The organism is Streptomyces sp. NPDC023541 (genome assembly GCF_055559995.1).
Genome location: NZ_JBVHJO010000022.1, coordinates 56461 through 103355, shown reverse-complemented (window position 1 = coordinate 103355; position 46895 = coordinate 56461). Strand labels below are relative to the sequence as shown.

The 46895-nt window shown below is 70.1% G+C and carries 45 protein-coding genes, 1 tRNA gene and 4 pseudogenes (1 of these 50 running past the window's edge); 22 read left to right on the top strand and 28 right to left on the bottom strand.

From position 1 onward, the window contains the following. Nucleotides 1-712: 712 nt before the first annotated feature. Nucleotides 713-1828: a hypothetical protein gene (locus ACZ3X1_RS33845; RefSeq protein ID WP_467282886.1), complete on the bottom strand. Its 1116-nt coding sequence runs from the start codon at nt 1826-1828 to the stop codon at nt 713-715. Nucleotides 1829-2030: 202 nt separating this feature from the next. Between ACZ3X1_RS33845 and ACZ3X1_RS33840 the strand changes: the two genes are divergently transcribed. Then, complete coding sequence (locus ACZ3X1_RS33840; RefSeq protein ID WP_467282884.1) at nt 2031-2264, top strand: hypothetical protein; 234 nt, start codon at nt 2031-2033, stop codon at nt 2262-2264. A 180-nt stretch (nt 2265-2444) separates the two neighbouring features. Here the strand turns inward: ACZ3X1_RS33840 and ACZ3X1_RS33835 are convergent, their stop codons facing one another. Next, on the bottom strand, nt 2445-3041 hold the full coding sequence (locus ACZ3X1_RS33835; RefSeq protein WP_467282882.1) for a hypothetical protein: 597 nt from the start codon (nt 3039-3041) through the stop codon (nt 2445-2447). Continuing rightward, nucleotides 3041-4582 carry a helix-turn-helix domain-containing protein gene (locus ACZ3X1_RS33830; protein ID WP_467282879.1) on the bottom strand — a complete coding sequence of 514 codons (1542 nt, stop codon included), beginning with the start codon at nt 4580-4582 and terminating at the stop codon, nt 3041-3043. The genes ACZ3X1_RS33835 and ACZ3X1_RS33830 overlap by 1 nt, the downstream gene beginning before the upstream one ends. Before the next feature lie 325 nt (nt 4583-4907). Between ACZ3X1_RS33830 and ACZ3X1_RS33825 the strand changes: the two genes are divergently transcribed. Then, nucleotides 4908-6287, top strand: coding sequence for a GIY-YIG nuclease family protein (locus tag ACZ3X1_RS33825; RefSeq protein ID WP_467282876.1), 1380 nt, complete (start codon nt 4908-4910; stop codon nt 6285-6287). A 51-nt stretch (nt 6288-6338) separates the two neighbouring features. On the opposite strand, the gene ACZ3X1_RS33820 is transcribed toward ACZ3X1_RS33825, so the two are convergent. The 6 genes from ACZ3X1_RS33820 to ACZ3X1_RS33795 form a co-directional block, all read right to left on the bottom strand. Further along, the gene (locus ACZ3X1_RS33820) at nt 6339-6599 is read right to left on the bottom strand and encodes a hypothetical protein (RefSeq protein WP_467282874.1); all 261 of its coding nucleotides are present in this window, start codon (nt 6597-6599) and stop codon (nt 6339-6341) included. After that, the gene (locus ACZ3X1_RS33815; RefSeq protein WP_467282872.1) at nt 6596-6910 is read right to left on the bottom strand and encodes a DUF6247 family protein; all 315 of its coding nucleotides are present in this window, start codon (nt 6908-6910) and stop codon (nt 6596-6598) included. The genes ACZ3X1_RS33820 and ACZ3X1_RS33815 overlap by 4 nt, the downstream gene beginning before the upstream one ends. Nucleotides 6911-7281: 371 nt before the next feature. Then, nucleotides 7282-7485 carry a hypothetical protein gene (locus ACZ3X1_RS33810; protein ID WP_467282870.1) on the bottom strand — a complete coding sequence of 68 codons (204 nt, stop codon included), beginning with the start codon at nt 7483-7485 and terminating at the stop codon, nt 7282-7284. Nucleotides 7486-7616: 131 nt separating this feature from the next. Further along, complete coding sequence (locus ACZ3X1_RS33805) at nt 7617-7874, bottom strand: hypothetical protein (RefSeq protein ID WP_467282868.1); 258 nt, start codon at nt 7872-7874, stop codon at nt 7617-7619. Between the two features lie 400 nt (nt 7875-8274). Next, complete coding sequence (locus tag ACZ3X1_RS33800; protein ID WP_467282866.1) at nt 8275-9705, bottom strand: hypothetical protein; 1431 nt, start codon at nt 9703-9705, stop codon at nt 8275-8277. A 319-nt stretch (nt 9706-10024) separates the two neighbouring features. Next, complete coding sequence (locus tag ACZ3X1_RS33795; RefSeq protein ID WP_467282865.1) at nt 10025-10282, bottom strand: hypothetical protein; 258 nt, start codon at nt 10280-10282, stop codon at nt 10025-10027. Between the two features lie 237 nt (nt 10283-10519). On the opposite strand from ACZ3X1_RS33795, the gene ACZ3X1_RS33790 reads away from it, so the two are divergent. Continuing rightward, nucleotides 10520-11788: a hypothetical protein gene (locus tag ACZ3X1_RS33790; RefSeq protein ID WP_467282863.1), complete on the top strand. Its 1269-nt coding sequence runs from the start codon at nt 10520-10522 to the stop codon at nt 11786-11788. 278 nt (nt 11789-12066) lie between these two features. Here ACZ3X1_RS33790 and ACZ3X1_RS33785 read toward each other — a convergent pair whose 3' ends face one another. Next, complete coding sequence (locus tag ACZ3X1_RS33785) at nt 12067-13680, bottom strand: hypothetical protein (protein WP_467282860.1); 1614 nt, start codon at nt 13678-13680, stop codon at nt 12067-12069. A gap of 159 nt (nt 13681-13839) precedes the next feature. On the opposite strand from ACZ3X1_RS33785, the gene ACZ3X1_RS33780 reads away from it, so the two are divergent. Further along, complete coding sequence (locus ACZ3X1_RS33780; RefSeq protein WP_467282858.1) at nt 13840-13992, top strand: hypothetical protein; 153 nt, start codon at nt 13840-13842, stop codon at nt 13990-13992. Nucleotides 13993-14182: 190 nt separating this feature from the next. Here ACZ3X1_RS33780 and ACZ3X1_RS33775 read toward each other — a convergent pair whose 3' ends face one another. Continuing rightward, a complete protein-coding gene (locus ACZ3X1_RS33775) occupies nt 14183-15535 on the bottom strand; it encodes a hypothetical protein (protein WP_467282856.1) in 1353 nt (450 codons plus the stop codon). Between the two features lie 164 nt (nt 15536-15699). On the opposite strand from ACZ3X1_RS33775, the gene ACZ3X1_RS33770 reads away from it, so the two are divergent. Continuing rightward, nucleotides 15700-15927, top strand: coding sequence for a hypothetical protein (locus ACZ3X1_RS33770; RefSeq protein ID WP_467282854.1), 228 nt, complete (start codon nt 15700-15702; stop codon nt 15925-15927). A gap of 213 nt (nt 15928-16140) precedes the next feature. Beyond that, complete coding sequence (locus ACZ3X1_RS33765) at nt 16141-16728, top strand: hypothetical protein (RefSeq protein WP_467282852.1); 588 nt, start codon at nt 16141-16143, stop codon at nt 16726-16728. A gap of 66 nt (nt 16729-16794) precedes the next feature. Here the strand turns inward: ACZ3X1_RS33765 and ACZ3X1_RS33760 are convergent, their stop codons facing one another. Both ACZ3X1_RS33760 and ACZ3X1_RS33755 read right to left on the bottom strand, forming a co-directional pair. Further along, nucleotides 16795-16986: a hypothetical protein gene (locus ACZ3X1_RS33760; protein WP_467282849.1), complete on the bottom strand. Its 192-nt coding sequence runs from the start codon at nt 16984-16986 to the stop codon at nt 16795-16797. 142 nt (nt 16987-17128) lie between these two features. Next, nucleotides 17129-18166: an ATP synthase F0 subunit B gene (locus ACZ3X1_RS33755; protein WP_467282846.1), complete on the bottom strand. Its 1038-nt coding sequence runs from the start codon at nt 18164-18166 to the stop codon at nt 17129-17131. A 201-nt stretch (nt 18167-18367) separates the two neighbouring features. On the opposite strand from ACZ3X1_RS33755, the gene ACZ3X1_RS33750 reads away from it, so the two are divergent. Further along, a complete protein-coding gene (locus tag ACZ3X1_RS33750; RefSeq protein WP_467282843.1) occupies nt 18368-18598 on the top strand; it encodes a hypothetical protein in 231 nt (76 codons plus the stop codon). Between the two features lie 32 nt (nt 18599-18630). Here the strand turns inward: ACZ3X1_RS33750 and ACZ3X1_RS33745 are convergent, their stop codons facing one another. Together ACZ3X1_RS33745 and ACZ3X1_RS33740 are read right to left on the bottom strand one after the other, a co-directional pair. Beyond that, nucleotides 18631-18990, bottom strand: coding sequence for a hypothetical protein (locus ACZ3X1_RS33745; RefSeq protein WP_467282841.1), 360 nt, complete (start codon nt 18988-18990; stop codon nt 18631-18633). A 58-nt stretch (nt 18991-19048) separates the two neighbouring features. Further along, a pseudogene (locus ACZ3X1_RS33740) lies at nt 19049-19336 on the bottom strand (HNH endonuclease); the annotation flags it as partial. A 451-nt stretch (nt 19337-19787) separates the two neighbouring features. On the opposite strand from ACZ3X1_RS33740, the pseudogene ACZ3X1_RS33735 reads away from it, so the two are divergent. Further along, nucleotides 19788-20030, top strand: a pseudogene (locus ACZ3X1_RS33735) (XRE family transcriptional regulator); the annotation flags it as partial. Nucleotides 20031-20214: 184 nt separating this feature from the next. After that, nucleotides 20215-22332, top strand: coding sequence for a tetratricopeptide repeat protein (locus ACZ3X1_RS33730; RefSeq protein ID WP_467282839.1), 2118 nt, complete (start codon nt 20215-20217; stop codon nt 22330-22332). A 668-nt stretch (nt 22333-23000) separates the two neighbouring features. On the opposite strand, the gene ACZ3X1_RS33725 is transcribed toward ACZ3X1_RS33730, so the two are convergent. The 3 genes from ACZ3X1_RS33725 to ACZ3X1_RS33715 all read right to left on the bottom strand — a co-directional run bounded on the left by ACZ3X1_RS33725 (nt 23001) and on the right by ACZ3X1_RS33715 (nt 25149). Beyond that, complete coding sequence (locus tag ACZ3X1_RS33725) at nt 23001-23591, bottom strand: hypothetical protein (RefSeq protein ID WP_467282837.1); 591 nt, start codon at nt 23589-23591, stop codon at nt 23001-23003. Between the two features lie 147 nt (nt 23592-23738). After that, entirely contained in the window at nt 23739-24422 is a 684-nt protein-coding gene (locus ACZ3X1_RS33720; protein ID WP_467282892.1) for an HNH endonuclease family protein, read from the bottom strand. Between the two features lie 256 nt (nt 24423-24678). Next, complete coding sequence (locus tag ACZ3X1_RS33715) at nt 24679-25149, bottom strand: lamin tail domain-containing protein (RefSeq protein ID WP_467282834.1); 471 nt, start codon at nt 25147-25149, stop codon at nt 24679-24681. A gap of 533 nt (nt 25150-25682) precedes the next feature. Here ACZ3X1_RS33715 and ACZ3X1_RS33710 point away from each other — a divergent pair. After that, complete coding sequence (locus tag ACZ3X1_RS33710) at nt 25683-26267, top strand: hypothetical protein (protein WP_467282832.1); 585 nt, start codon at nt 25683-25685, stop codon at nt 26265-26267. 459 nt (nt 26268-26726) lie between these two features. Here ACZ3X1_RS33710 and ACZ3X1_RS33705 read toward each other — a convergent pair whose 3' ends face one another. From ACZ3X1_RS33705 to ACZ3X1_RS33695, 3 genes and pseudogenes are all read right to left on the bottom strand, one after another. Next, nucleotides 26727-27002 carry a hypothetical protein gene (locus tag ACZ3X1_RS33705; protein WP_467282830.1) on the bottom strand — a complete coding sequence of 92 codons (276 nt, stop codon included), beginning with the start codon at nt 27000-27002 and terminating at the stop codon, nt 26727-26729. Between the two features lie 522 nt (nt 27003-27524). Continuing rightward, a pseudogene (locus tag ACZ3X1_RS33700) lies at nt 27525-28227 on the bottom strand (HNH endonuclease family protein). Between the two features lie 120 nt (nt 28228-28347). Beyond that, a complete protein-coding gene (locus ACZ3X1_RS33695) occupies nt 28348-29076 on the bottom strand; it encodes an ATP-dependent DNA ligase (protein WP_467282828.1) in 729 nt (242 codons plus the stop codon). Between the two features lie 938 nt (nt 29077-30014). On the opposite strand from ACZ3X1_RS33695, the gene ACZ3X1_RS33690 reads away from it, so the two are divergent. Both ACZ3X1_RS33690 and ACZ3X1_RS33685 read left to right on the top strand, forming a co-directional pair. Further along, complete coding sequence (locus tag ACZ3X1_RS33690; RefSeq protein WP_467282826.1) at nt 30015-30326, top strand: hypothetical protein; 312 nt, start codon at nt 30015-30017, stop codon at nt 30324-30326. Continuing rightward, nucleotides 30323-30493 (top strand): hypothetical protein, encoded by a 171-nt coding sequence (locus ACZ3X1_RS33685; RefSeq protein WP_467282824.1) that lies wholly within the window; start codon nt 30323-30325, stop codon nt 30491-30493. Before ACZ3X1_RS33690 ends, ACZ3X1_RS33685 begins: the two co-directional genes overlap by 4 nt. A gap of 324 nt (nt 30494-30817) precedes the next feature. Here the strand turns inward: ACZ3X1_RS33685 and ACZ3X1_RS33680 are convergent, their stop codons facing one another. From ACZ3X1_RS33680 to ACZ3X1_RS33670, 3 genes are all read right to left on the bottom strand, one after another. Beyond that, on the bottom strand, nt 30818-31027 hold the full coding sequence (locus ACZ3X1_RS33680) for a hypothetical protein (protein ID WP_467282821.1): 210 nt from the start codon (nt 31025-31027) through the stop codon (nt 30818-30820). A 104-nt stretch (nt 31028-31131) separates the two neighbouring features. Beyond that, nucleotides 31132-32631, bottom strand: coding sequence for a hypothetical protein (locus ACZ3X1_RS33675; RefSeq protein ID WP_467282819.1), 1500 nt, complete (start codon nt 32629-32631; stop codon nt 31132-31134). A 68-nt stretch (nt 32632-32699) separates the two neighbouring features. Then, a tRNA-Arg gene (locus ACZ3X1_RS33670) sits at nt 32700-32794 on the bottom strand. Between the two features lie 167 nt (nt 32795-32961). Between ACZ3X1_RS33670 and ACZ3X1_RS33665 the strand changes: the two are divergent. Then, nucleotides 32962-33296: pseudogene (locus ACZ3X1_RS33665) on the top strand (helix-turn-helix domain-containing protein); the annotation flags it as partial. Nucleotides 33297-33948: 652 nt separating this feature from the next. Here the strand turns inward: ACZ3X1_RS33665 and ACZ3X1_RS33660 are convergent. After that, nucleotides 33949-34389, bottom strand: a complete 441-nt coding sequence (locus ACZ3X1_RS33660) for a hypothetical protein (RefSeq protein ID WP_467282817.1) — start codon at nt 34387-34389, stop codon at nt 33949-33951. A 191-nt stretch (nt 34390-34580) separates the two neighbouring features. Between ACZ3X1_RS33660 and ACZ3X1_RS33655 the strand changes: the two genes are divergently transcribed. Beyond that, entirely contained in the window at nt 34581-35390 is an 810-nt protein-coding gene (locus tag ACZ3X1_RS33655) for a hypothetical protein (RefSeq protein ID WP_467282816.1), read from the top strand. Nucleotides 35391-35651: 261 nt separating this feature from the next. Here ACZ3X1_RS33655 and ACZ3X1_RS33650 read toward each other — a convergent pair whose 3' ends face one another. Further along, nucleotides 35652-36965: an XRE family transcriptional regulator gene (locus ACZ3X1_RS33650; RefSeq protein WP_467282814.1), complete on the bottom strand. Its 1314-nt coding sequence runs from the start codon at nt 36963-36965 to the stop codon at nt 35652-35654. Nucleotides 36966-37363: 398 nt separating this feature from the next. Here ACZ3X1_RS33650 and ACZ3X1_RS33645 point away from each other — a divergent pair, with 398 nt between their 5' ends. The 8 genes from ACZ3X1_RS33645 to ACZ3X1_RS33610 all read left to right on the top strand — a co-directional run bounded on the left by ACZ3X1_RS33645 (nt 37364) and on the right by ACZ3X1_RS33610 (nt 45392). Then, on the top strand, nt 37364-38422 hold the full coding sequence (locus ACZ3X1_RS33645; protein ID WP_467282812.1) for a radical SAM/SPASM domain-containing protein: 1059 nt from the start codon (nt 37364-37366) through the stop codon (nt 38420-38422). A gap of 13 nt (nt 38423-38435) precedes the next feature. After that, the gene (locus ACZ3X1_RS33640) at nt 38436-39389 is read left to right on the top strand and encodes a radical SAM family protein (RefSeq protein WP_467282810.1); all 954 of its coding nucleotides are present in this window, start codon (nt 38436-38438) and stop codon (nt 39387-39389) included. Between the two features lie 34 nt (nt 39390-39423). Continuing rightward, on the top strand, nt 39424-40185 hold the full coding sequence (locus ACZ3X1_RS33635; protein ID WP_467282808.1) for a creatininase family protein: 762 nt from the start codon (nt 39424-39426) through the stop codon (nt 40183-40185). A gap of 56 nt (nt 40186-40241) precedes the next feature. Then, on the top strand, nt 40242-41444 hold the full coding sequence (locus ACZ3X1_RS33630; RefSeq protein ID WP_467282805.1) for an arylsulfotransferase family protein: 1203 nt from the start codon (nt 40242-40244) through the stop codon (nt 41442-41444). After that, the gene (locus tag ACZ3X1_RS33625) at nt 41441-42400 is read left to right on the top strand and encodes a glycosyltransferase family 2 protein (protein ID WP_467282803.1); all 960 of its coding nucleotides are present in this window, start codon (nt 41441-41443) and stop codon (nt 42398-42400) included. The genes ACZ3X1_RS33630 and ACZ3X1_RS33625 overlap by 4 nt, the downstream gene beginning before the upstream one ends. Then, nucleotides 42387-43112 (top strand): class I SAM-dependent methyltransferase, encoded by a 726-nt coding sequence (locus ACZ3X1_RS33620; RefSeq protein WP_467282801.1) that lies wholly within the window; start codon nt 42387-42389, stop codon nt 43110-43112. The genes ACZ3X1_RS33625 and ACZ3X1_RS33620 overlap by 14 nt, the downstream gene beginning before the upstream one ends. Before the next feature lie 23 nt (nt 43113-43135). Continuing rightward, a complete protein-coding gene (locus ACZ3X1_RS33615; protein ID WP_467282799.1) occupies nt 43136-43714 on the top strand; it encodes a P-loop nucleotide/nucleoside kinase family protein in 579 nt (192 codons plus the stop codon). 286 nt (nt 43715-44000) lie between these two features. After that, nucleotides 44001-45392 carry a pentapeptide repeat-containing protein gene (locus ACZ3X1_RS33610; RefSeq protein ID WP_467282797.1) on the top strand — a complete coding sequence of 464 codons (1392 nt, stop codon included), beginning with the start codon at nt 44001-44003 and terminating at the stop codon, nt 45390-45392. A 520-nt stretch (nt 45393-45912) separates the two neighbouring features. Here ACZ3X1_RS33610 and ACZ3X1_RS33605 read toward each other — a convergent pair. Both ACZ3X1_RS33605 and ACZ3X1_RS33600 read right to left on the bottom strand, forming a co-directional pair. Then, nucleotides 45913-46515, bottom strand: a complete 603-nt coding sequence (locus ACZ3X1_RS33605; RefSeq protein WP_467282794.1) for a hypothetical protein — start codon at nt 46513-46515, stop codon at nt 45913-45915. 89 nt (nt 46516-46604) lie between these two features. Then, nucleotides 46605-46895: the 3' portion of a hypothetical protein gene (locus ACZ3X1_RS33600; protein WP_467282792.1), read on the bottom strand. It continues 1707 nt past the right edge of the window; only the last 291 of its 1998 coding nucleotides appear in the window; its start codon lies beyond the right edge, outside the window — the gene reads right to left on this strand; it ends in the stop codon at nt 46605-46607.

The window sequence follows — 46895 nt, the reverse complement described above, 5'->3', positions numbered from 1 at the left end:
GCGCGCGGTCTCCTGCGGAGACACGACGCGGAGTGACTGCGTCACTCCCAAGGGGGCTGCGTCGCTGCGCGACGCCGGGCGGAGTGTGGCCCGAGGGGCCATCACCTGCGGTGATGGCGGGGTGGTCCCGGTTGTTCGGGGACCGCGGGTCCGCGGTGGCCGGCTGGCAACGGAGGGAGGGCCTGCCGCGGGGTTCTTCGGCTTAATTGAAGCAGGTCAAAGGGATTTTGATGGGATCTCAGGTTGTCTGTAACGGTGTCTCAGGACCGAATATCGGGGTGTGGCCCCTGCGGGGCCGAGGGCTTACCGCTCGCGCTGCGCGCTCCCTCTCAGTAGCAGTATGCACACGGTCCCGCGGAGTGTCCACCCCGCCGGCCCCTCCCCCGACACACTACAGAACGTAACAACAACCCCGAACAAGCACCAGCGAGTGGTCTACACCAAAAAGATCGCCAACAAAAGGGAAACCACCAATTCCCGACCCACACAAACCGACCCAACGTCAAATAGCAAAACCGAAACACCCCCTGACCAAATACCAAAAATACAACCCCCCTCAACGCCCCGCCAAAACCGCCCATCTTGCAACCCCACATACCAAAGTCGCAAGCCATCATAGAAAGTGCCTACACGCGACGGTGCGCCCCGGCCTGTGCGGCCGGGGCGCACCACGTTATGCATCACCGTGTAGGAATCCTAGAAAGCAGGCAAGTTATAACGGGCCTGGTTCCGACGGCTGATCCAGAGGCTCGCCCTGCATCTCGTAGTAGCGGCGCCAGCTGCGGGCACGCTGAATCGCCTTCTGTTTGTCCTGATTGAGTTGCTGAAATCTCGCTCGGTCCGCCCTTACGAGGTCCTTCACTTCATCCTCCAGCTGCGGGACGATCCCGTCGACGGCAGCGCTCAGCAGTCCCAGCGGCGTGACGATGAGGAACAGCATCACCGCGTAGACAGCGATTCGAGCCGTTAGCTGTTCGTCTTGGGCTGGAAGGTTCCCCAGATAGGACATCACGGGTGCACCCATCGTGAAGGCAGCCATGAGGTACATCAGAACGACCAACCGCCCCCTGTCCAGCACGCGCCTCCGGTTGGTGATGTCCGCCAGCACGGCTGACCAGAGCATGAGCGGAATCATCACGGAGTAAGTGATCTTCACTATCAGCTCGGTCTTGTCCGCCCAGGACAAAACGACGGCGCCGACCGCTACAAGGGCTGTAAGGCTTCCCGCTAACCATCCCGTCTGGCGCGCCTCCTTCGGAATGGTGGTATCGAACGTGGCTTCGACGATCCGGACGTATTCCTTGGCCGATACTTCGTCTGCGTCTTCCTGCTGGGCCTGTGTGCGGATGCGTTCGCTGCTAGCGGCTGCGCTCGCCATGCGGTCGGCTTTCGCATGCAGGGCTTCAGGTTCGCGGACGACATCGTCGTGGATCGGCTCGACCGTCGTAGGCGGCCGCTTGTTCGCGCGATGGAACCGGCGTTGCAGCACCTTGACGTGCTGCCATCGGCCGCGCCACTCCTCGAGCGTCTCGGGGTTCGGCCGGAAGTTCCCCGCAGCCGCCTTATCCAGCCCGCTCGGTGTGGTGACGACTCGGACGAACTCCAGGAGCGTCTCCAGGGAGGGCAACCGTTTCCCGGTGAGCATCTCAGTGAGACCGGACTTCGTCAGCCGCGGTCGTACCGACGCGGAGGCGATGGTCGCGTATGAGGGGGAACCGCAGGCAATGTGGAACAGGCTGAGCTCCTCGGCGAAGGCAGCCAGTGCGGCCTCAAACGTCTCAGCCGTGTCGTTGTCCTGCTGATCCACCGCAGGTTCTTCGCCCGTCATCAGATCCCCCTGTCTGTCAAGGAAAAGCCACGGTAGAGGCCGGTGACGGCGTGCGTATGCAGATTGCCTCGAACAGATCCGGACGCCTCGTCCCATCCGGGGTCGGGCCAATCTTCGCCGGGTGCTGTGGGGAGTTGTCCGGGTCCGTTCGGACCCGGACAGATCACTGGGAAGACGGCTTTGAAGGCGGTCTGCTGGAGCCATGACGAACACGGACAGCACCGCCCAGCAGGCCCCCGACCCTGCCCAGTCCCTCTCCCGCCAGGACCCGGACATGATGCCAAGGACACGCAAGGGGCCAGCCCCCGACGCAGTGGTGCTGGTAGTCCTCCTCGCCGCCTGCGCCGGCATCTACCTCACCGTCGGCGAAGCTGGGTTCGCCGGCGTCATCAGCGCCGTCGCCGCCCTCTACGGCACCTGGCGCACGCGCCGCTGATCCCGGCTCCTACACGGCCGACCGGACCCACTTCACCTCCGGTCGGCTGCACGAGGCAGCCCAGCGCCAACAGGCAAGCCAGTCACCATACGAATCCGAGAACACAACTCTCGCGACGCCTGCGCACAGCTGTGCCCCTGGCCTGTTCGGGTCAGGGGCACAGAGAGGCAGTGGGGTGGGTCAGGCTCCGATACCGACAGAAGAGACGTATGCATAGGCGGCATATTCGGAATCAAGGTCGGAAATGACGTCGTCCCAGATTTCATCCACCAGCGCCTCATCCCGAGCGCCCCACGCAGTTACCAGATCGGTCCAGATGTACCGGACGGTGATAGACCGGTCACTCAGGGGCCGGCTGTACTTGGAATCGACCTGGCTTTGGTCGACGGGGTAGATCTCCATGCGGCGGCCGCGGCCGTTGTTGTCGAGGTGGCGGGCCAGCCAGCCGGAGCGGATCAGGTTCTCGCGCCGGCGCTCCCAGTACGCGGCGTCGATCCGTTCCCGGCTCGCCGGGGAGGGGGTGGCCCTGCCGCGCGCCCAGGAGCGCAGGGAGCGGGCTGTGACGCCCTGTTCGGCCAGTGCCTCGCGGCCCGCCGGGCTGTCGAGGTAGCGCAGGCGGGCGGCCAGGCCACGGTGGGACGTGACGGGCGAGGCGATGCCAGAGGAATGGACGATCCGGTTGAGCTCCAGGATGAGGGCCTCGCCTCCCTTCATGCCGCGGGCGTCGTGCTTGCGCCAGTCGCCCCAGCGGGCCCACAGGTCCTCGGATCCGGCCATCAGCGCTTACCCCCGAGCATGTAGGTGTTCTTTTCCTTCACCTGGTTCAGGTCCCGGCCCTCGGAGAACACCGAACGCCAGTCACCGACGACGTGCAGTTCATCCGTGCCGGAGATTTCCACGACCTGAAGTCCTGCCTTGTGCGCCTTGTTGGCCTTCATCCAGAGATTCGCGAACGCTTTTGCACGGATGATGTGCATCCAGTCCGGGCGGCGGAGTTCACGGTTCGCGGTGGATTCACCGACCGTCGATACCAATTTAGAATACATGGATTTGACGTAGGCGACGGTCAGTTCGTCACCTTCTGCCAATGCGGTTTTCCGGGTTTCGGCCAGAGCGCGGCGGAGTTTTTCCAGCAGTCCCTCGGTCGCTCCGGAGACGAGGGAGCGGTGAATTGTGGGGGCGTCGGCGAGGCCTTGGCGGGCGCAGTCGAGGAGGAGGCGGAGGGTGGATTCGCTCACCCACAACTCGCCCGGCTCCATTCGGTTGCCCAACGGGTTGGGCAGATCAAGGTGTTCCCACTCGGCCGGGGTGATGAGGTGGACGCCGGCCTTCTTCGGATCGTGCACACCGGTGGTGGACTCGCGGAGCTGACCGATCGGGAGCCAGCACTTGAGGGCGGACAGGTAGGCGGCGTTCATGTCCAGGGCCGTCACCTCCAGCTGCGCGCCGGCCTTCGCCGCCGCCACCGCTTCGGCGTTGCGCCACTTCGGGCGGCCCTCCCAGATCTCGTCCGCGCCCTTCTGGGAGCGCTTGCGCAGGATCTCCGCAGTGGGCGGGAACTCGGAGTGCTCGTACCGGCCCCCGACCCGGGAGGACTTCAGCAGGGCCATCACGTCCGGGATCGCGCCCTTGATGAGTTCGGCCTGCGCGGCGTCGACGTCGCCGGCGTGCTCGGCGAGGACCTCCTGGACCCGGCCGGTGATCTGGCCGATCAGGTCGTCCGAGGCGTACGCACGCGGGCTCTGCGGCCTCTCAGGGGCCAGGGACTCTGGCGCCGGCTCCCGAGGCGCAGCAGGCGGCTGCTCGGGCTGGGGCGGCAACACGATCGGCGCTTCCGCCGGGGTCGCCGAGGCCGCAACCGGGGCGGGGGCGGGGTTCGCGGCGGCTACGGCGGCCGCGCACTCCTCGGCGCTGAAGTGCTGCGGGAACCCGTCGATCTCGCCGCTGCACGGCTGCCCGCACAGCACACACAACCCCACCGGCGCAGCCACGGCGGGCTCCACGGGGAACAGGGCAGCGGGAACTGGCTGTACGGCGGCCGCGGGTGCGACGGCGTCGGAGGGGCGCAGGCCCGGGATCGAGCCGTGGAGCACGCCGACCGCGTGCGTGGGCCCGGCCAGCAGGTCGAGAACGTGCAGACCGAAGTGTTTGGCGAGCAAGTCGACGTCCTCCAGCGACCAGTGCTGACGCCCCGACTGTTTGCGTGAAACCTGCGCCTGCGACAGGCCGAGCCCGTCGGCGAGATCGTTCTGGCGCTCACCGGTGCGCGTCATCAGTGCTGCAACCGTGAGCCTGAGGAGATCCTCAACACCCATCATGATGCAAGTCTAGCTCATTCAATACCAATCCCGCATATGACATGCTCAAATCGACAACCATTTTGGGTGGAGGAGAGGGGTACCGGCTCGCTGCGAGCGTCCGAAATGTCAGTGGCGCCCCCTACGCTGCGCCGCAGCGCGGGGGTAGCTCCCCTGCACCGTCGGGTGGGAGATGACGATGACACGCGGCCGTCCACGCAAGGACCCACGGGAGCCAGCGGAAATCATGCGCGCGGCGGGCCTGGAGCCCCTGGTGCCCTACCCGGGCACCGGCGTGCCGTGGCGTTGTCGGCATCTGGCGTGCGGGCGCGAGGTCACCCCCCGCATGAGTAACGTCGCGAAGGGGCAGGGGGGTTGCGTGTACTGCGCGGGACTGGCTCGGATCGAGCCGGAGGCGGCGGCCGCGGTGATGCGGGCGGCCGGCCTGGAACCGCTGGAACCGTACCCGGGCAGCTCCCGGCACTGGCGCTGCCGGCATCTGGCCTGCGGGCGCGAGGTCACCCCCACCTACGTCCGGATCAACTCCGGGGCCGGCCCCTGCCGGTGGTGCGCGCCGAACGCTCCTGTCGACCTGGAGGTCGCGGCGGCCGACATGCGCGCGGCAGGTCTTGAGCCCCTCGTGCCCTACCCGGGCGTGGATACCCCGTGGCCGGTGCGCTGCACGGACTGCGGGACGCACGGCACGCCCACGTTGGGCTCCATCCGGCGGGGGCAGGGAGGTTGTCGGCCGTGCGGGCGGCGCAAGGCCAACGCGGCGATGCGCAACGATGCCGACGAGGCGGTCGCGGCGATGCGCGCGGCGGGCCTGGAGCCGCTGGAGCCGTACCCGGGCAGCGCGTTCCCGTGGAAGAGCCGCTGCACCCGGTGCGATGCCGTGGTCTCCCCACGTCTGGGTTCCATGGCGGCCGGGAGCCGCCGCCCCGGGTGCAAGCCGTGCGCCGACAAGGCGCACGGCATCGCTCAGCGACACGACGAGAGCCTGGCGGTCGAGGAGATGCGCGAGCACGGGTTCGAACCCCAAGAGCCCTACCGCGGCGTGAAGTCCCCGTGGCGCTGCCTGTGCCACGGATGCGGGACGATCACCTCGCCCACCTTCGGATCGATCCTGGCTGGGCAAAGCGGGTGCCGCCGCTGCGCCGACCTACGCGCCGCCGCCGCGCGCCGGGAGGACCCGGAGCGGGCAGCCGCCTCGATGCGCGAGGCCGGCCTCGAACCCCTCGAGCCGTACACGGGGGCCATGAGGCCCTGGCGGTGCCGCTGCACCACCTGCGGCCGAACCTCCACACCCACCCTGGCCAAGATCCGCTCCGGCCGCAGATGCAAGTACTGTGCCCGCCACGGCTTCGACCGCGCCGCACCGGCGCGCGTCTACGTCCTCACCCACGCCGGACACCTGGCCGTCAAGATCGGTGTCGCCGGCGCCAGCCAGCGAAACGACCGCATCGCCCAGCACGGCCGCTTCGGATGGACACTGTTCTACGAGCACTACCTCTCCACCGGAGACGATGCCCTCGCTGTCGAACAGGCGATCCTGCGTCGCCTACGCACCGCCGGCCACAAGCCCTTCCTGACCGCCGCCGAGCTGCCCAACGGATGGACCGAAACCTTCAATGCCCGGCACGTCAGCGCGACCGATTTGCGCGACAGGATCCGCACCGAGACCCGCGTACTCCCCCGCGACCCCGAACCGCTGATCCTGTTCTGAAAGCCAGCCCGAGACCTGCGGCATACCAGAAGCGGCGCGTTAATCGGGCGGCTAGCCGAGCCAGACAATGTCCAGTACGGACAGGTGCCGTAGCGGACGGTTGGCGAAGTAGATGACGGACAGGCGGCCGGCGGACGCGATCCGGACGTCTTCGCCTTCCGGGTCGGCGGGGTCCCACTGGCGGAAGCCCCACGGGTCGGCCGCGGCGGCGTCGAGCAGGTCCCAGACCGTCTCTTCGGCATGCTCGGGGAGTTCGGCGAGGACCTTCGCGGCCGGGGTCGAGAGGCGGACCGCGTACGGCTGCAGGCTCACCGGCGCCGCCGGCCGCGGAGCTCAGCCATGTCCACGAACCCGGCCTCGTCGCGGCCGGAAGCGGTGAACGCGTCGACCGCGGGGGCGGAGGCCAGACGGGCCTGCCAGACGTGGACGACCTCGTACAGGGTGTCCAAAGAGAACGTCCGCCGCGACTCCTCCAGCGCCTGCGCCCACTCCTCCTCGAACGCCGGCACCCACCGCTCCGCCCGCCGATCGGCGCGCAGCATGGCCAGGAGTTCGGCCGGCGCGCCCGGTGCGGGCGCGTACGCCGCGGCGGGTACGGGGGTGTGATCGGGCTGGGCGCTCATCGGCTCCTCCTCGCGGCGGGTGCTACCGGCCACCGTAGAACTAGGTGTCCTCGGATAGCACGCTCTTCCACCAGGAGGTGAGACTGGAGAACGCCTCCGGCCTTCGGCCCCCGTAGCAAACTGGTCGAGTGGCGCAGGGTGGACGGGATGTCCACCCTCGTGGGCAACTCGCTACAGTGGAGCCTGCGGGACTTGCGCGCACGCAAGTAAGTTGATCATGCTTCTCGGCATTGTCAGTGGCGCGCGGCAGACTGAGGTCACGCAGTACGGCGGCCTCTGCCCGGCCTGCGAAGCAGGGACAGAGACCGCCGCGGGTGTAAATCCGCACCTCGCGCCTCTTGGTGGTAGGACACCAGGGGGCGCGTCGCGTTTTACAGGCGGCTGACCAGCATCTCGTACAGCCACACCAGGCACCGATGGAACCAGTGCGCAGTCTCGTCGGCAACGCCAGCCATCAAGGCCTGGACGACGCCGACAAGCAGCACCTCGCGAGCAGTGGTGCGACTCTCACCCCGGACAGGCGGTCGGCCTTCGTCCTCGAAATCGTCGGACGTCGGCTTGTCGCTCTCCGGCATGGGAGCCCCCCAATCAGGACCGCCGCGCATCAACCGGAAGGCCGGGGCGACGGTCCGTCAAAACCCGGCCCCCCAGAAGCTGCACAGCACCCGGATGGGTTGCGATTAGAGTACCGACCCCTGCTGACACATCAGGGGCACCGACAGGTACGGTCGCCCCTCGAAAGCCGACGACACGACGGCCCGGCGCGTGCCAGCACCACGCCCACGGCGTTGACCAGGCACTCCGTCATACCGAAGGCGGGCTCGACTTTCTTGAGGTTCTTGTCGGTGTCGTAGATGAGCAAGACGCCGAACACGATGAAACGCACCTTCAAGTGCGCGAACGGCGTCCTGGTCACGTTGCGGCGGTCCCGATTGTCGACCTGTTCGCAGGTCGGGGCGGCCATGCACCTAATCGGTGATGCTGGTGTCTTCCAGCCCCTCACGCGGACGTGGTCCCGTTCGACAGCGACCGTTCCCAAAGGCGCGCCTGTCTGCCCCTTCTTGCACTTCCGGGTGCAGCCCGGCATCACCCCAAGCATGTGGCGAGGTACTCGCGAACGTTGTTGATCTTGCTCTCGGTGTCGACGATGTTGGAGACGTACGGCATGACGCCGAACTTCCTGCCGGGCTACCTATGCCCGTGTAGTCCTCGAACTCCGGCAACAGGTTCAGGAACTAGAACTTGCCGCCGTCGTGCGCGTCCGCGAGAGATGTGATGCGGGCGTGCTGCGCATCGTCCGCAGCTTCGGCGCGGTAGCCAGGATTTAGCCGAGCCAGACCAGGACGTCCGCCTTTCGTCGTCCTTCATGCCGGCAGGCTGCCCGACTCGACGTGGACGTGCGGCCGCCGGCCCCCGCGAGACAGGTCGGTGCAGCGGACCCCGCCGCCGGGGTGCCATTCCAACACCGGCCCCACAGCGTCGCCGTGCTCGGGGCACCAGGAGACGGGGACCACGCCGCCGCAGTCGTACCGCCTGCACACGCACCCCTCGCCCGGACCCGCGTACGCGATCCCGTGGCGGACCACCCCGCCCGCCGGCCCTGACGCGGCGGTGCCGCGCAGGCCGGCTGGCCATGCCAGCGTCAGGCGCAGGCCCCCCGATCCCGACCGGAACCGTTCGATCACCCGCACCTCTCCCGGCACCGCCAACGGGCCGGTACCGGGCGCGGTCAGCCGGCGCAGCGACGCCCCGAACTCCCCCCCCCCCCCGGCCAGGGCGGCCAGCGCGTCGGCGTCCTCGTCGGTGGACCAGCCGGACAACGTGTCTTCGCCGGCCGCGTCGTCGGCCAGGGACAGCCACGGGTCATCGAGGCGGAACCGGTGCGTGGCGCCTTTGGCCCCGGCCAGCACCAGGGCGGCGATCGTCGGCCCCACAGGTACTTCGATCTTGTCGTGGGCGAGGAGCCAGGCCACGACCGCGCGGCGGTCGAACTGCGGGTGCACGTCCGTACCGGCCACCGGGTCGGGGAAGTCTGGGTGCCGGCGGCGCCAGTGCACCACCGAGGCCCGGCCCACCCTGGCGATCCGCGCCACCGCCGCCAACAACACCCGGTCACCACCCGGGTCGGCCGGGTCGAGAGCGGCGAGCGGGGAGCGGCGGCCGGCGCGGATGGTGCGCACGGCCCGCCAGTCCACGGACGGGCGGACCACCTCCAGGAGCGCGACGTCCCGGGCGTCGTACAGGGGGACCGTGGTCACCCCGCCGTGGTGCTTGTAGTCGATGTCCACGGAGCCGATCGGGGCCAGCCACCCGAGCCGCACCACCTGGTCGAAGTCGGTACGGCGCACGCCGAGGCGCACCGCGGCCTGGTCCGGGCCGAGGGGGACGTGCTTGTCGAGGAGGGCGGGCAGGTCCCGGCGGCGGCAGAGCGCGGCCACCTGGTCCGGGTGGACGACAGGGAACCGGGGCTCCCCGCCGAGGTAGACCAGGAGGCCGGCCTTGACGAGGTGGCCGACAGCCGAGGCAGTCACCCGCGGCCGAAGGACCGGGAGCGGCACCCCGAGGGCCTCCGTCAACCGGTCCGCCGCCCACCCCGCCCCCACCGGGCCCCGCAGCGCGGCGCGGACCGCTTCCGGGTCGGCGGCCTCCACCACCGCACGCGACCAACGGCCCGGCCCGACGTCCGCCGCCGGGACCAGACCCGAACCCGTCGCCCACCGCCACGCCGCCAGCGGCACCCGCAGCCAGCCCGCCGCCTCGGACTCGCCGAACACCTCACGCATCACACGCCCCACGGAACACACCCCGATCCACACCACAGCGACCCGACCACCGGACCGCGCCCGAAACATGCCGAAAGATCCCGATTGGTGTCAATAGTCGTAATTCCGGGGCGAGTTGGAGACGCACTGCACAAGCCGCCTACGCGTACGCGAGGACGATGTTCACTCGTTCGGCTGATTTGAATGGGCAGGCCAAGACGTGCGTCGGCGCGGGCCGCCAGCGGTAGCGATCCGCGCCGTTTCTGCTGGTGAGCTGTGGACTCCGTGACGAGCGCGCAGGGGCGGGGGCACCGCGTGCGGCGCGCCCCCTCGGCTCTTGTGCCGGGCGTCGTCAACGGCGGCGCAGGAGTACCGCGATCAGAACAGCCGCGAGCGGGCCGGCGACTGCCGCGACGGCCATGACGGGCTTGGCCAGATTCGGGTGCGCAGCAACTGCGTATCCGACGACGCCCAGGAGCACGACGACGACGAGGGCCAGGAGCAGCAGGACAAGCGGGTCTGCGCCCGGGTTTCCCGCGGGCGGCTGCTGCGCTGGAGTCTGGGGCTCGGGCTGCGGCTGGGGCTGGTGCTGTGGGGTGTTGGCGGGCATAGGGGTTCCCTCCCGTGAGGGCCCGCGGGCGGTCCGCGGGCGGCAGCTCACGGTCGGATCCGCGAGCCGGTTTCAGCCTCGTGGAGCTGGTGATCTTGCGGGAGAGGGCACGGATGTTACATCTCAGCCGGCGTGGATCCGACCGCCGCGGCAAGGCGTTCCAGAGGGGGGTATCGCCTGCGTGACAATCGGGCAATCGCGCTGGTGGATGGCGCATTTCCGGATGAGGGGCAGGCGATGGGAGCACGCGAGGGGAAGGCCGTGTCCGCGTACGCGGCTGCACTGCGAAAGGCCTTGGACGGCTACCTCGCCGACGGCGGCACCCAGAAGGATCTCGCCAAAGCCATCGGCACATCCCCGACCAGCGTCACGCGGCACCTGCAGGGGAAGCGGATCACCCCGCGGAAGCAGCTGCGTGCCATCAAGGCCTACCTCGAAGCGCAGGGCTTCCCCTGCCCCGACGAGGTCTGGGCCGAGCTAGAGGATCTGTGCGGCCAGGCACACCTCGCCAGCGATTGCCCCATCGTCCAGCGTGACCATCTCGAGGAAGAGCTGGCTCGCGCGTGCGCCGAGCACCAGCAGGCCCGGTGGATCGCCGAAAAGCAGCTGCACGGGCTGGAACAGCGGGCGGACCGCCTCGCCGAAGACCTCCGGCAGGTCCTGGCCCGCGCGCAGCGCGCGGAGCGTACACGCCGGATCCTCCAGGCGCGTGTGAGCGTGCAGGACCAGAAGCTCCTTAAAGCCACGTGCTACATCCACAACGTCGAAGCCGAGCTCGCACACCACAAGGAGCAGGCCAGCCTCCTCGGTACGGAGAACGCCGTCCTGGGCGAGCAGAACCGGCGGCTCGTCGAGGAGCAGGCCGCCGTTCCCGCCCCGGCAACGCAGGACAGCCATGCGGACGCGCCGCAGTACGTCTACATCCCGGTTCCTGGGCTCGCCGTTGAGACAGCGACGGCGGCCGCGGAAAGTACCAGGGCGGCAAGCTCTCCCCAGTGGCCCGGTCCTCCGCAGGAACTGCCGAGCGTCAGGCCGACCGAGGTGTACGGGACGACGGCTCCCTGTCCCGAGCAAGATCAGTACGGGTACGAGTCGTACGGCTCTGTGTACTCGCACCCCGAGCAGCTCTCCTACGACGCACTGTTTGCGTACAACACCACGAGCACCCAGCCCGCCCCGCAGGGCTACCACGACGACGCGGCCACGCACCCCTACCGGCAATCCGACCCATACGGCTACGAAGCCTGGGCGGCTGCCTTCTACGCCACGAGCTCCTATGACGTCCGGGGTTACGAAGGGCAGGCCGCTGCCCTTGCCCCGGTGGACGCCGAACCGCCCTTGGACACCTCGACCACCTCGCCCGAGCGGCTCCCTCACCGGGTGGACGGAGGGGAGCGGCCGACCCAGGCCCGGGCGAACAACAACGCTGCTCCCCTGCGGTCCAGGGCGGGAGCAGTACCGACTCTTGCACTCCTCGCCGTCCTCGTCGGCACCCGCCTGCTGTGAGCTGCGGCGCCCCCGCGGGGGGGCCTGGCTCGTCAGCGCGGCCGCCCGCCGTACAGCCGGGGCGGCGCGGTGTCGGGCCGGTCAGAGCCGGGGTGGTGGCGGAGACGTCGGCTGCGGGTGATGAGGGAGCAGCCCCGGCCGGCCGGGGGGCCGGTCGAGGCGCGCCGCGGCCGGCGGGGGGACTGCCACCAGCCGCGCCTTTTCCGCCAGCGCACGTTGAGAACGGTTCCTCTGGCTGCTGCTCGCAGCTGCTGGAGCGGCGGCCAGAAGAGCAGCCGTTACTTGGTTCCGATGCCGATTGCGGGCCACGGAAACAGGTCGAAGACCAGCAGAACCGACCAGACCAGGTGGACGGCGCCGGCCAGGACCCATGCGGGCGTATTCGCCATCGTCACCAGCCGCAAGCCCCCGTACAGCGGCGCGAGGCAGAACGGAAGCCCGACAGCCACGTCGGCAAGCCGCGCGGTGCCCGCCTCATGTGAGGCGGCTGCGCGCTGTCCGATCAAGTACATGAGGACGCTCATCCCCAGCAAGATCATCCCCACCGTGAACTTGAACTCCGGGTACGTCCTGCGCATTGCGCGGGTGAACCGGCGCCAGGCTCTGGCGTATGCGGAAAGGGTCTCCGCTAATGGCGTCTTGAAGTAATGCCTGAACCAGAGGTCCGCCGGTGCCGGAGCGCGCACCATGGATGCGCCGACGGCCGTGGTGGGTGTCGCCGTTTTGAACTCCACCAGCCCGAGCCAGAGGGCCGCCCGGGTGCCCCACCAGAGGTCCCGGGTGGCCGGAGCTGCGCGTGTTGCGTCAGCTGCTTCGCTCCGGGGTCCCGATCGCGGGGCCCGGGATTGCGGTGATCGCGTTGGAGTGTCCGGGGCGGTCTGCTCTGCGTCACTGCTGGTGAGAGGCTTGTCCAACACCAATTTGGACACGAGTTGGACGCTGTCCGGGGAGTCGGGGACACCGAAGGCGGCCTCGTCGTGGCCGGTGGGGTGCTCCGCGGTCTGCGAGACGGCCTGCTCGGTGTTGGACAGCGGTTGGACAGGGTTCTCGGCGACGAGGAGTTCCTGTGGTGCGGCGTCGTCGGGGCTCGTGGGGGTGGGTTGGAGGTCTTCCTCGATGAGCGCCTCGTCGTGCAGGCCTTCGGCGGTGATGTGCTCCAGGCGCGCTTCGAAGTCGGAGTCGTCCACCGCCTCGGCGGTTCCGGTGCGGACCGGTTCGAGGGAGCCGGGGGCGACGACCACGAAATCCTGTGCCTCGCGTTCCAGCCGGCTGATCTCCTCCTGCGCGACAAGGGCTTCGGCCATCCAGAACTCCTGCTGCTCCTCCGCCGTCATCCGGCGGGTGCGGGCCCGCTCCTGCTGCACGTGGACCCGGCTGAGGCGCTCCTTGGCCTGCCCGAGCTGTCGCTCCACCCGGGCCCGCTCGCGATCTCCGCCGAGCTTCAGCTGAAGCTCGGCGTTCTCCAGCCGGCTCTGGGTGTAGGCGAGCATGGGCCGCAGCTCGGCGAGGTGCTTCTCCGCGTTCGCGGCGAGCGCCTGGTACTTGATGACCTGCTGGAGTGCGTCGTCGCGCCGCTGGTGCTGGCGCACCAGCTCACCGCCACCCGGTGACCGGCCGGTGTGACGTTCGGCGGCGGCCGCGTTCCACAACTCGAGCGCCTGGACCGAAGCGGTGCTCCGGCTGATGCCGGGCGAGGTGAAGGCCTCCACCAGCTTCCCGAGCAGGGGCTTGGGGATGAGCTGCGCGCCGTTGAGATAGTTGCCCCAACTGGAGCTGCTCCTGCCGAACCGGTCGGCCAGGTCCCGCACCGTTGTACCCCGGGTCAACGCCACCACATACAGGGCGAGCCGGCCGGCCGCCGTCTCCTCGTCGATCTCACGTTGCGGGGACACCGCGCCCCTCTCCCACCCTGCCGTCCAACCCTGACCATCCGTTGACCACGCCCGAACCCCCTCCCACCAGGCACAACGCCTTCTCCTCACCCCATGGACAGTCCCGGTGCGGTGAATCTCTCCCCACCGCAACCGGCTCTGCCACCAGGGGAGAACGCCATGAGCCTGTCCACGCTGTACGCATTCCTGGGCCACGACCTCCTCGGCGACGTCCTCGCCGCCGGCCTCGTCGCCGGAATCGGATACCTAGCCAAGAAGATCCGGAGCAGGGCCCGCAACCGGAACAGCGGAACTCACCAACCCCGTTCGTAGCTGGAAAACAGCACCTGCTGCGTCCACGACGCCACGCTGCCCGGTGACGCCTTCGAGCGTGCCGGGCGGCGGTGTTCGAGCACCACCTCGTCGAGAAGTCCCTCAGAATCGGCCAATCCCCGACAAGGACCGGCCCCAGACCAGCGACAACGCGGGAGCCGGTGGACCGAACCGCTGCCCTCGGAGGCGCTCACATCAGGGGAGGGAAGCCGCACGTGTAGTGGAACGTGTCGTCGTCGTCCGGATCGACGGTGGGGGCGCTCTGCACGCCGCGCGCTGCCAGGAGGATGAGCCCGGTCACGAACAGAAAGACTCCGACGCCGAGGCACCACCCCACCCCGGTTGTCGGGCGGGCTCGCGACACCGGGCCACCGGTGTGCATGAACAGCCCGGTCAGCAGGAGCAGCATGCCGAGTGCGGCGGTGGCCGCGAATGCCCGCTTCAGCCCGTCGGGGCTGTCCGTCGGATCCGGCTCCGGCTGGGCCGCGGCCGACGGCGAAACCGGGTCGATGATGCCGCCGTCGAGCGGGGTTGCGCCCAGGGCAACTTGAGGCCTGCCGGCGTTTTCGCTGTTCTCCTGTGGGGAGGGGTGGCGGTCGAGGACCTGGCCGACGGCATGCAGCGCCGGGGCGAGCATCACGTCCTCGCGATGGGTGTCCTGGCCGGCTTCTGCTGCCGCGAGTTCCACCTGGAGGCCCACCAGGTCCTCGCGCAGCCGGGCGGCTTCCACGCGGATCCGGTCGCGTTCCTGCCGCAGGGAGGTCGCCTCGGTGGCCGAGTCCTCCAGCAGACCGCGGAGGGACTGGATCCTGTTCTCCTGCGTGCGCAGCTCCTGGCGGAGGCGCGCTTCCTCCTCCTTCCGGGCCCGCACCTGCCTCTCGTGTTCGGCTCGCGCCCGGTCGAGCTGGGCGTCGAAGGCGGTTCGGTCGCGTCGGCGGGCGTCCTGTTCCTCTTCGATCAGGGTGTTCAGGCGGGCGGTCTCGCGTTGGTGGTCCTGTCGTTGTGTGCGGAGTGCGTCCTCGGCGGCGGCGAGGGCCAGTCTCGTGGTCTCGTGCCGGGCCAGGAGGTCGTCGTAGTCGGTCTGCTGACGGCGGTGCTCGCCGAGGGCTTCCTCCAGCCGGGCCTGGACGCGGTCGTGGAGGAGGACGGTCTCCTCGTAGGCGTCGGCCATCACCAGGCGTTCGGCGAACGGCGGGTGCGCCTCCCCCAGGGCCGCGGTGTGCAGGCGCAGCGACAGGGCCCTGACCTCCTCGCTCGCTCCGCAGAGCTGGATGATCGCCTCGACCGTGGAACGGTGGGGCAGCCGGTCTCCCGAAAGGTTCTTCGACAGGGCCGAGGCACTCAGGGCCACGCCCGGTGCGACGTGCTTGCTGGCCAGGTCCGCGGCCTCGATCAGGGACCGGAGGTGCGCGACGAGCGCCAGCTTGTGCGGTCGGTTCTTGAAGACCTCGGGCTTCAAGGGGTTGAGCGGTCGGCGGGCCGGCCGGGTCTCTGCGCCGTCGGCTGCCTTGCCGCCGGTTCCCTCCTCGGCAACACCCGTCATGGCCGTTCCCCCCAATTGACAGTTGCGGAAAGAAGATCGTTGCCCTTGGCGCACCGGCTGCCACGACATGACTCTCGGACCACACCCCGCCGCGCTGCCGCTCCAGCGGCGCGCACCGGGGGGGGTGACGTCCTATGACCTTCCATGTCCTGAGGAGAACCATCGTGCCGAGCAGTCGTGCCCCGCGTGGCCGCTTTCCCGTAGATCTCGCCGTATTCCTGGCGATCCTGACCACCGGCGTCGTCCTCATCCTCGTCGGCCGTGTCTCCCCCGAAGCCCTCGCCGGCTACGCCTCCGCCCTCGCAGGCCTCTACGCGGCCTGGCACCACCGTCCGAGCGGCGGAGAGTCCCGGCGGACCCCACCCGAGAGGCCGCCCGCATCCGAGCGGTAGACACCGCCGCCCCGCCCCCGGACGGGTCCTTGGTGCGGGAGGGTCCGCACCGGCCCGATCGGGCAGACCTGCGGCGGCCCGAGGAGCGGCTGGACCCGAGCGCGGCGGTCATCCCTTCAGTGGATTCCCATACGCGGCCGGGCCGAGCTGGGCAGCCTGGACGTCGCGGTTCGGCCGATGGGCGGCCGACCGGACTGCCGGAAGCAGGTGATCGTGGTGGACAGGGTCCTCAACACGCTGAAGGCCGCGCACGAAGGGTCGGTGGGGGTGCTGCTTGATGACGGCACCGAGCCCGGCCCCGTCTACTACGACGTGGGCAGCGGCGCGCACGTGCCGTCAACGACGGAGTGGCACGCCTATGACGGCCGGTTCAACCGGCCCCGTGCCGCCGCCTTGCGGGGCAGCTGCACGTGCGGGTGGCGGGGGATGGCCGAGTACCCGCTCGACTGGACCGTCCTGCCTCCGGACCGGCCGTTGTATGAGGCGAATGTCGACCTCTCCGGGCCGATCGCGGACTACGGCGCCCACCTGTCTGTGATCCGGGACGCCGCCGTGCAGCTGCCCGCGGAACTGACCGGGATCCTCACCGAGCTGGTCCGCCAGCTCGGCGTCCTCGCCGGCGAGGAGCCGCTGGTGGCGTTGAAGGCGCTCGCGGACCTGCGGCACGTCATCGCCGAATTGGGCCAGGACGCGGCCTACGAACTCACCGCCCAGCAGGTGCCGATCGAGAAGATCGCGACCGGGCTCGGCACCAGCGAGACCGCGGCCCGCACCTACCTCAACAGCTACCTCCACCACTGATCCCGCCCCGGCCGGCCCGGTCCATCACCAGCGGCAACGTCCCGGCCGCGCCGTGGAAGCGCTGGTCTATACGGGCAGGGCCAGTCGGGGACCGAGGCGGAAACGCATCTCGCTGGCCGCGTAGCGGATCTCCTCGGAGTACGTGTCGTCCTCCAGCACCCCGAGAAGCACCATCAGGGCCCGGGCCTCGTCCCCGCTGATCAGCTTCAGGCGGGGCTCGGTCGCCCCGTCGAGGAGCACGTCCAACATTTCGTCCATGCAGACACCAACGCCCGGCTGCACGCCGGAGTCACTTGGTCGGCAGCCGGGCCTTGGTGCCTCACAGGATGTCGCCCCGTGCGATGGGGGCTGGCGGGGAGGCTGGCCCGGTGCCCGTCTGGCGGTTGGGTGGTGAGGTGCGTCAGCCGCTGCGGTTCTTGCAGCGCGCCGACTGGCTCGGCGCGGGGGTCGGTGTCGGGGTGGCGGACGGGCTCGGCGTCGGCGACACCTCCGGTGTCGGGGAGGCATCCGGCCTCGGCGACTCCCCCGTCGTGGAGGTGGTGGACGGCGTCGGGAAGCCGCGGAGCAGCGGATGCCCGGCGGGAACAGTGATCCAGGCGGCCGGCTCGGCAGCGAACGCCACCGGCCGGACGCTCCCGAGGTCGTGGAACGAGACAGCGTCGGCGTTCAGCCCGGCGGCCTGGGTACGGCCGTCCCTGCAGCCGCTGGGTGTCCCGGTGAAGGAGTCGCCCACCAGAATCGTGGCCACCGCCACGACGACAACCCCCAGCCCCACGGCCGCGGGGCGTAACCCGGGCACCCTGCCCAGGCCCGCCAGCAACCCGACGCGTACAACTCTGCTGCCGGAAAGTCGGGCTTCGGACCTGTCCAGCGTGGTGGCGGCCGTCGTCTCGCGTGCCCGGTCGAGGAGCTCGTCGGCGTCGCGGCGGGCCCGCGCGCGGATGTCCTCGGCATCGGCGTGCGCGCTCGTACGGATCCGTTCGGCTTCCGCGTGCGCTTCCGTGCGCAGGGCCTCGGCGTCACGGCCGGCGTCGTCGTGGACCTGGCGGGCCGCGGCCCGCACCCTTCTGTTCGCGGCCTGGGCCCGGCGCTGGAGCAGCTTGGCGTCCTGCCAGTGCCCGCGCCACTGCTGAACGAGGGCGGCGTCGGCGCGGAACCTCGCGGCGGCCGGCTTGTCCAGGCCGCTGGGGGTGGTGACGACCCGGAGGTATTCCAGGAGCGCCTCAAGGGTTGGCAGTCGCTTGCCGGTAAGCATTTCGTTCAGGCCGGTCGTGGTCAGGCGCGGCCGCACCGACGCGGCGGCGACCGTGGCGTAGGAGGGGGTCCCGCCGGATATGTGGACCAGGTTCAGCTTCTCGGCGAAAGCGTGCAGCGCGGCCTCGTAGGCGTCGATCGCCTCACGGTCCTGCTGCTCGACCCCGGGTGCTTCGGTTGCCATCAAACCCCCCTGCCTGTGCGGAAAAGCCACGCTAGAGGGCGGTGAAGCCGTACGTATGCGGATTGCGCCGAACACTCCCGGCCGCGTCCCCGCGTCCGAAACCGCTCCGGTCCCCGACGGCAGAAACACAAGATCATCCGGGTCCGGGCGGGCCCGTACGGATCACTGGGAACCAGGGCCGCGGGGCGCTCTGCTGGAGTCATGACCAGCACCGGCAGCACCCCGCAGACGCCCAACACCAATCCCGATCCCGCCCAGCTCCCGGCCAACCGCGACCCGGCAGCCGGGGAGCGGCGCGTCCCCGACGCCGTGGTCCTGCTCGCGCTCCTCGCCACCTGCGCCGGCATCTACCTCACCGTCGGCGAAGCCGGCTTCGCCGGCGTCATCAGCGCCGTCGCCGCCCTCTACGGCACCTGGCGCGCACGCCGATGAACCCGACCGACAGCCTCGACACAGGCCCTGGTTCAGAAGACGACGGCCACGCGCTCGCCGACCGCGACAGCCGCACGCCGACAACCCGCCCGCACGGCGGCCAAGTCCGCCCGTACGTCCGACCCCCGCCGCTCGCCGGCGGCCACAGCCGCCCGATCGGCTGCCGCGTGCAGTTCGGCCCGCGCGGCCGCACCATCACCGGGGAGCACCGTGACCTCGGCCGCGTCCGCGACCGTCGCCACCAGCCGCGCCAGCTCCGCCGGACCGGACAACGTCCCGTGGACGTGAACGCCGAGCACCCTGGGCGCCCACCCTGCCAGGGCGCCCCGGATCTGCTCACACAGCCCGGCGATCCCCGCGTGCGGGCCGTCGGGCGCTATACCGGCGCTCATCTCCCCATGGTCACCGCCACCACCGACAACACGCCTCGGCCCGGCCTCGACCGCCCCGCTACGGGGCGGGGGTGAATTCCACGTCGGTGCCGCCGCAGCCGGCTGCGATGTCCAGCAGCCGGTCCCGCTCCATCTCGTCGACCGCGAGGCCCCAGCGGAGTTTCGTCGCGGTCCACTCGGCGCCGTACCGGCACAACGCGTCCGGCGCCGGCGGCAGCCACTCCGCCGGGTCCTGGTCCGCCTTGCTTCGGTTCGAGCGTGCCGTCACCGCGACCAGGGAGGCGGGCTGGCCCTGGTCGTTGGCGTACGCCTCACGCCGCGCGGGCGTCCATTCCGCCGCCCCGGCCGGCGGGGAGCGTCATTCGAACCGAGCGGTATTCCTGGCGGGCCTCCGTACCTGTGCGCCCGCGAGCATACTTCTCGATCGGTGGGGCAGCAGGGCCAGCCGCTAGCGACCTGGTCGACGCCGACGGCCGGCTGCACGGCATCGCCCCCGGCGTGCTCGTGGACGGCGACGACATCGGCAAGTGTGGCTCCAGCAGTAGAAGCAGCCGGCCACCTGGGCACGGCTCCTGCCTGAGCAGCAGACACGGCTGACCGCACTGGGCGTGGAGCCCGCCCAGGCACCGCCACCGGCCCCGGGGGGCCGGGCGTACTGACGAAGGGGAGGCCGAGCAAGACGCAGCAGGCATTCCACCGGAGCCTGACGGCCCTTGCGCAGTGGGTGGGGTGGGAAGGCGCCGACCGGCCGTACCCCGACCCCCATGCCGCGGAGATCACGGTCGAGGCCGAGGCCCCTGCTCCTCGCCCGTCTCGGCGACGAGAAGGCCGCCACCGAGGCGCAGGACCAGGCCCTCACGGAACTCCCCACGAGCCTGCCGCGCTTCGCCACCCACTTGGAGCTCCACCGCGGCCTGATGCTCGCCCGGTCCGGCGACCGGGTCGGCGGTGTCGCGCACGCCACCGCAGCGATGGATGCCCTGCCGCCGGAGGAGCACAGCCTGACCCTGCGGATGCTGGTCAACGAGATCCGGGCCTGACCGGCCCCCGGCGCATCCGAGGGTGCGTCGGGACCGCCCGCGGCCGACCCGCGCAGCGGACCGGTCACGGTGTCGCGGCGGTGCTCGTACTCCTGGCAGCGGGCCGGCGGATGCGGCCGGAAGACCCCGCCCAGGTTCGGAGGATTCTTGTCGCATCGCGGGTGAGTCGCATACGTTGACCTGCATGTACAGGGGGATGGAGCTAGCGGGCCGCTACCGGCTCGAGAGCCGGTTGGGGCGCGGCGGCATGGGCGAGGTGTGGGCGGCGTCCGATCTGAGGCTGCGCCGTACCGTCGCGATCAAGATGGTGCTCACCTCCCATCTGCGTGACGACCGGCTCGCTGCCCAGGTCCTGGCCCGTTTCCGCCGTGAGGGCGAAGCAGCCGCCCGGCTGAACCACCGCAACATCGCCGTCGTCCACGACCTGGGCGAGCACCAGGAGACGAGCGCCGACGGGTGCGTGGAAGTCGCTCCGTTCCTCGTCATGGAGTTCCTGGAAGGGCGTGATCTCGCGACGGTCCTGCGCGAGGACCACCCCGGCGGGCTCCCCCTGGAGCAGGTAGTGGAGTACGGCGCCCAGGTGTGCGACGGGCTGGCCGCCGCCCACACGCGGAACATCGTCCACCGCGACATCAAGCCGGCCAACCTCATGCTGCTCGACGACGGCACCGTCAAGATCTGCGACTTCGGGATCGCCCAGGTCCAGGACGGCACGATCGGCCTGACCATGACCGGAGCGCTGCTCGGCAGCCCTCAGTACATGGCTCCCGAGCAGCTCAGCGGACAGACACCGACGCACTCGTCCGACCTGTACGCCCTGGGCGTCAGCCTCTACGAGCTCCTCACCGGGCGCCCCCTGTTCACCGCGGACTCCGCGTACGCCGTCATCGCCATGCATCTGTCCACCATTCCCGAACCGCCCAGCACCCACCAGCCGGCAATCCCGCCCGACATCGACAACCTCATCACCTCCCTTATTGCCAAAGACCCCGCCGGCCGTCCCCTCACCGCCAAGGACGTCGCTGCACGCCTGCGCACCGCCCATCTCGCACCGGGGCCCACCCCCGTGCCGGCAGCGGAGGCATCGGAAACCGACGAGCAGCGCCACAGACGGGCCGCCGAAGCCGGAGACTTTGACGCCATGTTCAGCCTCGCGCGGCTGCTGAAAGAGGCTGACCGCATCGACGAGGCGGAAACCTGGTACCGGAAGGCCACCGACGCCGGACACATCAGCGCCATGAACAACCTCGGCGTGCTGCTGGAGGACGCCGGCCGCACCAACGAGGCAGAAACCTGGTACCGAAAAGCCACCGAGACCGGGCACACCGGTGCCATGACCAACCTCGGACTGCTGCTGGAGGACGCCGGCCGCACCAACGAGGCAGAAACCTGGTACCGAAAAGCCACCGACGCCGGACACACCGAAGCCATGAACAACCTCGGCGTGCTGCTGGAGGACGCCGGCCGCACCAACGAGGCAGAAACCTGGTACCGAAAAGCCACCGACGCCGGACACACCGAAGCCATGATCAACCTCGGACTGCTGCTGCAGAACACTGGCCGCGAGACCGAGGCAGAAGCCTGGTACCAGCGCGCCGCCGACGCCGGACACACCAACGCCATGATCAACCTCGGACTGCTGCTGCAGAACACTGGCCGCGAGACCGAGGCGGAACCCTGGTACCAGCGCGCCGCCGACGCCGGACACACCAACGCCATGAACGACCTCGGACTGCTGCTGCAGAACACTGGCCGCGAGACCGAGGCGGAACCCTGGTACCAGCGCGCCGCCGACGCCGGAAACACCAACGCCATGAACAACCTCGGACTGCTGCTGCAGAACACTGGCCGCGAGACCGAGGCGCAACCCTGGTACCAGCGCGCCGCCGACGCCGGAAACACCAGAGCCATGGCCAACCTCGGGGTGCTGCTGGTAAACACTGGCCGCGAGACCGAGGCGCAACCCTGGTACCAGCGCGCCGCCGACGCCGGAAACACCAGAGCCATGAACAACCTCGGGGTGCTGCTGGTAGACACTGGCCGCGAGACCGAGGCGGAACCCTGGTACCAGCGCGCCGCCGACGCCGGACACCCCGAAGCCATGAACAACCTCGCACTGCTGCTGGTAAACACCGGCCGCGAGACCGAGGCAGAGGCCTGGTTCCAGCGCGCCGCCAACACCGGACACACCAACGCCATGAACAACCTCGCAGTGCTGCTGCGGAACACTGGCCGCGAGACCGAGGCAGAAGCCTGGTACCAGCGCGCCGCCAGCACCCCGGACGGTGAAATCCGGGCCTGACCGGCCCCGGCTCATCCGAGGGTGCGCCAGGACCACCCGCAGCCGACGAGCCCCTACGCGCTTGCCGCCCTGCCGCGCGCGAGCTGCCCGCAGCCCAGGCCGCCGCCCGCGTGCCACATCCAGCACCGGGAGCGCCTCGCCGCCGTGTTCGTCGCACCACAGGACCGGGTCCAGTCCGCCGCAGCCATGCCGCGCGCACACGCAGTCCTCGCCGGTCCTCGTCTGCGGGACGCCGTGGCGGACCACACCACCGCCGGTTGGCGAGGCGGTGCCGCGCAGGCGGGCCGGCCATTCCAGCGTGATGCGCAGCCCGCCCGACCCCGAGCGGAACCGGTCGGTCACCCGGACGTCCCCGAGCACCGCGAGGGGGCCTGCAGCCGGTGCGGTGAGCCGGGTGAGTGTGGCTCCGACATACCCGGCCGCCCGGGCGGCCAGCGCGTCGGCGTCCGGATCGTCGGCGACCCAGCCCGACAGTCGGTCGGTGCCCTCGATGTCGTCGGCGAGGCCGAGCCACGGGGCATCCAGGCGGAACCGGCCTGTAGCGCCCCCGGGCGGGCTGCCGGGGAGCCGATACCGGGCATGCGAAAGGGCCGTCGCCCAAGGGGTGACGGCCCGGATGGCGGACTACGGGTAGCCGAAGGCCGACAAGAGACCGATGCCTGGTGCTGTTACCTGTTCTGTGCGGTCAGGAGCAGCATCAAGGCCTTGGAGTTGGTGGTCCCGAGCCCGGCGGCCACCGTCTCGGCGGACACGCCGTCTTCCGCCAGCGCGCCCGCGGCTTCCCGCCCGACGCGGGTGGCGATCCGCTCCAGCACCCCGACGGCGCGCAGCGCAGCCAGGGGTGTGTCCGCGGTCCTGGCGGTCAGCTGCTCGGTGATCTCGGCGAGGAGGGCGGCCAGGGGCTCGGGCAGTGGTACCGCGTTGTCGCGGACGAGGGACAGGTGCGCAGTCCAGTCCGCAAGCGGCCCGGCGAGGTCGACGTCCACCGCGTACAGCGGCCGGTCTCCGGCCGTCGCCCGGCCCAGCGGGTACTCGGCGGCGCCGCGCCATCCGCACGCGCACCCCGCCCGGAGCGCCTCGGCACGCGGGCGGCCGGCCCGGCCGTCGTAGGCCGACCAGTGCGAGGTCGACGGCACGTCCGAGCCGCTCCCGACGTCGAAGTACACCGGCCCCGGCTCACCACCACCGACAAGGACACCCACCACGCCCGCGTGCGCGTCCCCGAACTCCACCGTCCACCAGTCCCACTCCACCAGCACACCACCCTCCCCCGCACATTCCCGCCGACCACCCTGCCCCGCACGCACGACCACCCACACCCCCGCCGGCCCAACAACGCACGTAGTTGGCCAGGCACAGCAAAGGGCCGCCACCTGTCGAGGTGGCGGCCCTCGCCCCCGGCTGCCCTACGGGGCGGGGGTGAACTCCACGTCGGTGCCGCCGCAGCCGGCCGCGATGTCCAGCAGCCGGTCCCGCTCCATCTCGTCGACCGCGAGGCCCCAACGGAGCTTCGTCGCGGTCCACTCCGCGCCGTACCGGCACAGCGCGTCCGGCGCCGGGGGCAGCCACTCCGCCGGGTCCTGGTCCGCCTTGCTGCGGTTCGAGCGGGCTGTCACCGCCACCAGGGAGGCGGGCTGGCCCTGGTCGTTCGCGTACGCCTCCCGACGCGCGGGCGTCCATTCCGCCGCTCCAGAATCCCAGGCCTCGGCGAGCGGGACCATGTGGTCGATGTCGAGCGCACCGGCTGGCGTGACCTCCCGCTCGTCGTAGTACGACCACCACACCCCGCCCGTCAGGGTGCAGCCCGGGCCGATCTCCGGGTACACGATCGCCTCGGCCAGAAGGACTTCGGCGCGGGTGTTGCAGCCGTCTGCCGGAACGTCGCCGGCGTTCCAGTGCCGGAAGGAGGTGCGCTGGTAGCCGGTCCGGTCCTCCACCGCGAGCGGGAGCGCGGAGACCGCGACCCCGATCGGCAAGACCTGCGGCACAACTGCGGCCGGAGCGGCCGGGGGTCCGCTCGCCTGGGCGGGGGCCGGGAAGGAAAGAGCCATTGCGAGGGCAGCGGCTGCCGCAGCAGCGGACCGCTTCATGATCATCATGGGCCGGTTCTACCGGCATCCACGCCGTCAGCGACAGGCCGCGCGGACCCGATTCACCCGCCCGCGCACGGCGGTTCACCGGTGAAACGCCACTGCACACCCGCTGCCCTCTCTACAGCAGTACGGGCCGCCGCCCGGTGGGGCGACGGCCCGTGCTCGCGGCCGGTCAGCGGCGGTGGCCGCCTGGTCCGGCTACGGGTGGGTCCTCGCGCAGGCTCTCGGCATGGGTGCCGCCTGCGCGCGGGGGTTAGCGGCGGCGACCCCAGGACTCGGTGTCGACCGTGCGGCCGCGGTCGTCGCGCAGGGTGGCGGTGTCGGAGCGGTTGTCCCAGACGTAGTCGCGGCGGTCCTGGAAGAGGTCGGTGCGGGTGTCGCGGCCGTTGCCGGTGTGGATGCGGATGGTGTCGCGGCCGCCGATGCGGACGTTGTCGAAGCGGTAGCGGTTGCCGTCGCTGTCGCGCAGGGTCCACCCGCGGAGGTTGATCGGGTTGCGGGTGGTGTTGCGGATCTCCACCCACTCCGCGTTCAGGGAGCGGTTCGAGCGGTCCTCGCGTCCGGGGCTGTCGGCCTGGACCCGGCTGATCTCCACCCGCGGGTGCCGCTGGTGGTGGCGGTCGCCGTCGTGCGCGGCCGCCGGCAGTGCGGCGGCGGAGACGATGGCGCCCGCGGCCAGGACCGTGGCAGCGATACGGCGTACGGAGGAAGAAGCAGAAGACATGGGTGGCGCTCCCTCAAGAACAGCGCTCCACCAGCCGAAACAGGTCGGTGAAGGCCTTTGCGGTGTCGGCCCGGTTGAGCCGAGGACCCACACTCTCGACCCGACACGACCCCCGCGGCAGCCCCCGCCGACGCCGGTTACCAGACACGGACATATCCGTCACAGTCGACTTCCGGATGCACGCATTCCGCCCGAGCGTGCCCCTGGCATTCACAGACCGTTACACCGATCCACCTCGGAAGCCGCAACTCCGGTTCACACGCTCCGGCGCACCACGGGGCGCACTTCCCCGCCGCATCACCCGGCCGGGCCAGTGGATCAAGTAACAGCCGTTCTGCAGACTTCTTCGCACTCTTGTGCTCAATTAGCGCATGTGTCACGCACTGCGGCAGGCTCACCGCACATCGCGGGGCATGTCTCGTACCGCTTTCGGTGGACCCCCGTACGCCAGCCCCCGGGGCACGGCAGCCTGAGTCACAGGCCCGGCCTGCGGGTCGGCCGGCCGCGTACACGCCGGGGAGGGGATGGCCGTCATGGACAGGGTGCTGGGGGCGTTGGCAGCCGCACACGAGGGGACGGTGGGGGTACTGCTGGCCGCCGGAAGCGAGCCGGGCCCCGTCTACTTCGACGTCGGCAGCGGCCTGAACATGCCGTCGTCGACCAAGTGGCACGCCTACGACGGCCGCCGCGGCCGCCCCCGGGCCGCTCTCCTGAGGGGCAGCTGCTCGTGCGGATGGCGGGGTGCTGCTGAGTACCCGCTCGACTGGACCGCGCTCCCCGCCGACACACCGCTCTACGAGGCGGATGTCGACCTGTCCGGGCCGATCGCGGACTACGAGGCGCACCTGTCGGTCATCCGCGACGGAGCCGTTCCCCTCCCCGAGGGACTCGCCCGGCTTCTGGCCGAACTCGTGCGGCAGCTCTGCGACCTGGCCACCGAGGAGCCGCTAGTCGCGTGGAAGGCCCTGGCCGACCTGCGGCACGCCATCACCTTGACTGGCCAGGAGGCGGCATACGAGATCGCCGACCGGGGCGTGCCGATCGAAGACGTGGCTTCAGCCCTCGGCACAAGCGCAGCCGCAGCCCGTACCTACCTCAACGACTACCTTCACCCCTGACCTGCCGCCGCGCGGACACGGCGCAGATCCATGGCTTTGTCCCCGCACTTCCTTCTCGCACTGCGGTCCGCACGACCGATGGGGGTCGCCTTGCAGGGCGGGCACGACAGGCGGACGACCTGAGGGGAGATCACATTGGGTCGGGTCCGCCAGCTCCGGTTCGCGTGTTCGTAGACGTAGCAGTGATCACAAGCAAGATCGCATCCGCCGTGCACCTTCAGGACGAACTCGCGAAAAGACAATCTGAACGAGGCGCTGTCGGAGGACGACAGGAGGAGGGCCCATGTTGTCAATGTGACCTGCGCCACAGTCAGCCGGTGTTAGCCTTAATAGGCATCAAGGGCTGGGAAAGCCGCCACTATTGGGCTGACTCGACCCGTGTGGAGAGCAGTCTCCGCACATGAGAAAACCGCCCGGCACCTGGCGACCAACCTTGACCGGACGGCTTCTCGGTTACAACTAGCAGTGAGTTACAGCGGCCCCACCTTCCTGGTGCGGGCCGTTCTGCGTTTCGGAGATGACTCCTCCGGCGACAAGGCCGGCGATGATGGCGGCAGCGAGCAGCGTGCCCACAACCGTCCCCACCCCCTCGGCCATGCCGTTGAGGAAGCTTCCCCCGAGCCGCTTCGGCCCGCTCTCGTTCTTGGATTCGACCGACCGCTCCGTTCCGGAGTTCTCCGGCTCGGGCGGCTCCTCCTTCGGCTTGTGGCCAAGGGGGTCCGGTGTATCCGACATGCGGTCTCCTTCGGGTGGACCTGGGAAGCCCAGGCGCCAGAAGCAACGCGCTCCTGGTCTTCCTCGGCCATCCGTGGAGATGTCATAACTCTACCTGGGCGGGCAGGCGTTGCCGGGAACACGAAGGGCCGGGTACACGCCGACTCCGGATCAAAGTTCACGACTGGACGGCAAGTTGACCGCCTTGGCCCCGCATGAAGTATCCGGAAAAAAATCCTCAGCCCATGCTCGATATACAGAAGGTGAAGCAAAGGCCATAGATGGCGCAGGTTTGCGGCCAGGCCGTGAACTCGGTATCGGCCCTGGTCAGATGGGGGCCGGCCTAGCCACACTCGATCACCGCCGCGTTGGAGGCGGCCGGGTCGCGTCGACCGCGCCGGGGAACGCGGTCTCGCTGGAACCCGAGCGGAACCGGCCGCCACCTCCGTAGAGCAGATCCGTGACGCCGTCGAGCAGCCCTTCGCCGCCGACCAGCGGCGTCCTGAACGTGCTCGGCGCCCGCCGGCGGTCCAAGACCGATCTCTACGGGGCGGGCGTGAACTCCACGTCCGTGCCGCCGCAGCCGGCCGCGATGTCGAGCAGCCGGTCGCGCTCCGCCTCATCGACCGCGAGGCCCCACCGGAGTTTCGTCGCGGTCCACTCGGCGCCGTACCGGCACAGCGCGTCCGCGGACGGCGGCAGCCACTCCGCCGGGTCCTGGTCCGCCTTGCTCCGGTTCGAGCGGGCCGTCACCGCCACCAGCGATGTCGGCTGTCCCTGGTCGTTCGCGTATGCCTCCCGCCGAGCAGGCGTCCACGACGACGCCCCGGAGTCCCAGGCCTCGGCGAGCGGGACCATGTGGTCGATGTCGAGCGCGCCGGCCGGGGTGACTTCGCGGTCGTCGTAGGTCGTAGTACGACCACCACACGCCCCCGGTCAGGGTGCAGCCCGGTCCGATCTCCGGGTACACGATCGCCTCGGCCAGGAGGACCTCGGCGCGGGTGTTGCAGCCGTCGGCCGGAACATCGCCCGCGTTCCAGTGCCGGAACGAGGTGCGCTGATAGCCGGTCCGGTCCTCCACCGCCAGCGGCAGGGCCAACACCGCGACCCCGATCGGCAGGACCTGCGGCACGACGGCAGCCGCCGGGCCCAGGGCCGGGGCATCAGGTTGTGCCGCCGCGTGGGCGGGCGTGGGCAGGGACAGGGCGAGTGCGAACGCGGCGGCCGCGACAGCGGACCGCTTCATGATCATCATGGGGCGGTTGTACCGGCCCCCGCACCATCAGCAACAGGCCCTATGGACCGGGTTCACCCGCCCGAGCGCGCCGGTTCACCGACGAAACGCCACTGCACACTCCCGCGTAGGTCACCCGGCGGCCGCGGTCGGTCCCTCGCCGCATCGGGGTACGTCCGCCGCACCCACATCCAGGCGCAGCCGCTGGAACCGGAGCGGGTGGCGGAATACGCCGCCGTGGTCGATGGCGCGGTCGGCGCTGACCTCGGCGACGAGGGCGGGGTGGACGAGGGTGGTGTCGAGGACGTCGCGGCTCCCCCACGTCGCCGAGAACTTCGCCCCCGTCCACGGATGTCCGGGCGCGGCCGCGGTGAGCTGCTCGGCGACCTGCCGGGCGGCGTCCGGGCGCAGCGGTACGGTCCGGCCGACCGCGCGGAGGCGGCCGTGGGTGTCGTGGCGGCCGAGGACGAGAAGCTGCGGACGGGTCAGGGTACCGGTGATCGCCCCGACGATCGCCTCCGTGGTGTCCCGTCTTCTGATCTTGGTCCAGCCCCGGTAACCGGGTAGGTAGCGGCCGTTCAGGGGCTTGACCAGGATCCCCTCCACCCCGGAAACCTCCGTCCAGGACTCCAGCCACTCCCGCGCCTTGGCCAGGTCCGTCGTCTGCGGGACCAGCGTCCACGGGGCCGTGAGGGCATGGTCGGAGAACAGGTTCTCCAGTAGGGCGCGCCGCTCGACGTACGGGCGGGCGAGGAGCTCCTGGCCGTCGTGCTGCAAGAGGTCGAAGGCGACGAAGTAGGCCAGCCACCGCGCGGCGAGGGTCCGGGCGCCGCGGGCGCGGGCGGCGGCCCGGCGCTGCAACGCCTCGAACGACAGCCGGTTCTCTTCGGTATCCCAGACGACCAGTTCGCCGCACCAGCGCCCCGCGCCGGGTCTGCACCACCACCGTGCCGCCCGGGCCAGCGGCGGTGAAGAGGAGCGCCCGGTGGCCGTCCAGCTTCTGCTCGTACGCCACCCCCGCCCGCAAAGCGGCCGGGCCCGGCACGGCCTCCGCGGCCTGCGCCAGCATCGGCTCCACCGGCGGCCTCAGCGTCACCAGGGTCTCCCTCAGCGGTTGCCGGCCCCTCTTCCAGGGTCGGCCACGCCCGGCGTATGCGGCTCTGCAGGCCGGTGGTCGCGTCATCCATCCGAGGGGCGTCACGGGGCCGTCAGGGGCGCCCTGCCGGGCGGGTGCGGGACGGTGACGGCATGCGCCGCTGGTCCCTGCCCCTGCTCCTTACCGCGCTGCTCGCGGCCTCGGGATGCGTCACCGTCCACCCCGTCCCTACCCGGCCCGCCGAGGCCTCGCCCGTCGCGGTCTCGGAGGACCACAAGCACCCCGTCGGCCCTCGGCCCGCACGGCCGGACACGGGGGCGGCGCTGCCCCTCTCCCCCATGCCCGAGTCTGCGGCCGCGCCTCCGGCCGGCGCCGTTCCCGAGGCCGGCCGTGCTCCCGCGCCGGCCCGTCCCGCGCCCGCGGCCCGAAAGGCTTCCGGCGAGACTCAGCCCGCCCGGCGGGCTCCCGACCTCAGGGCCGAAGGCCCGGTACGGCTGCGCCGGACGACCCCGCCCCGGCCTGCCGTACGCCCCGCCGCCAAACCCAAGCCCAGGAAGGTGAAGCGGCCGAACCGTACGCCCGCACCCCACCGTCCGGTCCGAGCCCCAGCGGCGGGGACTGCGGACATGGCGGAGCTGTGCCGCGCCGCACACGGCGTCACCAGCCCTGCCGTGGCCGCGCTCTGCCACCAGACCTACGGCCGATGATCGGAACGTGGCGTTCGCGGAGAAAATCGAACACGTGTTTTACTGGGGATGTAAGACCACCGTTCCGCTTCCCCGAGAACCTGATCACGCTCCAAAGGGCGTGGCAGCAGACGTACGCCGAGCTCGCGCAGGCTCCCGCCGGGGCCGGTACGACCGCGCTGCGGCGCCGGCTGATCGTCCTCTCCGGAACCTTGTGCACCCACCCCTACTGGGCGGCTCCCGCCGCCTGGCGGGCCGGCAGCGCCGAGCTGCGGCGCGCCGCCCGCACCCTCACCTCCGCCCCGGCGGAAAGGGAGGCAGCAGCATGAGCGAGCAGACCACCACCAAGCCCCGCCCGCAGGTCGTCACCTGGGCTCCCAGCCAGACCGGCCCCTGCGCCCGGTGCCACACCTCGACGTGCCGCTACGGGGTGGGTGGGAACCCGCTCTGCACGTCGTGCCGGCAGGCCCGGCAGAAGCAGTTCACCCGCCCCTGACCGTGACCGAACCCCCGCCACCACCTGCACCGATCGCGCTGCTCCTTCCCGACGGACAGGCCATCGAGCGGGTACGGCTCTACGAGCGCCAGCAGCTCGACTCCGGACTGTGGATGTACCGCATCGGCGTCCCCCTCTGGCAGACAGCCGCCGGGGGCGGAGTCGAGCCGGCCGAGTACGGCACGTGGGTCACCGCCGAGCAGCTGCGCCCGCTGCCCGGGGTCGACCTCGATCGCATCCCGGCCCACCGCCGTACCCGTGCCTGGCGCCGGCCCGGTGGGCGTGGCTGCTCGACGGCCGCGTCCACGGACGCCCGGCCACCGTTCATGCCGAGGGCTGCCCGAGCGCCACCGACCGCGCGCATCCGCTGGGCACGATGCCGTGCCAGTCCAGGAACAGCACCGAGTCCCCCAGCGCTCCGCGGCCGGCCCGGTGGCTGATCGTCGGCGTTCGATAGTGGCCGTCGTAGTTCGCGTTGGACGTGCTGTCCTCCAGCCGCTCCTCGAGCCCAGGGAAATCACGCTTGACCACCACGGGGTCGGTGCCCTCCCTGGATTGGGCGGCCGCACCTGGGAACTCAACTGGACGAATGGACCTCACCCGCAGCGCCGCGGCGGGCACCGCCCCAAGGGCGGAACTTACGCGATCAAACCGATCACAGCGGTGACGAGGTTCGCGATCGGGGCGCCGACGTCGCCGACGAAGTCGGCCGTCTTCTGGAGCGAATCGCCGAAGACCTGGAGCACGTTCCTGCGCGGTGTGCCGGACAGCGCTTCCTCCTGGAAAGCGGTGAGGTCCCTGTTCACTTGCTCGGCCTCCGCGGCGGGCAGCCTGCTCGTCGTCAGTGCGACGGCTTCCGTGAGCTGCTTCAGCAATGCCTTGGCTTCGTCGGGCAGGTTCGAGCTGTCTATCCGGTTGAAACTGCTCGTCACGATGTTTCCGCTGCCGATGACGCCGTGGATGTCTCCGCCTGCGTGTGTGTGGAACTCGTTCACGGTCCCGCCTCTCCCTGCCATCACGATCCGGTCCGCGATAAAGACCGGCTGAGAACCGCCGAACGCCAGATTGTCGCTGTCCCAGCGGCCCAACCAGCCAGTGACGTTGTCGATGTGCGCCAGCTCGTCCGCCCGCTTCTCGCTCAGCATGTGCATTACGGTCCGCCATTCGTCCGCGGTCACGAGCTGCTCTGCCTCGTATGCGGCAGCCAGGAGCGGATCCTGGTCGAATCCGTACTTCCGCGGGCTAGACAGCAGGTCGAGTCCTCGGTTCAGGGACCGCGCCACCGCCTCGGGGCTCCTGCCGTCCTGCGCCGATCTGGTGAGGAAGCGGAGTACGAGTCGCACGCACTCGTACTCCGTGTGGAGACGGAACAGATGGATCCGGAGCCGGCGCAGGGCGTCCTTGTCCGGACTCGGGACCTTCCGTTCGAGCAGCCAGACGCCGACCAGCGTTCCGCGGAAGCTCACCCAGCAGTGCGCCAGCACCACCCCGATGTCCTGCTGCAGGTCCACGACCTTGGCGTCCGGAGGCCGCTCGGCCTCCTTGGACGTGTAGTCGGCCAGCAGCAGCGGCCGGCCGGGCTGTAGCCAGGAGCGGTCGACTGCGGGGGTGGAGGTGGGGAATCTGGTGGTCGCCCGGAGTATGTGCGCCGTGAGCGGCTTTCCGGACTGTCCGAGATGACAGGTGCTCCGTCGGTCGCCATCACCGCAGGACGTGATGGCGATGGGAATATCGAGCCAGTTGATCAGGAGTGCGATGAAGTCCTGGCTGGCCAGTCCTGCCCGCCCCTGTCGTCCTGATCTTCCGCCCGCGATGGCTAGCTCGAACCGGGTAGTGACGAACCCGTCTGTGATCAGCCGCCGGTAGGCGCACGCGAAACCGGAGGTGCGCTCGTCCCCAGGCAGGAGGGGGAATGCCGAGAAACTCGGAGGGAAGCGGAACACGCTCGCGGCATCGCAGAAGACACCCTCACCGATCCAGGGGACCAAGCCGCCCAGTTTCCGGCGGCGTACCGGTCCGGTCGACCTGACGAACTCGCCCGACTGCGCCAACGGCCAGCATGGAACGTCGAGTCGGCGGGTCTCCTGGGCCAGGAGAGGGCGCAGGTCGGCGATCGGGAATTGTGTTGCCAGGAACACCCGCGATCACCTCTTGTGAAGGGCGCTGGGCTTCCCTCGTTGCCGAACGCGGAAGGAAGCCCGCCTGCGGCGTCCTATCGGATTTGAACCGATGACACCCGTGTCCGTAGCACGGTGCTCGCCCTGCTTGAGCTGAAAGGCTCAGCCGCTGAGCTAAGAACGCTTTCGGCCGGAGAGCGTAACCGTCCCCAGGGGGACGGTTCCGTAATCTCCTGTGAATCAACCGTAGCCCCTGAGCGGATCTCCCGGCGACCTCGCGCCGTGCCTACTGAGGTTGCCAGTCTGTCGTCGGGTGGTGACGGTTCATGATCCCTGCGGTATGCCGGTGGGGTGAGATATCCGGAGGGTGGGGGCCTGACCGCTGAACGGCGGGCGTTTCGTGAGGGGATCCGGCTTCAGGCTGGCGAGAGGTTCGCGGCGGGTGAGAAGACCGCGGTGATCGCGAAAGAGCTGCGGGTGAGCGTGCGGTCGGTGGAACGCTGGCGTCATGCTGGCGCGAGGGCGGCCTGGAGGCCTTGAGGTCCGCCGGCCCGGCGAACTCCCCGACCGTCACCGATGCCCAGTTCACCGTGCTCGAGGAAGAACTCGGCAAGGGCCCGGCAGTGCACGGCTTCGACGATCAGCGCTGGACCCTGGCCCGAGTTCAGACAGTGATCCGCCGCCGCCTGGGCCCAGGCGAGGACGTCGTCGCGGCGGCAGTCCTCGCCGAGAATGGCCAGCCTGTCGGCCAGCTGGCCGGCGAGGTCGGCTGCCCTCTCCTGGGACTCCTTGCGGAGCAGGTGCCAGCAGGCATGAGCGTTGCGGGCTGTGCGGATCGTGTCGGCCTCGGCGCGGTATCGGGCGGCCTGGCAGCGCAGGGCGGTCGTGATGAGCCCCGTGGTCCCGTGCCAGTCGGTGTGCTGGCAGAGGGTGAGCCAAGCCCGGTCGGTCAGGACGGTGATGGTGGCGGCGTCCTCGCCGAACCAGCCAGCCAGCCAGCCAGCCAGCCAGGGCGGTCTACGGCTTGTAGGCGAGGGCGACCGCGGTGGGCAGGGGAAACGATCATGTTCCAGGGTGGGGCAGGTCGGCTCGACGGCGCGGGCGCACACGGGTCGCCCCCGCCAGGGTCGTCCGACGCGACGCCGACGATTCCACTCCCGCTGTCATCGCGGACGGGACGGTCGACGGCGCAACGGGCAGCACAAGAGCATCGTTCGAGGGCTACAGCGTCTTGCGGTGTGTCGGACCAGCCGGGCTCCCAGGGGCCACGGGGTGCTGCGGTGACGCGGGCGCCCGCCAGCGTCGTCCATCTGCCCCCTCGACCGGGGCCATGCCTGGTCAGGCTGCTCGGGCCACGGCCGGGCCGAAAACGTTGTCGAAGGAGTGGGCGCGGTGGGTGCTGACCAGGTGGTAGGCGCCGCTTGAGTGGCGCAGGGCGTGGTCGGTGTAGTGGAGAACTTCGGCGGGGGTGAGGACTTTGAGGTCGCCGAAGACGTAGTAGAGCGGGGTCGGGGAGTGGATGGCGGTGAAGTGGAGGCCGGCGTTGATGGTGGTGGTACTGATCGAATAGCGGCTGGTGTCGGTGCTGGGCATGTGGTCTTTCGCGTCGATGGTGACGAGTTCGCTGCCGCGGGCGGCGATCAGGTCGGGGAACTGCCGCAGGGCGGAGCGGGTCCGGCGCAGGGCTTCGCGGATAGCGTGGGGGTAGGTGCCCTGTCCGCAGGGATGGACGGTCCAGCCTCTGGCGCGCAAGGCGGCGGCGACTCGCTGTTCGTGCAAGTCCCCGACAGCCTTGCGTTGCTGCCACTGCGTCACGGTGGTTCCCCCTCCGACGAGTTCCGCATGCGTGATACGAACAGCTACCTTTTCGTATTCCCTCATCTCTGGCTATGATGCCGCACATGGCGGCATACGTTGACCCACGGTTTCGTCCCACGCTATGGCCCGGGACACCCGTTCCCACCCCGCAGTTGAGCCCCCTCACCGACGCGCGGGTCGATGGCGAGTGGATCGTCTGGAGCCCCCGGCTCCGCTCCCCCGGCGACGGCACTGTGTCACTGCCCGAGGACTTCTACCTGCGCGAATTCATGGATCTCGACCCCGCCGACCTCGAGGCGGTCGCCGTCATGATGCGCTCCTACGGGCATCTGGGGGGCAGCGTGGGGTCGTTGAGCCTCGACATCGAGGAACACGAGCACTTCACCGCGCTGGCGGACAGCCTCCACCCCGAGCGCGGCCCGTTCGCCCTTCACGGCGAGCTGGCGACGCTGTTCGTCTCCGAGGCCCAGGACGCCATCGCCACCTGGCTGGCTCTGCGTCACGAGGGCGGACTGGACGCACTCGTCGAAGCCGAGGCCACCGAAGAAGAGCTCGCCCGGTGGCAGGCCGCCAACAGCGACAAGGCGGAGACGTGGCCGCGCGACCTGGACCACATGCGCGAGGAGCTGCTGGCGCTGAAGGTCAGCGACCTGGCCAGCACCCTCAACGCGGCCCTGGAGCCCTTCAGCATCGGCATCGGCGGCCTCGAAGACCGCTACCCCACCCTCTTGGCCGTGGTGTTCCTCCAGCTGTACAACCACCTCGCCGAGGACGCCACCATCCGCGAATGCGCCAACGAGAACTGTCGGCGGCCCTTCGTCCGCCAACGCGGACGCGCTGAGTACGGCCAGAACCGCACCACCGGCGTCAAGTACTGCACCCGTGAATGCGCCCGCGCCCAAGCCCAGCGCGAGCACCGGCGCCGCCGGAAACTGCAGCCCGCCCCACACCAGCCCAGGTGACTTGTACGAGATCCGGGCTGAGCCCCTGCACTGGCCCCGCCCCGAGTGTCACCAACGACCGCCGACCCCGGGGCCTCCTCCTCCGGTCCTGGCCGTCCCGGAGGAGAACATGACCGGGCCTGCCTGTTGTGACCTCGTCGCGAGACCTTCGCGTCACGCCCGGTGACAGCTCTCGTGGGGCACCGGTGAAGCCCTCGACACCCTCCAGTGCCGCAGCAGGCTTCCGGCTGATGGCCTGCGTTCGTTGCCTTGGCACCGCTGTCATGCTGCGGCGAGGGCCAGGAGTTCTGGGACTCCGGCTGCGGTGCGGTAGGGCTGGAATTCGGGCACGAGCTCCTGGACGAGTCGTTCGCAGCGCGGGGCACCGATTCGGCGTGAGAGTCGGATGGCTTCTCCGGCGGTGTGGGCTGCCAGTTCGGGTTGCTTGAGCTTCAGGTGGCTGGCTGCCTGGTAGGCGAGGAAGACTCCTCGGGTCTTGTCACGGGTGGTAGGCAGAAGGGCTTGGCCCTCGCCGATGAGCTGGTGGGCGCGGGAGGGGTCCCCGAGGTCGAGGAGGGCTTGGCCGGAGTCGACGGCGAGGTCGGCTTCGGACATCCACGCGCACCATGCGGGCACAGGCAGGCCGGACGATGCGCCGAGGTGGCGCTCAGCTGCGGCGAGGGCACGCAGGGCGGGCTGCTTCTCTCCCTGCGCGGCAAGGGTGCGGGCGAGGCGGAGGTGGAGGAGGGAGCGGGCGGCGGGGTGCTGGGTGCGTTTGAGGGCGTGCTGGAGGATTCCGGCGGCTGTGGTGTGGTCCTTGCGCCAGGCGGCTTGATAGGCGAGGTCGCCGAGCATGGCGGCGCCGAGGTCGGGGTCGTCGGTGGCGTGGGCGCTGTGGAGGCCGGCGATCCAGAGTTTGCTGGCCGCGGTGTGGTGGCCGTGGTCGAAGCGGTGCCAGGCGACGGTCTGGGCAAGGGTTGTGGCCAGGATGTGGAGGCGCAGTCCGGTGGTGCGGTCGTAGCGGCTGTGGGCGATGAGTTCTGTGACGGTCGTGAGGTGGGCGTCCAGCAGGGCTGACACGTGCTGCCGTTGCTCGGTGACTAGGCTGTTGAGCTGTCGGCTGGTGTCCTCCAGCAGGGTGACCGTGTCCTCGCCGACGAGTTTGCTGCCCTCCGACTGTGCGGCGAGCGCGATCCCTCCGCTGGTGGCCCAGGCGGCGGCCAGTGTGGTGAGGGCGGTGCCGGAGATGGTGAGGAAGGTGCGGCGTTCCATGGCGGTGTTGAGGGCCTCTCGCAGGGCGGTGACGGTGCTGGACGGGCCGAGGGGGACGACGCCTCCGTCGCTGCCGGGCAGCCAGTTCGGCCAGTTGCCGGGGTCGACCAGCTCGACGGGTAGCCCCAGCGCTTCAGCGATGTAGATCTGCGTTTCGGGTTCCGGGGTGACCCCTAGAACTTCCCACTTGCGGACCCGGTGCTTGTCGGTGCCCGAGCGCAGTCCCCGGCGCTGCGCCGCCGCGGCGATGAGGTTCGCCAAGTCGACCCGGGTCAGGCCTTTGAGCGCGCGCCGGTAAGCCAGCGGATGCGAATGCTCGGTCACGTAATCAGTCAAGCACTCCCTGTGGTTTCCAAGGGGCCGTTCCAGGGGGCGGGACCCCCGCGGGACCCCCGTCTGGCCATCGCATCGGACGTGCTGGTGCCCGAAGCTCGATCCTCTGATCGGCCGAACGATCTGCTCGGCCTGGTGCCTGGCCTTGGCACCTGTCCCCCGCCCCCTCGCAGATGAAGGGACCTCTCATGCCGTTTCGCGCTGGTGCCCGCTCGGGCGCCTTGTCACTCGTGCACGACGGTTGTCCGGACGGGACTGCGGCAGCCTCGATGCTGCAGACCTCCCCGTACCTTTCCAGCGTTCGTCCGAGCACCTGCTCCGACCTGGTGTATCTGTCGGACACCGCCGGGCCTAAGGCCCCCACGGGCTCTCCGCCTCTGGAGAGCACTGTGTTCGGGGTCGTGGGTCTGGACCGGGTGATCGTGTGGCAGGACGACGCTGAGGTACTCCAGCTCCTGCGGTACGCCTCCGAACGCCCCCACGACAGCAGTGAGCTCTCGGCCCGGTTCGGGGCCAGCCGGGTGGCGGCGGCGGTGGCACGAGAGTGGCTACAGGATCCCGTGGAGCTGTGCCGGTCGTACCGGATCGAGTCCGGGGAGATCGAGGTGACGGCCCACTGCAACTGGGGCTGCGTCTCCTGCCCGGTGGCGACCGACCCCAAGCCGCTTCGGACCATGCCGATGAGCCTGTTCGAGGAGATCGTCGGCAAGCTCACCGCGGCCGGCGCCTCGTACGTGACGTTCCAGTTCTTCAACGAGCCGACCCTGGACCGGTACTTCTCACAAAGGCTGGAGGTCCTGGCCCATCACGGGATGCCGCTTGCTCTGTACACGAATGGTTCCGCGCTGACCACGGCGAAGATCGAGGATCTGAAGCGCACCGGGGTGCTGAAGGACCTGATCGTGAACATCCCCGCGGTCGACGAGGCCGAGTTCGCCGGGCTCACCGGGTCACGGAGCTACCACCACACGATGGGCAACACTGAGGCTGCCCTGCGCGCGGGGCTGCCGGTGCAGGTCGTCGTCAACGGGGTCGGCGCGCGTCGGGAGCGCAACCTCGAAGAGGTCGAGCGGCACTTCGTTCCGCTTGGCGCGCAGGTGTACCCGAGCCTGACGGGTGACCGGGCCGGTGAGCTGGGCGGCGAGTACGCCCAGGACGTCCGGGTGGAAGGGCGGCTGACTGGCTGCGGCTGGCCGGTGCAGCACGTGAACATCTCCGTGACCGGGGCCTTGTTCCTGTGCTGCAACGACTACTACCAGCGAGAGGTGTTCGGCCACGTCGGGGACGGTTCGATCGACGAGCTGATGTCCGGCGAGCCGGCGGTCGCGCTGCGCCGCAAGGTATTCGGCGTCGATGCGTCCCCGGAGGACTTCCTGTGTCGACGCTGCCACAACCAGCTTCCCGACTTCCCCGCCAGGGACTTCAGGCCAATCGCGACCTTCGGATAGAGGGAGGGCTCCCATGCGTGATCCGGTGCGGATCTGGTACGTGGCCGGCCAGCGGCTGTGCAATCTGGCCTGCGACTACTGCGTGTCCATCGGCGACTGGGCCAAGAGCTCCCGCCATGACTGGAAGAACCCTGAGGACCGCGAGGTCTACGAGCGGGTGGTGACCTGGATCGGGAGACGCCCCTACCCGGTGAAGGTCCGGCTGGGCACCCTCGGCGAGCCGTTCGCGAGCACCTTCTTCCTGGAGAGGGCGGCCTGGCTGACCCGGCAGAGCGGCGTCGAGCATGTCGAGCTGGTCTCCAATGCGATCCTGCTGCCCCGTCGGCTGCCCAGGCTGGAGGCAGCGGCCAACTTGGGCAAGCTCTCTCTGTGGCTGACCTGGCACGATGGCCAGGCCGACCTTGGCAGGTTCATCGCCGCTGCCTCCTTCGCACAGGAGACCTTCGGCTGCTTCGTCGTCGTCAACGCCCTGCTGTTCGAGGACAACGCGGACGCTGTGGCCCGCGCCCGGGAGGCCGCCCGCGCAGCCGGGCTGCGGTTCAACGTCGACCTCGGCTATGACCCGACCGCCGCCACCGACCCGCAGGATCCGTCCAACGCGGTCCCCGCTCTCAAGGCCGGCAGTGCCCTGGAAACCCTGGCCCGCCTCGGCGGAAACCGGGCGCTCGCCGAGACGGCCCTGATCGCACTGACGTCCTGCCAGGGCATGCCCTGCAGGGCCGGCCACGACGCAGTGTTCATCGACATCCATGGCCAGGCCTACCGCTGCTCCAACTATTCAGCCCAGGAGCGCCCGCCGCTGGGCAGCGTCCTGACCGACGGCTTCGAGCTGCCGCTGCGCCCCGGCCCCTGGGCCCCGTGCGCGGCCGCTGGCGGCTGCGGCAACAAAGAGGACTTCCTCAACCTCCAGATCGCCGCCCCGCTGCGCCCCGACACGGTCCCCAGCCTCGGCTGGACCGACGCCTGATCTACCGCCCCCGCTCTGGAAGGAGCCCGCTCTCGTGCTCATCAGCAACTTGGCCTGGCCCGACCTGCAACCCGGCCCCGAAGAACACGTCATCGTGCCCATCGGCGCCCTTGAACCGCACGGCCCGCACCTGCCGCTCGGCTCCGACACCATGATCAGCGACCACTTCGCCCACCGGCTCGCCCACGACATCGGCGGCCACATCGCCCCCACCCTCGGCTACGGCGTGGCCACCCCCTCACAGCGGCTCGGCGGCACCTTCCCCGGCGTCATCAGCATCAGCGGCGCCACCTTCACGGCCATGGTCACCGAGGTCCTCGCCTCTCTGGCGCGTCACGGCTACCGCCGCATGGTCCTGGTCAACTCGGCCATCGACAACATCAGCTTCCTGTGCGAGGCCGCCCACGACCTGGCCGAACGGACCCCTGGGGTGCGGGTGATGATCGTGAACTGGTGGGACGTCGTCGGCGAGGACTTCCGTGACGCCCTCGCCCGCGAGAGCGGCACTGCCCGCCGGGATGACCACCATGCCGGAATGGTCGAGTCCAGCCTCGTCATGCACATCAGCCCGCGCACCGTCCGCACCGACCGGCTACCCGTCGACGGCGGCATGGAGCAGCCCCGCCGGATCAGCTACCACCTGTACCCGCAGCCGGCCGACACCGCGACCAGTAGCGGCATCGTCTACACCGCGGCCGGGGCGGGCGCCGAGCTCGGCGAGCGGGTCGCCGACCAGGTCGCCCGACAGCTCGCCGACGCCGTGCGCCGCGAGTTCGCCGCACCCCTTCCGTCGTGACCCCGGACACCGCCCGGGCCCGCCCGGGGACATCTCGCAGAAGGAGAGCCACTTCGATGACGTCTTCCAGCGACCAGCTGTACGTGTTCTCCCCGTCGGCTTCCTACCCCCGCCCGCTCGCATGCGTCATCGACGAGCGGGCCCGGCTCGTCCACGCCTGGTCCAGCCCCATAGGCCAGCCCGATATCGAGACCAGCCCGCCGTCCTACCTGCGGGGCTGGAACCACGTCGAGGTCGGGCCCGACGGCAGCCTGTACGCGATGGTGCCGCTGCACGCCCTGCTCAAGCTCGCTCCGGACTCCGCCCTCACCTGGCGGGCCGATCTCCCCGCCCATCACGACCTCGCCCTCAGCCCCGCCGGTGAGATCTACGTCCTGACCGAGGAACCCCGCCCCGTGCCCTGCACCGGCGGCTCCCACGTCCTGCTGGACAACTCCGTCACCGTCCTCGGTCCGGACGGGCAGCTGCGGGCCGCGCACTCCCTGTACGAGATCCTGACCACCGACCCCCGGCTGGAGACGCTGATCACCGGCGTGATCGACGAGCATCGGGCGGCTGGACGGACCGCGGACCCTGCCGCCCTCGGCCCGCGGCTGGAAGGAGCGAACGGCTGGAGGCGCGGCCGCGATATCTCCCGCCTGCTCCGGGCCCGGCCCGGATCGCCCAGCGACATCCTCCACACCAACACCGTCGAGATCCTTACCACCGGCCACCCCGCCGGGCTGTGGACGGCCGGGAACGTCCTGGTCTCGCTGCGCAACCTGAACCTGATCGCCGTTCTGGACCTCAGCGCCCGCGCGGTGCGCTGGTGGTGGGGGCCCGGCGAACTGTCCGGCCAGCACCAGCCCTCCGTGCAGCCCGACGGCACGATCCTGGTCTTCGACAATGGCCGGGGCCTCGGCCGATCCCGCGTCCTGGAGATCGAGCCGCTCACCCAGGGCATCACCTGGCAGTACGAGCCGGGCCTGTTCTGCGAGATGGCCGGCGGCTGCGAGCGCCTCGACGACGGAACTGTCCTCATCAGCGACGCTCAGGCCGGCCGCGCCCTGATCGTAGACCGCGACGGCCGCGAGCGGTGGACCATTCAGGTCTCAACCCGCGCCACGTCCGCCGGACGTTCCCGCGCGGAGTTCTACCGCCTCTCCGCCATACCCCGCCCCTCCGCCGGCTTCCTGGGCGCCGGTGACCGGCAGGCCCGCACTCTGGCCGAGTCCCAGGTCAGCTGCCACGTCGACCAGAGCGTCCAGGGTGCCCTGTGATCAGCGTGATCGTCCCGACGCGGGACCGCCCCGGGCCGCTGCACCGCGCCCTGCGCAGCCTCGCCCGCCAGACCTACCGCCACTTCGAGGTCATCGTCGCTCGCGACGGCGGCATGCCCGTCGAGCAGGTCATCGCCCGCTGGCAGCGCGAGATGCCCATCACCCTCCTCGACGGCGACACCCCGCACGGGGTCTCCCATGCCCGCAACCACGCTCTGGCCGTGGCCCAGGGCGAGAACGTCGCGCTCCTGGACGACGACGATGTCTTCCTGCCCCACCACCTCCAGGCCGCCGACGACGCCCTGCGCACCGGCCGGGCCGACACCGTCTACGGCCAGGCCCTCGTCAGCCCCACCTGGATCGAGGACCTGCCACGCGGCACCCACGGCCTGCCGCGCAAGGACTACCCCTTCGACGCCACGTTCCTCGGGGTCGCGAACACCATTCACACCGGGTCGATCGTCGCCCGCAACCCTGCGGCCTCCCCGGTTCGCTTCGACGAGACGCTGCAACACTGCGAGGACTGGGACTTCCTCCTCGCCCTCCACCACACCGCCGGCCATCGCTTCGCCCGCCTCGACAGCATTACCAGCGTCTACCACCAGGTCCCCCGCCCCGGCGCGGTCGCCTCCGCCTACCGGACCAGCCCCACCCCCTTCACCCTCGCCCGGGACACCCTCTACCGGCGCTGGCCAACCGCCGGAGACCTCGCAGAGGAGTACCGGCAGTGGTTCCGCCACTTCGACCAGCGACTCGATGCCCGCATCGCCCTGGGCATGCCCGCCCCGGCCCACGTCTACGAACACGCCGTCCGCGGCCTGCACGCCACCTTCACCGCACACCGCCCGCCCGACCATGCCCTCCTCGACCGTCTACTCCCCCACGGCCTCGTCTCCTGGACCGAACGGCCTGAGACAGACATCCCGCTGAAGGGAGCCGTGCATGCAGCCCGCTGACGCACCGTACGACGGCTTCGCCGACACCTTCGCCCGCGAGGCCGCCGTCAGCCCTAACAACGCGCACTACGACCGCCCCACCGTCCTCGGTCTCCTCGGCGACGTGAACGGCCTGCGCATCCTGGACGGCGGCTGCGGCCCCGGCCTGTACCTCTCCGAGCTCGCCGCGCGCGGAGCCGACACCGTCGGCATCGACCAGAGCTCGGACATGGTCCGCCTCGCCCGCGAGCGCCTCGGTTCGCTCGCCCACATCCGCCAGCATGACCTCGACGCGCCCCTCACCTGGGCCGCCGACGCCAGCTTCGACATCGTCCTGCTCGCCCTGGTCCTCCACTACGCCCACGACCGCGTCCGCACCCTGACTGAGCTCACACGCGTCCTACGGCCCGACGGGAGGATCATCATCTCCACCAGCCACCCCACCGCGGACTGGCTCGCAGACGGCGGCAGCTACTTCGACGCCCGCCACGTCAAGGAATCCTGGTCCGGCGGCATGACCCACCACTACTGGCGTCAGCCCCTCCAGGCATGGTTCGACGAGTTCACCGCCGCAGGCCTCGCCGTCGACCGTCTAGTCGAACACCGACCCGCGCACTCGATGACCCGCCACCACCCGACCGAGTACGAGAAACTGGCCCACCAGCCCGGGTTCATCGCCTTCCAGCTTCACAAGCAGCCAGGTGCCCCAGATCTCCGTCCTGACCAATCGTGATTGCCTGCATCGGAGTGCCGCCCATGCAAAACCGCCCGACCCTCGTCGTAGTCAGCGGCCCTCCCGCCACGGGGAAGACCACGCTCGCCCGCGCCCTCGCCGTGCAGCTGGGCTGTCCGGCGATCATCCGCGACGAGATCAAACAGGGCATGGTCATGAGCACCCCAAATCACCAGACCGCCGACGACGACCCCCTCAACATCCCCACGCTGGACGTCTTCTTCAGGACCATCACCGTCCTCCTTCAGGCAGGGGTCACCCTCGTCGCGGAGGCGGCCTTCCAGGACCGGCTCTGGCGACCAGGCCTGGAGCCCCTCCTGGACCTCGCCGACCTCCGCATCATCCGATGCGTCACGCCCACCTCGACCATCACCGAACGCATCACCGAACGCGCCCGCACCGACAGCCACCGGGCGGCCCACGGCGATCAGGCCCTCCTCGCCGACATGGAAGCCGGCACCTACGACCCCGAGCAGTTCAAGGCCATCAGCCTCGACGTCCCGACCCTCGTCGTGGACACATCGGACGGCTACACGCCCGGAACCCACGAGATCCAGGCATTCCTGCGAACACCACAACCGTCATTCAGCCCTCGGAAATAGGTCCACGGCAGAAGCTGACCAAGCGCGGGCCGCAGCTGCCGACGGCGCTCACACGTACGCGTTCTGAGCCCCTCGGTCGATGCCGGTGGTCAGATCCTCAGGGAAGAGGCGCTCATCCGGGATCCACTGGCTTCCCGGATCTCCAGCAGCATCAGCACCCAGCCCGCACCACACGACCAGCCTCGGTCGGCGCAAGTGCAGACTGCTGTCGACGCCTAGTCTGCCCACGCCCCACCCCGCCTTCCTCGGACATGCGCCACGAGGCCACTTCAGGTGCCATGGAGAGATGGCAGAAGATCAGTCACGCCTCCGCCGAGACGGCCCACGGCCGCGGGCCAGCGAAGGCCGCCGGCACGCGTCAAGGACGTCGCCGTGGCTCATTGCTGGCTCGCTCCTGCCGGGCATTGCTGCCGCTGTCGCGCTGATCTTCACGTGGAGACATGGCATCGACACCGCGGAGCAGGGCAACAACGAGCTACGGGTCGCGGAGCAGGGCCAGATTACGGAGCGGTTCACCGCAGCCATCGAACAGCTTGGCGAGGATGACGAGGAGCTGACTTTCGGCGGCATTTACGCGCTGGAGCGGATCATGGAGGACTCGACGCGTGACCAGCCGCGCATCGTGTCGGTGCTCTCAGCGTTTGTCCGGTCCCACTCCCCCGTCCCCACCAGTGGTTTCGCCGTGCTCAAGGCAGGATCCGGGCCCCCTGACCTCCCGCCCACCGTCCTGGCCGTGATCCGGGTACTGGCAGACCGCCCACCCGGCCGGGACGGCTCCGGATATGTCGACTGGTCCGGCAGCGACCTGCGAGGCCTCCAGCTCTCGCCGCAGAGCAACGTGCCGGGGAGACCTCCCTCGGTGCCCCCGCTCCCGTTCGGCGGAACCAGACTGAAAAACTCTGACCTTCGCGGCTCCCACTTCAGAGATATGGACCTCAACAGGGCCTTCCTCAACGATGCGCGTATGGCCCATGCCACCCTCACCCGGGTGAACCTCACCGGCGCGGACCTGACGGGGGTGCACGCCGAGAAGGCCCTCGTGCGCGACTCCGTACTAAAGAAGGCGATTCTCAATGATGCGCAGCTCGCGGGAACCCGGTTCGTCCGTGCCGACCTGAACGGCGCGTTCCTCGAGGAAGCAGACCTCAAGGACACCCGCTTCTCCTCCCTCGACGGAAGCGCTTCCACCCCCGCCCAGGCTGGCCGCCTCGCAGGAGCGCACATGGAGAACGCTGACCTGACCCGCTCCTACCTTTTCAACGCAGACTTGACGGGCGCCGACCTCCGCAACGCGGACCTCACCTCTGCCGAACTGGGTGGCGTAAACCTGTGCAACGCAAGGCTGAACAACGCACAGCTGTCGTACCCGCCGGACCTTCCGGAGGGCAGGGCCAAGCTCGGCGCGAACCTCACGGGCGCCGACCTGCGCAATGCCGACCTCAGCCACGCCAACCTTGCCGGCGCGCTACTGACGGGCGCCGATCTCCGCGGAGCCACCCTGCTCAGCACCGACCTCACAGGCGCAACTCTGGCCGGCGCCGATCTAACCGGCGTCGACCTCAGCAACGCCATCGGACTCCCACCCGACGTTGGCGAAGCAAAGCCCCTGCCACCACCCAAGCCCCGTCGACCCTGCCCGCCTACCTCGCCGAACTCGCTGTCTCGTCCAACGGCGTAGTGGACTTTCCCTGAGCGTTGCTTGGTCCGGCCTGCGTGTGGAGGGAGCTGGACCGGCTCCGGCAGCCGACGAGCCCTGCATGTACGTGACTGGCTGGGTCGAGACCAAGTTCCGCTGGGGTCTGGCCTCCGACGACCGGGGTGCGTAGCGCTCCTTCGGGCTAGCAGAGGACTGTTCTGGCGCCACCGTCACCGACGAGACCGTCCTTATCGACACTGGGTAGACGGGCCCGTTCCTACAGAGGTAGGGCCAGCTGGGATCCGATTCGGAATCGCATTTCCTGCAGCTTGGCGGACCTCCTCGGGCTGTGCGGCATCGTCCAGCAGCCCGAGGAGGACTATCAAGGCCCTCGCTTCGTCCTCACTGATCAGCTTCAGGCGCGGCTCGGTGAGCCCGTCGAGGAGCACGTCCATGCCAGGAACAACGCCGGACTGCGCCGCGCGTCACCTGCGTGGTGCGGGGACTACCGATGGCGTTGCCCGAGGGCAAGCTCGTCCAACGCGCGGCAGTCCTCGCTCGGTCACTGCTCGGCCATCCTGCTTCGGCGATGAAGGGCCAACTGCTTCAGGGCGCGCGGCCGGTTGCCGAGGTCGAGGTCGCGGAGAACCGTCAGGCCCTCCGTCAGCGGGCTCCAGGCCCGCTTCGCATCCGTACTCGCAAGCCCAAGCGCGGGCGCGGCCCACGGATCGGCGGCCTCCCGCACCTGCGGCGCAGCAGCAGGCGCGCCCGGGGGCAGCTGCGGCGGCGGGCGCCGCAGGCGCGGGGGCCACCAGGGCGGGGCTGGCAGCGGAAGCGGGGCCGGGGCCGGAGGCCGGGGCCGGGGCGGCAACAGCGGCCGCCGAGGGAGTCGCTGCCGGGGAGTTGGTGGCGGCCGCGGTGACGGCGGCGACGGCCTGGTCGACACCGCCCCGGCGCGGTGGGCGTCGGTGAGGATCCGGGCGACGTCGATCCCGGCGGCATCGAGGCGGCCTATCGCGGCGGCAATGTCCGGCCGCGCCAGGAACGCGAGGAACGCGTCGCGGACCAGGCCCTCGGGCATCGTCGTCTTGGGGCTCCGCCGCCCAGCAATCGGTGCCAGGGCTTTGGTGACTACCACGTCCGCTTCGGGGATCAGCCTGTCCACGCCCGCTGCGTCACAGTCGGGGCCAGCCACGAAGGGGTGGTCGCCCTCGCAGGGGCAACGGTGGGCCCGGTAAAGGAGTACCGCCGATGTCAGCGGGCGGGATGGCGGTCGAGCCGTGCCAGGACCTCCATCGCGATGGCGTGGACCGAGGCAGGGTCGACGCAGGCAAGCGCCTCCAGGCAAGTCCGCCATCCGCCGCTCAGCAGGGCCCGGGCGAGGCGCTGGCGCGCCTGTTCCGGCTGAACCCCCATGGCCAGGTCGCACAGCAGCTCTTCGGGATGTTCGATCTCGGTCATCGAGCGGGCGAGGTCGTCCATGTCGTCGGCCAGCTTCCCTGCGGGCTCGGTCAGCCCTGCCCGGGCCAGCGCCGTGGCGACCCC

Coding starts and splice junctions, on each gene's coding strand:
- ACZ3X1_RS33845 (WP_467282886.1), bottom strand. CDS start 1,828: ATGACGGGCGAAGAACCTGCGGTGGATCAGCAGGACAACGACACGGCT.
- ACZ3X1_RS33840 (WP_467282884.1), top strand. CDS start 2,031: ATGACGAACACGGACAGCACCGCCCAGCAGGCCCCCGACCCTGCCCAG.
- ACZ3X1_RS33835 (WP_467282882.1), bottom strand. CDS start 3,041: ATGGCCGGATCCGAGGACCTGTGGGCCCGCTGGGGCGACTGGCGCAAG.
- ACZ3X1_RS33830 (WP_467282879.1), bottom strand. CDS start 4,582: ATGATGGGTGTTGAGGATCTCCTCAGGCTCACGGTTGCAGCACTGATG.
- ACZ3X1_RS33825 (WP_467282876.1), top strand. CDS start 4,908: ATGAGTAACGTCGCGAAGGGGCAGGGGGGTTGCGTGTACTGCGCGGGA.
- ACZ3X1_RS33815 (WP_467282872.1), bottom strand. CDS start 6,910: ATGAGCGCCCAGCCCGATCACACCCCCGTACCCGCCGCGGCGTACGCG.
- ACZ3X1_RS33810 (WP_467282870.1), bottom strand. CDS start 7,485: ATGCCGGAGAGCGACAAGCCGACGTCCGACGATTTCGAGGACGAAGGC.
- ACZ3X1_RS33805 (WP_467282868.1), bottom strand. CDS start 7,874: ATGGCCGCCCCGACCTGCGAACAGGTCGACAATCGGGACCGCCGCAAC.
- ACZ3X1_RS33795 (WP_467282865.1), bottom strand. CDS start 10,282: ATGCCCGCCAACACCCCACAGCACCAGCCCCAGCCGCAGCCCGAGCCC.
- ACZ3X1_RS33790 (WP_467282863.1), top strand. CDS start 10,520: ATGGGAGCACGCGAGGGGAAGGCCGTGTCCGCGTACGCGGCTGCACTG.
- ACZ3X1_RS33780 (WP_467282858.1), top strand. CDS start 13,840: ATGAGCCTGTCCACGCTGTACGCATTCCTGGGCCACGACCTCCTCGGC.
- ACZ3X1_RS33775 (WP_467282856.1), bottom strand. CDS start 15,535: ATGACGGGTGTTGCCGAGGAGGGAACCGGCGGCAAGGCAGCCGACGGC.
- ACZ3X1_RS33760 (WP_467282849.1), bottom strand. CDS start 16,986: ATGGACGAAATGTTGGACGTGCTCCTCGACGGGGCGACCGAGCCCCGC.
- ACZ3X1_RS33755 (WP_467282846.1), bottom strand. CDS start 18,166: ATGGCAACCGAAGCACCCGGGGTCGAGCAGCAGGACCGTGAGGCGATC.
- ACZ3X1_RS33750 (WP_467282843.1), top strand. CDS start 18,368: ATGACCAGCACCGGCAGCACCCCGCAGACGCCCAACACCAATCCCGAT.
- ACZ3X1_RS33745 (WP_467282841.1), bottom strand. CDS start 18,990: ATGAGCGCCGGTATAGCGCCCGACGGCCCGCACGCGGGGATCGCCGGG.
- ACZ3X1_RS33730 (WP_467282839.1), top strand. CDS start 20,215: ATGTACAGGGGGATGGAGCTAGCGGGCCGCTACCGGCTCGAGAGCCGG.
- ACZ3X1_RS33720 (WP_467282892.1), bottom strand. CDS start 24,422: ATGAAGCGGTCCGCTGCTGCGGCAGCCGCTGCCCTCGCAATGGCTCTT.
- ACZ3X1_RS33715 (WP_467282834.1), bottom strand. CDS start 25,149: ATGTCTTCTGCTTCTTCCTCCGTACGCCGTATCGCTGCCACGGTCCTG.
- ACZ3X1_RS33710 (WP_467282832.1), top strand. CDS start 25,683: ATGGACAGGGTGCTGGGGGCGTTGGCAGCCGCACACGAGGGGACGGTG.
- ACZ3X1_RS33705 (WP_467282830.1), bottom strand. CDS start 27,002: ATGTCGGATACACCGGACCCCCTTGGCCACAAGCCGAAGGAGGAGCCG.
- ACZ3X1_RS33690 (WP_467282826.1), top strand. CDS start 30,015: ATGATCGGAACGTGGCGTTCGCGGAGAAAATCGAACACGTGTTTTACT.
- ACZ3X1_RS33685 (WP_467282824.1), top strand. CDS start 30,323: ATGAGCGAGCAGACCACCACCAAGCCCCGCCCGCAGGTCGTCACCTGG.
- ACZ3X1_RS33640 (WP_467282810.1), top strand. CDS start 38,436: ATGCGTGATCCGGTGCGGATCTGGTACGTGGCCGGCCAGCGGCTGTGC.
- ACZ3X1_RS33630 (WP_467282805.1), top strand. CDS start 40,242: ATGACGTCTTCCAGCGACCAGCTGTACGTGTTCTCCCCGTCGGCTTCC.
- ACZ3X1_RS33620 (WP_467282801.1), top strand. CDS start 42,387: ATGCAGCCCGCTGACGCACCGTACGACGGCTTCGCCGACACCTTCGCC.
- ACZ3X1_RS33615 (WP_467282799.1), top strand. CDS start 43,136: ATGCAAAACCGCCCGACCCTCGTCGTAGTCAGCGGCCCTCCCGCCACG.
- ACZ3X1_RS33610 (WP_467282797.1), top strand. CDS start 44,001: ATGGCAGAAGATCAGTCACGCCTCCGCCGAGACGGCCCACGGCCGCGG.